This window comes from Psychrobacter proteolyticus, from assembly GCF_039762275.1.
Taxonomy (GTDB): Bacteria; Pseudomonadota; Gammaproteobacteria; order Pseudomonadales; family Moraxellaceae; genus Psychrobacter; species Psychrobacter proteolyticus_C.
Genome location: NZ_JBDLOB010000010.1, coordinates 1 through 57671, shown reverse-complemented (window position 1 = coordinate 57671; position 57671 = coordinate 1). Strand labels below are relative to the sequence as shown.

General features: G+C 43.4%; 51 protein-coding genes and 1 rRNA gene (1 of these 52 running past the window's edge). 19 read left to right on the top strand and 33 right to left on the bottom strand.

Annotated elements, in window-relative coordinates; all coding sequences use genetic code 11:
- The 3 genes from phoR to dtd form a co-directional block, all read right to left on the bottom strand.
- Positions 1-864, bottom strand: partial view of a phosphate regulon sensor histidine kinase PhoR gene (phoR, locus tag ABFV72_RS12845; RefSeq protein WP_201549547.1) — the 5' portion only. It extends 228 nt beyond the left edge of the window; the window shows 864 of its 1092 coding nt (coding positions 1-864); it begins with the start codon at positions 862-864; its stop codon lies beyond the left edge, outside the window.
- Between the two features lie 58 nt (positions 865-922).
- The gene (phoB, locus tag ABFV72_RS12840) at positions 923-1627 is read right to left on the bottom strand and encodes a phosphate regulon transcriptional regulator PhoB (protein WP_057761786.1); all 705 of its coding nucleotides are present in this window, start codon (positions 1625-1627) and stop codon (positions 923-925) included.
- Positions 1628-1739: 112 nt separating this feature from the next.
- Positions 1740-2192, bottom strand: coding sequence for a D-aminoacyl-tRNA deacylase (dtd, locus tag ABFV72_RS12835; protein WP_347164061.1), 453 nt, complete (start codon positions 2190-2192; stop codon positions 1740-1742).
- A gap of 274 nt (positions 2193-2466) precedes the next feature.
- Here dtd and asd point away from each other — a divergent pair, with 274 nt between their 5' ends.
- Positions 2467-3303, top strand: coding sequence for an archaetidylserine decarboxylase (gene asd / locus ABFV72_RS12830; RefSeq protein WP_347164059.1), 837 nt, complete (start codon positions 2467-2469; stop codon positions 3301-3303).
- Between the two features lie 94 nt (positions 3304-3397).
- Here the strand turns inward: asd and ABFV72_RS12825 are convergent, their stop codons facing one another.
- The 4 genes from ABFV72_RS12825 to fadB form a co-directional block, all read right to left on the bottom strand.
- Positions 3398-4027, bottom strand: a complete 630-nt coding sequence (locus tag ABFV72_RS12825; RefSeq protein WP_347164057.1) for an HD domain-containing protein — start codon at positions 4025-4027, stop codon at positions 3398-3400.
- A gap of 239 nt (positions 4028-4266) precedes the next feature.
- On the bottom strand, positions 4267-4842 hold the full coding sequence (locus tag ABFV72_RS12820) for an isochorismatase family protein (RefSeq protein ID WP_101205330.1): 576 nt from the start codon (positions 4840-4842) through the stop codon (positions 4267-4269).
- Between the two features lie 284 nt (positions 4843-5126).
- The gene (fadA, locus tag ABFV72_RS12815; RefSeq protein ID WP_347164055.1) at positions 5127-6299 is read right to left on the bottom strand and encodes an acetyl-CoA C-acyltransferase FadA; all 1173 of its coding nucleotides are present in this window, start codon (positions 6297-6299) and stop codon (positions 5127-5129) included.
- 230 nt (positions 6300-6529) lie between these two features.
- A complete protein-coding gene (fadB, locus tag ABFV72_RS12810; RefSeq protein ID WP_101205329.1) occupies positions 6530-8689 on the bottom strand; it encodes a fatty acid oxidation complex subunit alpha FadB in 2160 nt (719 codons plus the stop codon).
- Positions 8690-9556: 867 nt separating this feature from the next.
- Between fadB and ABFV72_RS12805 the strand changes: the two genes are divergently transcribed.
- The 4 genes from ABFV72_RS12805 (at position 9557) to ABFV72_RS12790 (ending at position 13343) form a co-directional block, all read left to right on the top strand.
- Entirely contained in the window at positions 9557-10633 is a 1077-nt protein-coding gene (locus tag ABFV72_RS12805; protein ID WP_347164054.1) for a polyprenyl synthetase family protein, read from the top strand.
- A 71-nt stretch (positions 10634-10704) separates the two neighbouring features.
- Complete coding sequence (locus ABFV72_RS12800) at positions 10705-11523, top strand: DUF72 domain-containing protein (protein ID WP_347164053.1); 819 nt, start codon at positions 10705-10707, stop codon at positions 11521-11523.
- A gap of 60 nt (positions 11524-11583) precedes the next feature.
- A complete protein-coding gene (locus ABFV72_RS12795) occupies positions 11584-12324 on the top strand; it encodes a DUF4145 domain-containing protein (RefSeq protein WP_201569556.1) in 741 nt (246 codons plus the stop codon).
- A gap of 278 nt (positions 12325-12602) precedes the next feature.
- Positions 12603-13343 (top strand): SDR family oxidoreductase, encoded by a 741-nt coding sequence (locus ABFV72_RS12790; protein ID WP_347164051.1) that lies wholly within the window; start codon positions 12603-12605, stop codon positions 13341-13343.
- 136 nt (positions 13344-13479) lie between these two features.
- Here the strand turns inward: ABFV72_RS12790 and ABFV72_RS12785 are convergent, their stop codons facing one another.
- On the bottom strand, positions 13480-14109 hold the full coding sequence (locus ABFV72_RS12785) for a superoxide dismutase (protein WP_238039025.1): 630 nt from the start codon (positions 14107-14109) through the stop codon (positions 13480-13482).
- Between the two features lie 552 nt (positions 14110-14661).
- Here ABFV72_RS12785 and rdgB point away from each other — a divergent pair.
- Both rdgB and tig read left to right on the top strand, forming a co-directional pair.
- Positions 14662-15315, top strand: a complete 654-nt coding sequence (gene rdgB / locus ABFV72_RS12780; protein ID WP_347164050.1) for an RdgB/HAM1 family non-canonical purine NTP pyrophosphatase — start codon at positions 14662-14664, stop codon at positions 15313-15315.
- Positions 15316-15849: 534 nt separating this feature from the next.
- Entirely contained in the window at positions 15850-17193 is a 1344-nt protein-coding gene (gene tig / locus ABFV72_RS12775; RefSeq protein WP_201549268.1) for a trigger factor, read from the top strand.
- Between the two features lie 183 nt (positions 17194-17376).
- Here tig and ABFV72_RS12770 read toward each other — a convergent pair whose 3' ends face one another.
- From ABFV72_RS12770 to ABFV72_RS12740, 7 genes are all read right to left on the bottom strand, one after another.
- Positions 17377-18129: a HupE/UreJ family protein gene (locus ABFV72_RS12770; protein WP_347164048.1), complete on the bottom strand. Its 753-nt coding sequence runs from the start codon at positions 18127-18129 to the stop codon at positions 17377-17379.
- A gap of 50 nt (positions 18130-18179) precedes the next feature.
- Entirely contained in the window at positions 18180-18869 is a 690-nt protein-coding gene (ureG, locus tag ABFV72_RS12765) for an urease accessory protein UreG (protein WP_347164046.1), read from the bottom strand.
- 57 nt (positions 18870-18926) lie between these two features.
- Positions 18927-19721 (bottom strand): urease accessory protein UreF, encoded by a 795-nt coding sequence (locus tag ABFV72_RS12760; RefSeq protein ID WP_347164045.1) that lies wholly within the window; start codon positions 19719-19721, stop codon positions 18927-18929.
- Positions 19711-20349, bottom strand: coding sequence for an urease accessory protein UreE (gene ureE / locus ABFV72_RS12755; RefSeq protein ID WP_347164044.1), 639 nt, complete (start codon positions 20347-20349; stop codon positions 19711-19713). Before ureE ends, ABFV72_RS12760 begins: the two co-directional genes overlap by 11 nt.
- Before the next feature lie 162 nt (positions 20350-20511).
- A complete protein-coding gene (ureC, locus tag ABFV72_RS12750; RefSeq protein ID WP_347164042.1) occupies positions 20512-22701 on the bottom strand; it encodes an urease subunit alpha in 2190 nt (729 codons plus the stop codon).
- 56 nt (positions 22702-22757) lie between these two features.
- Positions 22758-23060 carry an urease subunit gamma gene (ureA, locus tag ABFV72_RS12745; protein WP_057761815.1) on the bottom strand — a complete coding sequence of 101 codons (303 nt, stop codon included), beginning with the start codon at positions 23058-23060 and terminating at the stop codon, positions 22758-22760.
- 118 nt (positions 23061-23178) lie between these two features.
- A complete protein-coding gene (locus tag ABFV72_RS12740) occupies positions 23179-24207 on the bottom strand; it encodes an urease accessory protein UreD (RefSeq protein ID WP_347164040.1) in 1029 nt (342 codons plus the stop codon).
- A gap of 922 nt (positions 24208-25129) precedes the next feature.
- Here ABFV72_RS12740 and clpP point away from each other — a divergent pair.
- From clpP to ABFV72_RS12725, 3 genes are all read left to right on the top strand, one after another.
- On the top strand, positions 25130-25756 hold the full coding sequence (gene clpP, locus ABFV72_RS12735) for an ATP-dependent Clp endopeptidase proteolytic subunit ClpP (RefSeq protein ID WP_197411852.1): 627 nt from the start codon (positions 25130-25132) through the stop codon (positions 25754-25756).
- A gap of 187 nt (positions 25757-25943) precedes the next feature.
- Positions 25944-27218: an ATP-dependent protease ATP-binding subunit ClpX gene (gene clpX / locus ABFV72_RS12730; protein ID WP_057761822.1), complete on the top strand. Its 1275-nt coding sequence runs from the start codon at positions 25944-25946 to the stop codon at positions 27216-27218.
- Between the two features lie 328 nt (positions 27219-27546).
- Positions 27547-28533 (top strand): SDR family NAD(P)-dependent oxidoreductase, encoded by a 987-nt coding sequence (locus tag ABFV72_RS12725; RefSeq protein ID WP_347164039.1) that lies wholly within the window; start codon positions 27547-27549, stop codon positions 28531-28533.
- Between the two features lie 160 nt (positions 28534-28693).
- Here ABFV72_RS12725 and ABFV72_RS12720 read toward each other — a convergent pair whose 3' ends face one another.
- The 3 genes from ABFV72_RS12720 to argS form a co-directional block, all read right to left on the bottom strand.
- Positions 28694-29788 carry a PTS transporter subunit IIC gene (locus ABFV72_RS12720; protein WP_347164038.1) on the bottom strand — a complete coding sequence of 365 codons (1095 nt, stop codon included), beginning with the start codon at positions 29786-29788 and terminating at the stop codon, positions 28694-28696.
- Between the two features lie 125 nt (positions 29789-29913).
- Positions 29914-30717 carry an SPOR domain-containing protein gene (locus tag ABFV72_RS12715; protein WP_347164037.1) on the bottom strand — a complete coding sequence of 268 codons (804 nt, stop codon included), beginning with the start codon at positions 30715-30717 and terminating at the stop codon, positions 29914-29916.
- 87 nt (positions 30718-30804) lie between these two features.
- On the bottom strand, positions 30805-32634 hold the full coding sequence (gene argS, locus ABFV72_RS12710; RefSeq protein WP_347164036.1) for an arginine--tRNA ligase: 1830 nt from the start codon (positions 32632-32634) through the stop codon (positions 30805-30807).
- A gap of 378 nt (positions 32635-33012) precedes the next feature.
- Between argS and ABFV72_RS12705 the strand changes: the two genes are divergently transcribed.
- Complete coding sequence (locus ABFV72_RS12705; RefSeq protein ID WP_057761830.1) at positions 33013-33231, top strand: DUF2788 domain-containing protein; 219 nt, start codon at positions 33013-33015, stop codon at positions 33229-33231.
- Between the two features lie 166 nt (positions 33232-33397).
- On the opposite strand, the gene ABFV72_RS12700 is transcribed toward ABFV72_RS12705, so the two are convergent.
- Genes ABFV72_RS12700 through cmoA form a run of 3 tightly spaced genes read right to left on the bottom strand, consistent with a single transcriptional unit; the run spans position 33398 to position 36454 of the window.
- The gene (locus ABFV72_RS12700) at positions 33398-34525 is read right to left on the bottom strand and encodes a DUF1176 domain-containing protein (protein ID WP_347164034.1); all 1128 of its coding nucleotides are present in this window, start codon (positions 34523-34525) and stop codon (positions 33398-33400) included.
- A gap of 34 nt (positions 34526-34559) precedes the next feature.
- The gene (cmoB, locus tag ABFV72_RS12695; RefSeq protein ID WP_347164032.1) at positions 34560-35606 is read right to left on the bottom strand and encodes a tRNA 5-methoxyuridine(34)/uridine 5-oxyacetic acid(34) synthase CmoB; all 1047 of its coding nucleotides are present in this window, start codon (positions 35604-35606) and stop codon (positions 34560-34562) included.
- Positions 35607-35656: 50 nt separating this feature from the next.
- On the bottom strand, positions 35657-36454 hold the full coding sequence (gene cmoA / locus ABFV72_RS12690) for a carboxy-S-adenosyl-L-methionine synthase CmoA (RefSeq protein ID WP_347164031.1): 798 nt from the start codon (positions 36452-36454) through the stop codon (positions 35657-35659).
- A gap of 245 nt (positions 36455-36699) precedes the next feature.
- Between cmoA and msrA the strand changes: the two genes are divergently transcribed.
- From msrA to ABFV72_RS12670, 4 genes are all read left to right on the top strand, one after another.
- Positions 36700-37221 (top strand): peptide-methionine (S)-S-oxide reductase MsrA, encoded by a 522-nt coding sequence (gene msrA, locus ABFV72_RS12685; protein WP_347164030.1) that lies wholly within the window; start codon positions 36700-36702, stop codon positions 37219-37221.
- Between the two features lie 168 nt (positions 37222-37389).
- The gene (gene tmpT / locus ABFV72_RS12680) at positions 37390-38082 is read left to right on the top strand and encodes a thiopurine S-methyltransferase (protein ID WP_347164028.1); all 693 of its coding nucleotides are present in this window, start codon (positions 37390-37392) and stop codon (positions 38080-38082) included.
- Positions 38083-38131: 49 nt separating this feature from the next.
- Positions 38132-38845, top strand: coding sequence for a DUF1499 domain-containing protein (locus ABFV72_RS12675; protein ID WP_347164027.1), 714 nt, complete (start codon positions 38132-38134; stop codon positions 38843-38845).
- 225 nt (positions 38846-39070) lie between these two features.
- A complete protein-coding gene (locus tag ABFV72_RS12670; protein ID WP_347164025.1) occupies positions 39071-40531 on the top strand; it encodes a lytic murein transglycosylase in 1461 nt (486 codons plus the stop codon).
- A gap of 117 nt (positions 40532-40648) precedes the next feature.
- Here the strand turns inward: ABFV72_RS12670 and ABFV72_RS12665 are convergent, their stop codons facing one another.
- The 4 genes from ABFV72_RS12665 to ABFV72_RS12650 form a co-directional block, all read right to left on the bottom strand.
- A complete protein-coding gene (locus ABFV72_RS12665; protein WP_201569597.1) occupies positions 40649-40948 on the bottom strand; it encodes a hypothetical protein in 300 nt (99 codons plus the stop codon).
- 204 nt (positions 40949-41152) lie between these two features.
- Entirely contained in the window at positions 41153-42160 is a 1008-nt protein-coding gene (locus ABFV72_RS12660) for a DUF4062 domain-containing protein (protein WP_347164023.1), read from the bottom strand.
- Positions 42161-42331: 171 nt separating this feature from the next.
- Positions 42332-43321 carry a glutamate racemase gene (gene murI, locus ABFV72_RS12655; RefSeq protein ID WP_347164022.1) on the bottom strand — a complete coding sequence of 330 codons (990 nt, stop codon included), beginning with the start codon at positions 43319-43321 and terminating at the stop codon, positions 42332-42334.
- 207 nt (positions 43322-43528) lie between these two features.
- Positions 43529-44296, bottom strand: coding sequence for a DUF1285 domain-containing protein (locus tag ABFV72_RS12650; protein ID WP_347164020.1), 768 nt, complete (start codon positions 44294-44296; stop codon positions 43529-43531).
- 551 nt (positions 44297-44847) lie between these two features.
- Between ABFV72_RS12650 and ABFV72_RS12645 the strand changes: the two genes are divergently transcribed.
- A complete protein-coding gene (locus tag ABFV72_RS12645) occupies positions 44848-46485 on the top strand; it encodes an electron transfer flavoprotein-ubiquinone oxidoreductase (protein WP_201549271.1) in 1638 nt (545 codons plus the stop codon).
- A gap of 136 nt (positions 46486-46621) precedes the next feature.
- On the opposite strand, the gene ABFV72_RS12640 is transcribed toward ABFV72_RS12645, so the two are convergent.
- On the bottom strand, positions 46622-48118 hold the full coding sequence (locus ABFV72_RS12640; protein WP_347164019.1) for an alanine/glycine:cation symporter family protein: 1497 nt from the start codon (positions 48116-48118) through the stop codon (positions 46622-46624).
- 782 nt (positions 48119-48900) lie between these two features.
- Here ABFV72_RS12640 and ABFV72_RS12635 point away from each other — a divergent pair.
- From ABFV72_RS12635 to ABFV72_RS12625, 3 genes are all read left to right on the top strand, one after another.
- On the top strand, positions 48901-49161 hold the full coding sequence (locus tag ABFV72_RS12635; RefSeq protein ID WP_057761855.1) for a DUF4212 domain-containing protein: 261 nt from the start codon (positions 48901-48903) through the stop codon (positions 49159-49161).
- 3 nt (positions 49162-49164) lie between these two features.
- Positions 49165-51033 (top strand): sodium:solute symporter family protein, encoded by a 1869-nt coding sequence (locus ABFV72_RS12630; protein WP_057761858.1) that lies wholly within the window; start codon positions 49165-49167, stop codon positions 51031-51033.
- A gap of 169 nt (positions 51034-51202) precedes the next feature.
- Positions 51203-51751, top strand: a complete 549-nt coding sequence (locus ABFV72_RS12625; RefSeq protein ID WP_347164018.1) for a hypothetical protein — start codon at positions 51203-51205, stop codon at positions 51749-51751.
- Positions 51752-51808: 57 nt separating this feature from the next.
- Here the strand turns inward: ABFV72_RS12625 and ABFV72_RS12620 are convergent, their stop codons facing one another.
- The 7 genes from ABFV72_RS12620 to rrf form a co-directional block, all read right to left on the bottom strand.
- A complete protein-coding gene (locus tag ABFV72_RS12620; protein ID WP_114701886.1) occupies positions 51809-52414 on the bottom strand; it encodes a rhomboid family intramembrane serine protease in 606 nt (201 codons plus the stop codon).
- Between the two features lie 40 nt (positions 52415-52454).
- Positions 52455-53507: a 5'-nucleotidase gene (locus ABFV72_RS12615; protein WP_347164016.1), complete on the bottom strand. Its 1053-nt coding sequence runs from the start codon at positions 53505-53507 to the stop codon at positions 52455-52457.
- A gap of 233 nt (positions 53508-53740) precedes the next feature.
- Entirely contained in the window at positions 53741-55030 is a 1290-nt protein-coding gene (locus ABFV72_RS12610) for a TRAP transporter large permease (protein WP_347164014.1), read from the bottom strand.
- On the bottom strand, positions 55027-55554 hold the full coding sequence (locus ABFV72_RS12605; RefSeq protein WP_102093491.1) for a TRAP transporter small permease: 528 nt from the start codon (positions 55552-55554) through the stop codon (positions 55027-55029). The genes ABFV72_RS12610 and ABFV72_RS12605 overlap by 4 nt, the downstream gene beginning before the upstream one ends.
- Positions 55555-55572: 18 nt before the next feature.
- Entirely contained in the window at positions 55573-56631 is a 1059-nt protein-coding gene (locus ABFV72_RS12600; protein ID WP_298811632.1) for a TRAP transporter substrate-binding protein, read from the bottom strand.
- 380 nt (positions 56632-57011) lie between these two features.
- A complete protein-coding gene (locus ABFV72_RS12595) occupies positions 57012-57359 on the bottom strand; it encodes a hypothetical protein (RefSeq protein WP_347164012.1) in 348 nt (115 codons plus the stop codon).
- Between the two features lie 209 nt (positions 57360-57568).
- Positions 57569-57671, bottom strand: a 5S ribosomal RNA gene (gene rrf / locus ABFV72_RS12590); the annotation flags it as partial.

Sequence of the window (57671 nt, the reverse complement as noted above, 5' to 3'; positions counted from 1 at the left end):
ATCATCTTCGACCGCGAAACGGCAGCCATCAGACGTCCTTGTCCAGCTTATAGTGATATTGCCACCTTTTGGTGTATATTTGATGGCATTGATTACTAGATTGGATAGCGCACTATTTAAGTACATCTCTGACCCGTAGAGCCCATCATACGTATCTATATGCAAATGAATGATGTGTTTGTACGCTTGGTTGTACGCTTGGGCATCGTCGTAGATATTGGTTAGTAGCTTAGTCATATCTATGTAATGCAGCTCGTGTGACTCTTCGATTTCAATCTTAGACAATAGCAGCAAGTCGTTCACGATTCTGTTCATACGGGCAGTTTGCTGCGTCATAAGCTCAAAACCGCGACGCCATTGCGGCGGCATATCTGGCTGATCGGAGAAATTTTCTAGGTAGCCCATCATCACAGTCAATGGTGTTCTAAGCTCATGCGAGACATTCGCCACAAAATCCTGACGCATTTGCTCTAAGTGCCGCAGGCGGGTCACGTCATATACAAACAGCAGTTTTTCATCACCGAAAGGCGTCAGTTCGCACTTTAAGTAGCGACTAGGATCTCGCCATGATTCTATATGGACGCCATCGTTAGGTATCGTTGTACCTTCATAATACTGGCGGAACTCAGGTACAGTAATAAAGTCAAAAATGTTCTGACCTTTATCCTCTGGCTGTAGCAGCAATAAATCTTGTGCCGCCTGATTCCACCATTCTAGGCCGTCATTATTGTTGAGCAAAATCACTGCATCGCGCAAGGCTCGTAGTGCACTGCCGATTTTTTTGAGTTGCTCTGCTGTACTTTGAGTAGAGATTTGCTCTAATAGAGCTGATTGCTCACTTTGTACTGACGCTATCTTGTCCATTTCTTATCCTTACCACTATCCGCGGCCTTTATATTGCTGCGGCATTATTTGTACAAGATTAACTTGGCTCAATCAGGCTAGAAAATCGGTAGCCTGTTCCACGTACCGTCTGTATCAATGTATCACAGTCATAAGGTCGCAGTAATTTACGTAGACGTTTGATATGCACATCGATGGTTCGGTCTTCGATATATACATTGCCGCCCCATACCTGATCGAGCAGCTGCGTGCGTGTATAGGCGCGCTCAGGGTGACTCATAAAAAATGCCAATAGACGATACTCTGTGGGCCCAACATCAACGATTTTACCGGCAGCTGTCACGCGCTGACTCTTGGTATCTAGACTTAACTGCCCAATTTCGATAGGTTTGTCGCTACTCATCGCGCTACTACGACGTAGTACGGCTTTGATTCTAGAAATCAGTTCACGAGTCGAAAAAGGCTTGGTCATATAATCATCTGCGCCTGCATCTAGACCATGCACCTTACTGTCTTCTTCACTTTTTGCCGTTAGCATAATGACTGGTATTTCAGAGAGTAGCTCGTCGTTTTTGAGCATACGACAAAAATCCACACCGCTCTTGTCACCCGGTAACATCCAGTCTAATAGTATCAGTGATGGTCTATGATCGACCACCTGCTGATGCGCCTCTGACACATCTGCCGCTTGCAAACTATCAAACCCAGCCATCTCTAGCGTCATGACAACCATTTCACGAATCGCAGGCTCATCTTCAACAATCAAAATTTGCTCATTATACATAGGACATTCTCAGTGTTAGAGGACAAAATCTAGCATGTAAAAAGGCGATATATACTCACCAGTCTCTACCTATTAAACGGATTAATTATGACAGCTTGATGACACTCTAAAATCAGATTTCTAGTAAAAAATTAAGCGGTCCATCATTGACGCTCGACACTTGCATATCCGCACCAAACTGACCAGTTGCCACATTCGGGTGCTTAGTTTTGGCATAGTCGACCAGTTGTTCAAATAATACTTGCGCCGCAGCAGGTGCCATCGCACCACCAAAGTCTGGTCGGCGACCTTTGTCTGTTTTTGCCATCAAGGTGAATTGTGAGACTAATAATAGCCCACCAACAACCTGCTGAACGTTTTTATCCAGTTTACCAAATTTGGCAGGATCATCGTCATTTTCAAAAATGCGATAGGTCAGTATTTTGTCGATCATACGCTGGGCAGCGGCAAAATCGTCTTCGTGTCCTAAGCCAATATATGATAATACCCCATGCCCAATCTCGCCAATACACTGCTGATCGACGACCACACTAGCCTGCTTCACCCGTTGTATGAGTGCTTTCATTTACTAATTCCTTAACAGATTATGGCCATACAATAATATGCTGTCCATGATAAAATACCGTCATTAACTTAACTATTATTAGGGCGTGTTTGATATTCACAAATAGGTACTGCGGATCGCTAAAATTGTTCCAGACAAGGCGTAAAACGACAATAATGCTCATGCCTTATCTAGATTTACAACGTAGTATGGCGCAATTTTAGCCACTGTCAGTACCATGGTCGAATTTCCAACACGCCCCTATTACATTACACCTTATTTTGGTAGCCTTATTATGAATGTATTTACCACCTTACAACAGCTTGTGCCGCAGCAAAAGCTCAGTAAAGTCGCTGGGCGTTTGGCCGCCAGTCGCCATCCTTATGTCAAACGCACCTTTATCCGTAGCTTTGCCAAAGCTTATAATATCAGCTTAGATGAGTACGAACGCCAAAGCCTTAACGCTTATGAAAGTTTTAATGACTTTTTTACCCGTGAGTTAAAAGAAGACGCTCGTACCATCGACGCCACTGTAAACGGTATCGTGAGTCCTGCGGACGGTATTATCTCTCAGCTAGGACAAATCGAAGACCATAAACTACTACAGGCAAAAGGTCGTCACTATGATGTTGGCCAACTGCTTGCTGACAGTGAAGACGGCAGTTATTTCGCTGATGGTAGTTTTGCAACTATCTACTTAGCACCTAGTAATTATCACCGTGTGCATATGCCGTTTACTGGCACATTGACTAAGACTCGCTATGTACCTGGTACACTGTTTTCGGTCAACAATACTACGGCGGCTAACGTGCCAGATTTGTTTGCGCGTAATGAGCGTCTGGTCTGTATGTTTGATACCAAGTATGGCAAAGCAGCTGTCGTAATGGTTGGCGCTATGATTGTCGCTGGTATTGAAACCGTCGCCACTGGTAAGATTGCTCGTACTGACGACATATTCGAGTCCGATCATGACATGCAGTTTGCAGCAGGCGAAGAGCTTGGACGCTTCTATCTAGGCTCAACGGCTATCGTGGTATTACCAAAAGCAGCAAAGGCTGACTGGCTAGATAGTATGCAAGCCAACAGTGTCGTGCAAATGGGTCAATTGCTAGGAATGGCAAACGCTCAATAACACGCCTATATAAAAATACTGAAAATATCAGCCCAGTTAAGCGTAAATCATCATGCTTAATTGGGCTTTTTTTATGTCTGGTACTTATGCAGATTTACGTATCAATCAGCCAACCTTGCTGAGTTGCGTATGCAATATTATGTGAGAGCCAATCATGGATAGGAGGGAAGCTGTCTTTGATAAATGCATGCGCACCCGCTACCTGCGAGCGCGTAACGCCAAGCTCAATCCACGTTTTACCGTTAGTATTCAGATTGAGTAGAAACGGCAATAAACGATCAACGACTTTGAGTAACTGACTCTCTTTGCTGCTTCCTGTTTCTTGCGCTTCCCAAACCTCGCTTAAATCACTAATGCCATTGCCTCGCTCACGTTGCAATCTGGCAATACCTGCACGCTCTTCGACGTGTGCATCAGTACGCGTATCGGCATACAAGAAAGTATCGCCCGCATCAATCTCACCTAAATCATGAACCAACGCCATCTTTAGCAACTTTTCATGATTGACGTCGAGCGCAAATAATTCAGCAATCGACCAACAGGCCATCGCTAGATGCCAAGAGTGTTCGGCGGAGTTTTCTTTGCGAGTGGTCTGTGTCACATAGCTGCGGCGATTCACGCGCTTGAGCGCATCTAACTCCAATAAGAAATGAGTGACATCGTCAATGTCGATATGTGAAGTAGATTCGGAATGAGTGAGTGATATAGAGCTGGCTTGCGACATTATTTTTTCTCTGATTCTCTCTAATTATTGGTTTTAACGGTTATAAGTTCTAGCGATTTTAAGTTTCATTGCTAAAAGTATGATAATTGGTTTGATATCTAGTAATGGTTAAAAGGCTATTACCGTTATCGAAAAAATAGCGCTTATTTTACCAAGCGCTATCTATTATAAATCAGAAGATAAATGGTTAAACTGAATCCCTATTTATTCAAGTCTTTGAGCAACTAAGGCTCAACCACCTACTTAATCAAATTGATAATCGTTTTAAATGCAGGGTCTTCGCTGCTACGGCACAGTTCAAATAAGATTGATTCGACAGTGCTAATTACACCGCCCGCACGGCGAATACGACGAATTGCTTGCTTCTTATCATAAGGAAAACGAGATCCCACCGCATCCCCAATAATGACAGGCTGCATACCATTGTCCAATAAATCTAGTGCCGTCTGCATAATACAGACATGAGCCTCAGCACCAAAAAGCAGAACAGTACTACGGTTCTGCTGCGCCAAATGGTGCCATGAATCATTGTTGTCGCAGGCACTAAAGGTAACCTTTTCAAAGCTCTTGGCATTGTCTCCTTCGAGTACGTCGCGCAGCTCTGGTAAGGTATCACCCAAGCCTTTTTTATATTGTTCATTGAGCATGATTGGAATATTGAGCGCTTGCAGCCCTTTAATCAAGGTAACGGTTTTTTTGACGATATTTTCGTGGTCATAGATATGCGGCGTTAAGCGCTCTTGCACATCGACAATCATTGCTTGGGTATTCTCACGAGCGATTCGATAGGTGCGATCATTAATCATAGTAGACATAGTACACTCCTTGTACGGCTGACAGTTGCAACTAAAAACTATTTTAGAATTATCATAAACAGTGCCATGGTTCATCTTTCTCTTATTTAGTCATAGTTTCATGAATGCGTCAATGGAGATAATTTTTAATCACCGTGATACTCTATTTTTCGACTCCGCGATTTATTAGCTTACCAAACATTAAGTTGATCCATAAAAAAACTCTAGCCGTTATGACTAGAGGTTTTTCGTTAGCGAGTAGCTACTTATTAAGTGTTCAAATAATCTTGTTTATATAAATAAGATTAAACACGCTCAATAATAGTAGCGATACCTTGGCCAAGACCAATACACATTGTCGCTAGACCGATTTCAGTATCTGACTGCTCCATTGCGTTTAGCAATGTCACTGTGATACGAGCGCCTGAACATCCTAGTGGATGACCTAGAGCAATGGCACCACCGTTGATGTTAACGATGTCTTGCTTGTCAGATAGGTTTAGACCTTTTAATACTGATAGACCTTGAGCAGCAAATGCTTCGTTTAGCTCGATGGTTTGCATGTCACCGATACTCATGCCAGCACGCTTCAATGCTTTTTGGGTAGCAGGTACAGGACCATAACCCATGATAGCAGCATCACAACCAGCAACAGCCATACTACGGATACGGGCACGTGGCTTTAGACCTAGATCTTTGGCTTTTTGTGCGCTCATTACTAGCATTGCTGACGCACCGTCAGATAATGCAGATGACGTTGCCGCTGTTACTGTACCGCCTTTTGGATCAAACGCTGGACGTAGCTTTTGCATTTGCTCCATCGTTGCATCTGGACGAATCACTTCATCAACCGTACATAGTTGCAGACGACCAGCAGCATCATGACCTTCGATACCGATGATTTCATTGTCAAAACGACCTTCAGTAGTTGCAGCCCATGCACGGCGATGTGACTCAAGACCAAACGCGTCTTGCTCTTCGCGCGTGATGTTGTTCATACGACCTAGCATTTCAGCAGTCAAGCCCATCATGTTTGACGCTTTTGCATAGTGCTTAGAAGCAGCAGGGTTCAAATCAACACCGTGCATCATGCCGACGTGACCCATGTGCTCAACACCGCCGATGATGAATACATCACCTTGGTTGGTCATGATTTGTGCAGCGGCAGTATGTAGCGCCTGCATAGAAGAACCACATAGACGGTTAACCGTTTGGCCACCAGCAGTCTTTGGGATACCAGCTAGCAAACCGATGTTACGACCGATGTTCAAGCCTTGCTCTAGCGTCTGGTTGACACAACCCCAGATAATGTCTTCGATATCATTGGTATCAAAGTCATTACGTTTTACTAGCGCACGTACTAGTTCCGCTGACATGCTGTCAGCACGTACATGACGGAACATACCGTTTTTGGTTTTGCCCATTGCCGAGCGTACGCCATCTACGATGACCACATCTTTTGGACTTAAAGTTGTCATACCATATTCCTTTTCAATTTTTATTGTCAGTGTAGTCAGTCCAATTTGCGACTATTACCTTGTTAATCTCGCTCAAAGTACAATAGGTACATTTGCGCTTGATTTACTCGTACTAGCATTAAACTAAACCAACTATAATCGTACGTTCGCTATTGGAGACTATTCATGTCTCAATTGCTTTCATGCAAAATAGCAAACGTACTGCACTTCATCCTAGTAATGACTGACTATTACGCTGTTGCGTAAAAAGTCTCGCCTGCGGCTGCCATGTCGCGAATCTTTTGTGGCGCTTCATAAGCTTTGCCAAGATGTGCGTATTTTTCACATAGTGCCAAGTAGTTATCTAGACCCATTTGGTCGACATAACGGCAAGGACCACCACGGAATGGAGGGAAACCTACGCCCATGATCATCGCCATGTCGGCCTCGCTTGGGGTGCTTACGATGTTATCTTCTAGGCAGCGAACGGTTTCGTTGCAGAAGGCAATCATAGTGCGATCAATGATTGCTTGATCATCAAACGTTTGCTTTTCGCTGTCAGTCGTGGCTTTTAGCAACTCATAAGTGGCTTCGTCAGCAACTTTCTTTGGCTTGCCGCGCTTATCCATTTCGTACTTATAGAAACCGATACCGTTTTTCTGACCCAGACGCTCATTGTCATATAGATGCTGGATAGCACCTTTATAGTCAGGCTTCATGCGGTCAGGGAAACCATCAGCCATCACTGCTGCGCCATGTACACCTGTATCTAGACCGACCACGTCGATTAGGTATGCAGGGCCCATTGGCCAGCCGAATTTTTCCATCACTTTATCGACATGAGCAAAGTCAGCACCTTGCTTCAGTAACAAGTCAAACGCGCCAAAGTATGGGAACAATACACGATTTACCAAGAAACCTGGGCAGTCGTTAACCACTACTGGCACTTTACCCATTTTAGAAGCAAGTGCAACAGTAGTCGCAATGGCTTCTTCAGATGATTTCTCACCACGGATAACTTCGACCAATGGCATACGATGTACTGGATTGAAGAAATGCATACCAACGAAGTTTTCTGGACGCTCAAGCGCTTCTGCTAGGAACGTAATAGAGATAGTCGAGGTGTTTGATGCTAGGATACAATCGTCTTTTACCAAGCCTTCTACTTCTTTTAGTACCGCACGCTTCACGTTTGGATTTTCTACAACGGCTTCGATAACAATATCAGTCTCAGCAAAGTCACCATAGTTCAAAGTAGGACGAATACGGCTTAAGGTTTCACCCATTTTTGCTGGGGTCATCTTGCCGCGTTCTACCATTTTGCCAAGCAGTTTGCTCGCTTCGCCCATACCAAGGTCTAATTGCTCAGACTTGATATCCTTCATGATGATTGGCAAGCCTTTGCTGGCTGCTTGATAAGCAATACCGCCACCCATGATACCAGCGCCTAGTACAGCGGCTTCACTGATGTCGTGTGCTTGCTTGCTGTGTTTTTTGGCCAGTTTTTTGACTAGCTGATCATTTAAGAATAGACCAACCAAGCTTTCTGCTTGTGGCGTCTTGGCGGCTTTAGCAAAACCAGCAGCTTCTACTTCGATCGCTTTGTCACGTGATAAATTAACGTGCTTTTCGATCGTTTCGATAGCGATTGCTGGTGCTGGGTATTGCTTAGGATTGGCTTTAGCGAAAATAGCACCTTTGGCACTGTTGAAGGCCATCGCTTGCTCAAGTTGGTTTAGCTTAACTGGAGCCAGTTTTTCTTCACGTTTTGCTTTCCAATCAAGCTCACCTGAGATACATTTTTTGACTAGATCAATTGCGGCATCTTGTAAGTCGTCAGCAGGTACAGTCGCATCAACCAAGCCTAGCTTCAATGCTGCCAATGCTTTCTTTGGGCTACCAGTCGCGATCAGCTCAAGTGCGTTATCGATACCGATGATACGCGTACTACGAACTGTACCGCCGAAACCTGGGAAGATACCTAGCTGAGTTTCTGGCAAACCGATGATGGCTTTGTCACTCATGACACGGTATTCACAAACCAAAGTCATTTCACAACCGCCGCCCATTGCCGCGCCATTGATAGCCGCAACTTTCGGGAATGGCAAATCCTCAAAACGATTGAAAGCGTCATTAACATGCACGACCCAATCTTTGATCTCGCTTTCTGATTTTTTGAAAGAACCGACGAATTCTGTGATATCAGCACCAGCGATAAACACGCCTTTGGCTGAAGTAACGATAAGACCTTTTACGTTGTCGGCTTTTTCTAACGCACTAACTGCTTCACCAAACTGTTTGTTGGTTTCGGCATCAAATTTGTTCACGCTCTCATTTTCGGCGTTGTACTGCATGTTGGCGATGCCATCCTCTAGCATTGTCACCGTGATGCGATTTCCTTGGTATACCATTTGAAACTCCTTTCTATATAACGAAAGCTACGTTTTGAATTAAAATAAATAGCCAGTTACTGTTAGTAAAATGGGTAATAGCACTGTGCGCTTGTCATGTTATAAAGACAAACATATAACCAGCTCACAAGTGAAGATGTCTTTATTATCCAGCGCTCATCATGATGCACGTATTTTGCGTCTCTTGCATGACATCATATGACGCTTCATTTATATACTGCTGTTGCAGGTACTGATGTTCAAAATATTGACTGAGACTTGGTCTAACACTCGGTATCGACGATTGAACATCCTGAGAAAAAACCCAGTAGGGTCACCATCAGACCATTTTCACGTCAATTAGTGTAGGGGATTATGCCCCTAACTGTCACAAGCTAATACCATACTCGCAAGTCACTCTTAAATCACTTGCAGGCATTTACCTTACGCTAAAAGTGTTTTAGTGAATAAATGTATACTGAATTGTTAATTTAGATTTATTTTGTGTTGTCGACTTCATGCATGCCGTCTTTGGAACGACAGTCCGTTAGCGCTACTGAATAAATGCCAATTGATCCATGCTACTTGGTCAGTGCTAGCTATTCAGTACCACTTTTCTACGGTAATAAAATTAACGTGCCAGCCTAGCTTGCTCTTTTATCAGAACATATTCAACCAGAGAGTGACATCATCCATCGGTAACGAAATCTTGTCGTTATATTGCAGCTAAGATTGCTTTACTTTCGAATAGACTTTGGTAGAAAAATGCAAAAAACAATCAATTGATACCGTGTGTCACATAAGCGATATGACCTATCATGCTACACTAATAGCGTTTTTACCTTATCCCTAATAAGTTTTACTGTATTCCTGATAAATGGTTGGATTATGACTGTTTCCCTTACTTCTAGCACTACCTCTACTGGCTTCATCCCTTCTAACTTTGTCTCTTTTCAAAGCACTGAGCAGTTTCATGGTGCTGTACGCGAGCAATTGGCGCAAGATATCGAGGTATTGTTTGATTATGCCAAACTCCCTAGCCCGCTGGTAGATGCTTGCCGCTATGTCATGACGGGTCAAGGCAAACTGGTACGTCCACTGATGGTTGCCAGCGCTTTTGCCAGTATTAATAGCAGTAATAATGAACGTACAGACGAGCATAATGATGATATCGATACGCTCGATACTGATCTGGACACGCTACTAGAAAACGACTCAGACTACGATATGTCGCGCCGTGCTGCATTGGCGGTGGAACTGCTACATACCTACTCACTGGTACATGATGATTTGCCATGTATGGACGATGATGAGCTGCGCCGTGGTCAGCCGACTGCTCATATCGCCTTTGATGAAGCGACGGCACTACTGGCAGGAGATGTATTGCAGACACTAGCCTTTGAAGTATTGACCGCGGAGATGCCAACTTTTGCGCCATTTGATGCAAATATCGCCAGTCAGCTCATGGCAATATTTGCGCCGCGCGCCAGACGCATGGTATCGGGTCAAATGTTAGACCTCAATGCCGAAGCCAGTACCAATATCGCGCAGGATGATTTAGAAGCCATTCACCGTGATAAGACAGGGGCGTTGATTGAAGCGGCGATGCTCATGGGCGGCGTCTGTGCTGGTGCAACGGCTCCACAACGCATGGCACTACAAGAGTGCGCGCAATACATTGGTCTTGCCTTTCAAGTCCAAGACGATGTGCTAGACGTCACGATGACGACTGATACGCTTGGTAAGCCTGCGGGTAGCGATGAAAAACTAGACAAATCTACCTACGTAAAATTCATGGGCGTGGATAAGGCGACTGACTATGCGCAGTCGCTGTTTAATGACGGACGCGCTGCTATTATGCGCGAAATGAGTAATGGTGATTTGAACAGTAGCACCGACAAAATTGGCACAGATAATGATGCGCTACTGGCACTGATTGAATGGCTCTGGTCGCGTAAAAATTAGCTTGTCGAATAGCAGCCGAAAGCAGATATCGTAGTAAATTTTATTACTCAAAACGGCAGTGAGTGGTCAACATGGATAGTTCCTCTACCCCGCGAATTTATCTTGGCACTGGCGGCTATAGCGATACCGACTTGCTCGGTACGCTGTATCCCACTGGCACCAAAAAAACCGACTTCTTACGTGAATATGCCAAGCAATATGGCGCAGTCGAAATCAATAGTACATTTTATGCGCCCATCGGACAGAAAGCGTTTGCTGGGATGGTTGATAAAGCTTATGTACAAGCGGACAGTCAGTTGAAGTTCGCTGTCAAACTGCATCAAGACTTTACTCATGCACGCAAAGGCACTGCCGAACACGCACAAGCATTTCTAAACGCCTTATCTCCGCTTATCGAAGCAAATGCTTTAGCGCCTTTACTATTACAGTTTCCGCATGGTTTTGATCGTACCCGCGCACATCGACTCTATCTGGCCAATCTTGTCAGTTGGTTTCAAGACTATCCACTCGCTATTGAGTTTCGTCATAATGGCTGGCACACACCGCAAGTGGTTGATAGCTTTCGGCAGCAAGGTCTCATTTGGTGTAGCGTCGATTATCCCAAGGTTAGCGGACTGCCGCCATCACGATTGATATTCACTGAGCGCACTGGCTATCTACGTATGCACGGCAATAATACGGGCTGGTGGGATGCGATGAGCGCAGCTGATCGCCATGATTATCGCTATAGCGAAGCTGAGATGCAAGACTGGGCGCAAGCGATTGCCAATCAGCGTCAGCACTTTGATACGCTATATATCTTCTTTCAAAACACTGTAAATGCACACGCTTACTATAATATTGCGATGCTGCGAGAAGCGTTGAGTAAGTTTGGGTTTGAGGTTTTGTGATCAAGTTATGATTTTCTCTCAGAGTATGATTTCCTATATAAATAACACAAGGAATAACCAATGTTACCTAGGTATGAAAGTATTAAGTTTCAGTGCCCACACTGTAATACTGTTGCTACTCAAAAATGGTTTGACGCGCATAAAGCAGGTAGCACAGCTAACGGAATTATCAATAATCTCTATCTAGATTATAGAAATCAAGTACGCGATTATACTCAAGAAGCAATTTTAGTTTTTCTAAGAGGTATTAAAAATCCTTTGCAATCCAGTCTTTATAAGTTCGTACCTAGAGGCTTCTCAATTGCAACTTGCGCATCATGTAATAATTTTACATTGTGGGTGAACGAGGAAATTGTTTATCCGAAGAAAACCACAGTTCCACCTCCTAACGAAGACTTAGATGAAGATATTAAGAATCTATACCTTGAAGCTTCTAATATTTTGATTGATTCACCGAAAGGAGCAACTGCCCTTTTGCGTTTAGCTCTACAAATGCTGTTAAAGCAAATAGGGAAAGATGGAAAGAAAATCAACGACGATATAAAAGAACTGGTATCAGAAGGCTTAAGTCCTACAATACAGCAAGCTTTAGATTTGTTAAGAGTCATAGGGAATAACGCTGTTCATCCTGGTCAAATAAATTTAGATGATAATGCTGAAATTGCTCAGAAGTTGTTCAGTATTTTAAATTTTATTGCTGATGAGCTGATAACTAAACCAAAAGAACTAGAAAAACTATATGCAGACTTAATTCCTTTAGAGACGCAAGAGCATATTAAACAAAGAGATAAGCAGAAATGAATTGTTTTAAATACTAACCAAAAAAGGACACCTCACCGTGTCCTTTTCTTATCCAAACCCCCAATAGCTAAAAACTCCCTTTCAACGCTAACCTCTTTACCTCTATGCTTTACATCCGTACAGACACAATTAATAAACTTACCTTAAATTTAGAATACAGAATCGCTCTACTTATTCGTTTTGCACACTGTTAACTTATATCCTACTAATCAAGAGACATCAGTCAAAACGCCATATGCGCGTGCTGATATTCACTTATACTATTGGAGAAAGTATCGATGACAACACTAAAAAATAAAGTCGCGATTGTAACCGGTTCATCAAAAGGTATCGGCGCACAGATAGCCTTATCACTTGCAGAATCAGGGGCTAAAACCGTCATTAATTATGCAAATGATGATTCAGCAGCGAATGATATCGTAAGCCAGATTAAATCAGCAGGCGGTGAAGCCATTGCCGTTCAAGCTGATGTTAGCAATACCAAACAAGTCGAAGCAATGTTTGATGCCACTATCAGCGCGTTTGGTAAGCCAGATATTTTGGTCAATAGCGCAGGTATAATGATTAATAAACCCATTGCCGAGACCACCGACGAAGACTTTGATCGTATATTTGCTATTAATGTAAAAGGCACGTTCAACACATTGCGTGAAGCCGCGACTAAACTCAATGACGGTGGCCGTGTTGTAAACCTCTCAAGTACGACCACTCGCATGCTGCTACCAAGTTACGGCACTTACTGTGCGACCAAAGGCGCGGTCGATCAGCTAACCCGTATATTTGCTAAAGAAGTTGGCGCGCGCAACATCACGGTCAATGCAGTATCTCCCGGCCCTACTGACACTGAACTATTTCATCAAGGTAAATCGGATGACATGGTAGAGAGACTTGCTAGCATGTCACCGTTTAACCGTATCGGTGAACCAGTTGATATCGCTCGTGTGGTAGCATTTTTGGTCAGTGAAGAAGCCGCTTGGGTTACTGGACAAAATATCGGCGCAAACGGCGGTATCGCCTAATAACATAATGGCACTACTCTATCAAAAATATGTTTTGATCAGATATCAAAATAGAGAGCTATATAGAAAGCTAACACATAAAAAAAAGGACACCTCGCGGTGTCCTTTTTTCAATCAAATACTTAGCTGTTAAAAATTACTCTTCAACGCCAGCGTCTTGACCTTTATATTTTGCGTTTGCGTAGTCCCAGTTCACTAGCTTGTCTAGGAACGTGTCAACATAGTCAGGACGACGGTTGCGGTAATCTACATAGTACGCGTGTTCCCATACATCACAAGTCAATACAGCTACTTGGTCATGTGCAAGTGGAGTATCAGCGTTAGCAGTTTTGGCGATTGACAATTTGCCACCGACTTTATCAGCAACTAGCCATGCCCAACCTGAACCAAACTGAGTCAATGCTGCGTTTTTGAACTCTTCACGGAATTTGTCATAGCTACCGAAATCTTCTTCGATTTTTGCTTTTAGATCGCCAGTAGGTTCGCCGCCGCCGTTTGTTGGCGTCATGCAGTTCCAGTAGAACGTGTGGTTCCATACTTGAGCTGCTTGGTTGAACAAGTTTTGAGTACTTTCACTTTCAGACGCTGCCTTAATGATTTCAGGCAATGTTTTATCTTCTAGACCAGAACCTGGTAGCAATTCTTTCAACTTATTTACATAAGCAGCATGATGCTTGTCATGATGATACTCTAGCGTTTCGGCACTGATATGTGGCTCTAGTGCGTCTTTTGCATATGGTAGGTCTGGTAAAGTAATGTTTGACATAATTATTTTATCCTTGCTGTTTAGCCGTTAGTTTATAAAAACTTGCTTATAGAAACTGAATTTTACGCTATTTTTACACCGCAAAAAACACTATAAAATAGCGGACTAAATTGGCTGAGTTTATTGTTTGAAATGAACTTTATCGCTTGATACACGGTACTGCTCAATACAATATCACGTATCATTATGAATCCAAAATTAACCTAGCGGTTACTTATTGCTATTATTCTTCGCCAAAAAGCCAAGTCTCTGACTTTATAGACTTTTATTAACTTAATATTCACAAGCTATAAGATATAATTCATTGTAGCTTGGTATCTATTATAGCAATAGTGACCAATAATATCAGTTACCAAATGTTATAGCCCGTACAATCTGTATAGCGATTGGTTATTTATTACGCGGTAACTGCATTCACTCTAAACTCATGCGTTATCATTGTTAGTATAACTGCTTCAATCGACAAATAATTTACCGATTAACGCTACAGAAGGTAAATAAAACCTACTCGAACAACAGCTTTTCATCATCTTTATATTACGGAATAACTCTATGAGCACCACTGATACCTCGTTAACTGCTACCCATCCGACAACAGCTAACCAATGGGTACTGGCTAGCAACAATAAAGGCAAATTGGCTGAGTTTAAACGGCTATTTGCCGAAGCGAATTTGGACGTGATGATTGTCCCGCAAGGTCAGCTCGATATCGACGATGCGATAGAAGATGGGTTGAGCTTTGTCGAAAATGCCATTATCAAAGCGCGCCATGCCAGCCGTATCAGCGGACTGCCTGCTATTGCTGATGACTCAGGACTCTGTGTACCTATATTAGGTAACGCACCCGGCATCTACTCGGCGCGCTATGCTGGCGAGCACGGTAACGATAGTAAAAACAACGCCAAGCTCATCGCTGACTTGCAGCCTATTCGCGCAGCAGAGCCGGATACTCCTATTAAAGGGTTGTTCGTTTGCGTACTGGCAATGGTACGTCATGCCGATGACCCGCTACCGATTATCGCTCAAGGATTATGGCATGGTGAAATTTTGGATACGCTGCATGGTGACGGCGGTTTTGGCTATGATCCATTGTTTTGGTTACCTGAGTTGCAAGCTAGCGCGGCCAGTCTGAGCGCTGCGGATAAAAACAGCATCAGTCATCGTGGTCAGGCGATTCAGCAGTTATTGGCACAGCTGGCTTTATAAGTACCTTATAGCTGTTCTATTTATAACTATCTACAAGTGCACTTGATACTCATAATACGTTTACAACCTTATCGCTGTTTTTTATCCGTTATCTTATTTATTGATTATGAACATGGTCAAATCTTTATATAAAATTAAGCCATACAAGAGCAAGCAACATAAGGAAACATGCCATCAAAGAGATAATTTTTACTTTAATAAACAGATAGATTATACTGTTCTACTTTTAAAATTTTGTTGAAATCCGTTATTTGGCTGTATAATTCACCAAAAAGCGTTATTATGCGGTGCATTAACGGTTTATTATCGATATTTGATAGCATGGACAACCTCAGAAGGTTCACCTTTTAGTATCAGCGGCGATTGCTACTGGCACTGAATTTGACGTTGTGCGCTATCACTATCCCCTATTTATTTCAACGACAGCCCGTCGTACATGCCCGTAATTTGAGGCGCGGTCTGTCTATTACAATTTAACCCTAAGTACTATTTCATTAATCAAACGTACTACTTAATCCTAAAGGTGTAATTAACATGGCTACAGATTTACAAGTCACAACCAACAAGCTATCTAATAAAGAAACCCAGCTAACGGTTAAAGTGCCCGTTGAAAAAATTCAAAACAAAGTTGAAGGCCGTATTCGCCAAGTTGCGAAAACTGCCAAGATTGACGGTTTCCGTAAAGGTAACGTCCCTATGTCACACATCCGCTCTCAGTACGGTGCTGGCATTCAACAAGAAGTTATCAACGATGTCATCCGTGATACTGTATTTGAAGCGATCAAATCTGAAGACATCCGCGCTGTTGGCATGCCTAACATCGACGACGTAAAACTTGAAGACGATTTCTTGGTATATCAAGCCACTGTTGAAATCTTCCCAGAAGTTGACGTACAAGGTATTGATGAGATCGAAGTTGAGCGTCACACTGCACAAGTCAGTGAAGAAGACGTTGACACCATGATCGAAAACCTACAAAAGCAACGTGAAGAATTCGTTGAGAAAAAGGGCATGGCTGCGAAAGACAACCAAGTGACTTTTGACTTTGAAGGCTCTATCGACGGCGAAAAATTCGAAGGCGGCTCTGCTGAAGACTTTAAACTAGTTATCGGTAGCAACCAAATGATTCCAGGTTTTGAAGCTGGTATCAAAGGCATGAAAGCTGGCGAAGAAAAAGTAATTGACGTAACTTTCCCAGAAGATTACCAAGCTGAGAACCTAGCTGGTAAAGAAGCTCAGTTCAAAATCAACGTAAAATTGGTTGAAAAGTCTAAGCTACCTGAAATTGATGATGCGTTCCTAGAGCTATTCGGCGTGAAAGAAGGCGGCGTTGAGAAGTTGAAAGAAGACGTACGCAAAAACATGGAACGCGAAATCAAAAACGCTGCGCGTAGCCAAGTTAAGCAAGCGACTTTTGACGCATTGCTAGAAAAGAACGAGTTTGACGTACCAAACGCGATGCTAGAGCAAGAAATCGAGCGTCAACGCAACATGATGATGCAACGTTTCTCTCAGCAGTTCGGTGCCAATGCTGATAGCTTCGATAAAGACATGCTGCCAAATGAGCTATTTGAAGAGCAAGCGCTACGTGCTGCCCGTCTTGGCATCATCGTTGCCCGTGTTATCGATACTAAAGGCTTAGAAGTAGATCAAGAGCGTGTTGAAACCTTCATCAAAGAAGCCGCTGAAAACTACGAAGATCCAGCAGAAGTTATCGAGTACTACACCAATGACAAGCAGCAGCGCGCTAACATTGAGTCTGTTGTACTAGAAGACCAAGTAGTAGATTACTTGATCGCTCAAGGTAAAGTAACTGACAAAGAAGTTAGCTACCAAGACTTGCTAGCGGCTCAGCAACAACAGCAGCAAGCAATGTAATTGATACGACAAGCTGTCTTTTTAGATATGCTGTAGTCAGTTATCAAAACTAAAATGCGCCCCCGACCTTTTGATCGGGGGCGCATTTTTTATGGCGTTCGTTAACTAGATAAAATCAGTCACAACTATCAACTTTACAAACATCGAATCTATAAACATCGTACTCGTACTATAAAGCGCGCCTTACACCAAAACAGGCGCAAATACGGCGCTCAATCCTAGCAACACTAGCCCGCGCTGTAACCATAAGCTATCACTAAAGCGTTGCTGCAACTGCTGACTAACCAGCGTACCAACTGCATATAGTGCTAGCATCGTGACCATCATCCCTGCATAAAATCCCAGCTGACCACTCACGCCAGCATTTGCTGGTACTTCCAGCGCATGTGCCATGCCATGAAAGACAGCCAAACCACCAAAACCAAACAATGACACCTGCTGAATGCTTGGCGTGCGTGCTGTATGAGTCTGCGCAGAGAATGCTTCTTGTCTGCTTTTCTGGCTCATCAAGACCATAGCCAATACAACCACCGACAGTGATATCGCCACTTCAATCAGCCCAGATGATGCAGCAAATGCGATACCGCCAATCAGCACGCCAGCCGTGCCCAATATCGCACCTAATGACAACCCTGCCGTCAATGACATCATGCCTAAGCGCTGCTTTTGTAGACCATAAAACAACATGCCCATGCCTACTGCCAAAAACAGATGATCAAGGCCAGTGACTGGATGCATCAGTCCTGCTTGCAACGTACCTAAAAACGACGGTGCTTGCGTGGTAGTGGAGTGAATATGACCTGAATGCGCCTGCGCCAATGACGGCAGCATTAGCGATGTCATCATCACAGCCGAACCAGACACGATATGACGAGCTGAGAGCACTTGTGAGAAGCGAGAGTTTTCGATATGAAGACCTTTTGTATACTGTGTCATGCGGGTTTTCCTTATTCTTTATATTTTAATGGTAAAAGCTCATCTGCTCTTTAGGCAAGCATGCCATGTTCTTTAATAAAGGCGATAATCTCATTTAACCCATCGCCTGTTTTCATATTGCTAAATACAAAAGGTTTGTCGCCACGCATTTTTTTGGCATCGCGTTCCATCACTTCCAGCGAAGCACCAACCATTGGTGCAAGGTCGGTCTTATTGATAATCAACAAATCAGACTTGGTGATGCCAGGGCCACCTTTACGAGGTATCTTATCGCCTGCAGAGACATCGATGACGTACAAGGTCAAATCAGACAACTCTGGGCTAAATGTCGCGGCTAGATTGTCGCCACCTGACTCAATAATAATCAACTCCAAACCTTCAAAAGTCGCTTGTAGTTCAGCAATCGCAGTCAGATTAATAGAAGCATCTTCGCGGATAGCTGTATGCGGACAGCCGCCCGTCTCTACACCGCGGATACGCTCAGCAGGCATGGCATCATTGCGGGTTAAAAACTCTGAATCTTCTTTGGTATAGATGTCATTGGTCACCACTGCCATATTGACCGTATCACGCAGGTTTTGGCATAGTCTTAATGTCAAAGCAGTTTTACCACTACCAACTGGCCCGCCAATTCCAAGGCGTAAACACGATAAGGCAGAAGATGGTTTCTGGCTGTCGCTATCAGTCTGCACGTCTGATGCAGCGTGAGAGTTTTTTGATTTGAGCGGAGTTAGAGACATATTAATTTCCTAAAACAGTTTATATATTAATAAGTATAAATAGAAATAAAGGTATAGTTATGAGCGGAACAACCGACTGTATTGCTCCTCGTGCATACTTGAGAGGATAGCCAAATTGGGCAAGTTATTAGAGATATTAAGCGATTCATAGAGGTCTTGGCATAGCTGCTGACAGTACGACTCTTCACTATTATCTAAAGTATTGGACGTATTTATCGATGTAATTAAAGCATCAAAGGCATGCTGCACATCGTCACTTAGAGCATCAACCTGAGCACCCAGATCGCTTTGCAATTGCCACAGGATACGCTGACCTGCCATTTGTCCTAGCGGTACTGTCTTCACAGCGGCGAGCACCATGTTCTCTAATTGCGCAAATCCATAGGTAGTCATTGACTGCGCTAATGGCAGCTGCCAATGCTGAGCAATATGAGCAAATAGCGGCAAAAAGCCATCTTCAGGTATCTCAGAAGGTATGCCAAGACTCAGCACTTCGTTGAGCCAAGACACCATTGCCTGTGCCAGCTGTTGCGACTCCAGTACAAACTCCTTACTCTCGAGACCAGCGTGATAATCGTGTGCTAGATTTGCCGCTAGCGCTTCATGACCTTGGCTGAGCGCGCACATTATTAGCCCTAATACGGGCAGCTCGTAGCCAATAACTGCAAGCGCTAGATAGTCCTGCATAAATGTAAGCGTACTGGCTTCATCAGATACAACTCCTGACTCAATCGCTGACTCCACACCTTGCGAATAGGTATAGCTACCAATCGGCAAATTGCTCGATGCCAGCATCAGTAGCTGTCCAAGTTGGGCAGATTGAGCAGGCTGAGCACTGGTATCAACCATCATTCGAACGACCTACAAGCGCATCATGATGACTATGGCTATGTCCGTGGCTGTGGCTTTCATCATGGCTATGGTCATGGCTTTCCTTATGACTATGAGAGTCACTATGCGAATGTGCATGGGAGTGAGAGTGGCCATGCGCATGCCCTTGGCCCGTTTGATAAGCACCGGTTTCAGGCTCAAATGGCACTGACGTAGACTCGATATGCAGACCAAGATTTTCTAACATTTGTGCCAGCACATGATCGTTTTCAAAATATAGCGCATAGCCTCCATCACCCTGATCAAAACTGTGGTCAAACATCAATGGCACATGACGATTGCCCAAATGATAAGCGCCTTTCATTAGTAGAAAGTCATTGTCAGCAGTCACCTTAGTCACGGCTTGCGGCTTGGCGATAACTTGCATCAACTCCCCTGATTCATTGATAAGGACATCATCGCCTTTCAATACGCCTGTACGAGGCAGGTCAACACCAACTGCCTCACCTGAGACAGTAATGGCTCTAAAGCGGGAATGCTGACGAGTATCAAAATCCAATAGCAGGTAATCGTCGGCTTTATACTGTTCTGCCAATTGTGTTTTTTGGACATCGCTAGGCGTACTTAGACGGGTATTAAATATTTTCATTATTATTCTCTGGCTGTTGTTGCTCAAACTATTGGTCAATAGTATTGATGGTAAAAATGTTGGGAATAAAGATACGATCTCACTCAAGAAACCAACTGTTCATTGGCATACAGGGTTTATGGCTCACTGTCCTAGAGACCCTATAAACGTGCATCATAAGCTCTAAAATAAAAAGTAACGCTGTGCCATGGGTAATACATCAGCTGGCTCACAGGTGAGTGTCTTACCATCAGCGCGTACTTCATAAGTCTCAGGGTTGATGTCCATATCTGGGCAGTAGCTGTTAAAGCGCATATCGCTTTTACGAATTTTACGGATGCCATGTACTGGCTGAATGACTTTGGTCAACCCGAGCTGTTTATCCACCTGTTTGTCGATCGCCGCTTGCGACATAAAGGTAATGCTGGTTTGGGCAACCGATTTTGGATATGTCGCAAACATAGGACGATAATGCACAGGCTGAGGAGTAGGAATAGAGGCATTAATATCGCCCATCGGTACCGCAGCAATGAGTCCACCTTTGATGATGCACTCAGGTTTTACCCCAAAAAACTTGGGCGACCATAGCACCATATCTGCCCATTTACCCACTTCGATTGAGCCGACCATATCGCTAATACCGTGAGTAATCGCAGGGTTTATTGTATATTTTGCGATATAGCGCTTGATACGGAAGTTGTCGTTGTCCGCGCTTTGGTCATAGTCTGTCAAAGTGATGTACTGTTGCTCATCTTCAATGTTCGCCGTTGCATCTGGCGCTAGATGGCCACGTTGAACTTTCATTTTGTGCGCGGTTTGCCAAGTACGAATTACTACTTCACCCACTCGCCCCATGGCTTGTGAGTCACTACTCATCATCGAGATAGCACCCAAATCATGCAAGATATCTTCTGCGGCGATGGTTTCCTGACGAATACGGCTTTCAGCAAAAGCCACATCTTCAGCAATAGCAGGACTCAGGTGATGACAAACCATTAGCATATCGAGATGCTCATCAATGGTATTGACGGTATAAGGGCGAGTTGGGTTGGTTGAGGATGGCAGCACATGCGATTCGCCAATAGCCTTTAGAATATCGGGCGCATGTCCACCACCTGCCCCTTCAGTATGAAAAGTATGGATACAGCGGTCTTTAAAAGCAGAGAGCGTACTTTCAAGATAGCCACTTTCATTTAAAGTATCGGTATGAATGGCCACTTGCACATCATAGTCGTCAGCGACACTCAAACAGTTATCAATAGCTTGCGGCGTTGTACCCCAATCTTCATGTAGCTTTAGCCCCACGGCACCTGCTTCGATTTGTTCAGCAATAGGTTCTGGTACACTCACATTACCTTTACCCAATAGCCCAATATTCATAGGAATACTATCGGTAGACTTTAGCATCGAGGCAATGTGATACGCCCCCGGTGTACAAGTAGTAGCGAGCGTTCCTTGAGCAGGCCCCGTGCCGCCGCCTAGCATCGTCGTAACCCCTGACATAAGCGCCGTCTCGCATTGCTGGGGCGCGATAAAGTGGATATGACTATCGACGCCACCTGCTGTCAGAATTTTGCCTTCACCAGAGATTATCTCGGTAGCTCCGCCAATAGGAATATCAATGGCAGGCTGGATATCAGGATTGCCCGCTTTGCCAATGGCACTGATACGACCATCTTTGATACCGATATCCGCTTTATAGATGCCTGTATAGTCAACGACTAATGCATTAGTAATAACTGTATCGGCAACTTCCGCGCCTAGTAGCTGCCCTTGGCCCATGCCATCACGGATGACTTTACCACCGCCAAATTTAACTTCTTCACCTTTGATTTCAATTGGCTTGCTACTGCTTTCACCACTTTGTGACGTACTCGCTTGATCAACAGCAGTATCTTTATGACTGGTTAAGTCTGCTTCAACCTGTAGCCAAAGCTCGGTATCGGCAAGACGGACTTTATCACCTGTTGTAGGGCCAAAATGCTCAGCATAAATACGACGACTGATTCGCTTCTGCGAAGTAGTAGCTGCCTTTTTATCAGTAGTGCTCTCTGATGCTTCGTCTGGATGAGCTGCGCCCATGACGCGCCCAGCAAAACCATATACATCTTGCTTGCCAGCGTATGCTACCAATTCGACTTCCCGCGATTGCCCAGGTTCAAAACGTACGGCAGTCCCAGAGATAATATTGAGACGAAAACCTCGAGTCTGCTCTCTGTCAAAACTCAAGGCATCATTGACTTCATAAAAGTGATAATGCGAGCCGATTTGGATAGGTCTATCGCCAGTATTGCTGACACTGATGGTCTGTACCTGTCGCCCTTGGTTTAAGATAACATCGCCATCTTGGATATGGTATTCACCTGCTTGCATGGTAGCCGCCTTATTTTATAGTGTGCATTTTAGTGCTATAACAATGGTATACAGCGTTACACGATGGGATTATGTACCGTGACCAGTTTGGTGCCATCAGGAAAAGTCGCCTCGATTTGCACTTCATCTACCATCTCTGCGACACCTTCCATGACATCATCAGCAGACAAATACGTAGCACCCTCACTCATCAGCTCGGCGACTCTTTTGCCATCTCGTGCGCCTTCCATCAGCAGCATACTGATATAAGCGATGGCTTCGGGATAGTTAAGCTTAACACCGCGATTTTTGCGACGCTCTGCTACCATACCAGCGGTAAATAGCATGAGTTTGTCTTTTTCTGTTGGGGTCAGGTGCATGATGATTCCTTGTTGTACTTATCATTATATTTATAGCAGATTAGAGGTTTTCAAAGCATTAAATATTGATTAAAAACAGTCGCAATATATCTTAATTTCATTATTCAAAGTGGCCGTATTAGGTGTCCCAAATACGTGGACGACAAGGCTCAAGTTGCCACCATTGATCTCGTAAGACTTCTCTCAGCTGATAAAACGCTTCAAAACAACCACGTACATCTGAGCCAATATAGCGGATATTGATCGCTTGGCAATTATGAGTGCAGTAGACAGGCAGGTGTGCTTGAGCAATTACTTGTCGTAATGCTGCTACGGTATTGTCTAGATAGCGAGTTAATGATTGCTTGATAGTTGCTTGGGCCGTTTCGGTCGATTGCGTAGTCTGTGACGCGGAGAGTGCAAGATTGTCATGGACATCACTTAAGCTTGGTACTGCCCAAAACGATCCATAAATATGCTGGTTCGCTAATCCTAAATTTGAGGTAAACCAGCGATTTTGCGCTGCCTGTGCCACTCGCTCAGCAACGATAACCTTACCTTCTCGATAAATATTCAATCCAGTATGATAACGCCCTTGCAAAAACTGCTCGTCGTAAGCTTGCCGCCCAAATACGCTAATCTCCCATGTCAGTAAGCTAGATGAATCCTTCAAATCGAAGCGGCTCACTGCATGCATATTGGCTTCGTTATAAATGATACTCTCTTGCGGTAGCCATTCTAAACGGGTATGTGCTGCGAGTTTGGCCTGTACGTGTTGGCTTGCATAGGCAGCTATTTCATTTTGACCCATACTTTGGTGAGTATCGTTGTCGCCCAACGGAGCTTTATGTTTTTGGCTGACACTATCTTTGCCGTACCACTTACCTGCCCCTGGTGTGGTGATAACAGAGTGGCTACCACTATCCAAACTTAGGTCTATGGACAGCGTATCGCCGCCTGCGATACCAGCTGGCGGGTACAACATCAGTATGTGACAAATACCCTGCTGTACGCTTGGCTCAGGATACAGAGCACGCTGTACCATCAAGGCACCTGTATGCCTACGATGATAAAGCCGCGTTTTTGAGTTATCAGCCGTACCCTCTTTGGCCGTACTTGTACTGCTAACAGTGTCAAAGCTTAATGCTAAAGAAGAGGCCCAGCTCATTTTATATACTCATTTACCAATTAAATATGTTTCAGTATTTTATGTGACAACTATCATTTGCTATCCGTTAAGACTGTATTACCAATCGTTAACTACAGTTCACTAGCGACAGCAATATCAGAATAATAACGGAGGGATATAGCCTACACTATTTATCGTGCCTAGCGCACCATGATAAATCAAAGCGTCAATGTTTTTATTGATACAAGCATTGTGCCAACCCTTGATAGCAGATAACCAAATAAGAAACCTTACCGACTCAAAACTTTGATTTGTCTGCGCTTTTTTTATTTAACTTACATGATAAAAATAACCGTATATTTCCAGCTATTTTCTAAACGTTTTTTAAGCTTCAGGCATTTATAAAATTAGCAGATATTTGCACCAAAACAGTACATTTTGTCCATAACAGTGCATTTTTTAGCGTTATTCTTAACGCAATATCCTCTGAGGACAGTAGATAAGCAAAAATACTAAACGCATAACTATTTGCAGGCTTAGTCAGTAAGATAGGTGGATTATAGGGCTATTAATCAGGTATTCTATGTTAAAAAGTCAGGTTAGACGTGATTTACGCTGTTTGTATCGATACAGACGCTGTCGATACAGATACTATCAATATCTGTACGACTTGATAATAGATAAGATAGTATTTATCTATTTCTAGACGTATTTTTAGTATAAGTTTCAATATAAGCAATGAGTCCTAGCAATATCGGAGAGTCACTTTTTCACCTATTTTATGCACAAACCCGTTTTATAGGCTTGAATAGTGAGCGCAGCCCCCTTATAAACAACCCATTAGTCAAAAACTACTAGACAATAAAACATTCAATCCATTTTTATTTTATACATTTATCGATAGGACTTTTCTATGACAGATTATGATCGCATCACTGCCAACCCGCATTTTGATATGCTAATGAGTGCACACAAAGAAGTACAGACCACACAAGCGGCTTTAGTACCTATGGTGGTTGAACAGTCCTCACGCGGTGAACGCTCGTTTGATATTTTTTCACGCCTATTACGTGAGCGCGTTATCTTTTTGACCGGTCAGGTCGAAGACAACATGGCTAACCTTATCGTCGCCCAGTTGCTATTCTTAGAAGCTGAAAACCCTGACAAAGATATCCATTTATATATCAATTCACCAGGTGGTTCAGTAAGCGCTGGCTTGGCTATTTTTGATACCATGAACTTCATCAAACCTGAAGTATCTACTATCTGTATGGGCGGTGCTTATAGCATGGGTTCATTCCTATTGGCTGCTGGTCAAAAAGGCAAGCGCTACTCACTTGCTAATGCTCGTGTCATGATTCATCAGCCTTCAGGCGGCGCGCAGGGTCAAGCAACCGATATCGAAATTAATGCTCGTGAAATCCTTAAAACTCGTGCACGTCTAAATAGTATCTTAGCTGAGCGTACTGGTCAGCCAGTAGAGAAAATTGAAAAAGACGTTGAGCGTGATTATTGGTTAGATGCACAAGAAGCCAAAGAGTATGGTTTGGTTGACGAAGTATTAGAGCGTCGCCCTGAGTCTTTGTAATCTAAGCATTAACGTGATGCCTCTTCATTGAGAGTGCAGTCATAAGACCTTTTATAGTTTATTTGCCGTACAGTAAACCGTTATCAATGTCATACCTGACCTATTGAAAGGTATGACCATTGAATGAATACGATAATCGACATACTACAAATAAACTAACCAGTTTTAAATTTTAGGAGCGCCTTTTATGGCAGAAGATAATACCCCGCAGTGTTCGTTTTGCGGTAAAGCCAAAAGCGATGTACAGCAACTGATTGCTGCTGACGATGCCAATATCTGTAATGAATGTATCGAGCTATGTACTGACTTAATCGCAGACAGCGCAGAGCACGGTGATGACGATAGCGAAGTAGACACTTCTTGGGTCAATAAAAAACTACCAACGCCAAAAGAGCTGCGCGCTAAGCTTGATGAATACGTCATCGGTCAGGACGCCGCCAAAAAAGCATTGGCTGTTGCCGTCTATAACCATTATAAACGCCTAAAAGTTAGCCAAACGCTAGCCAACGACAGCAAGAAAGCCAAGATCGGCGCTGACGATGCAATGGTAGAATTGGCTAAGAGTAATATCTTGCTAATCGGTCCAACTGGTTCTGGTAAGACGCTACTTGCGCAAACCTTGGCTCGTCTACTAGATGTACCTTTTGCGATGGCTGATGCCACAACCTTAACTGAAGCTGGTTATGTTGGTGAAGACGTTGAAAACATCGTACAAAAGCTCCTTCAAGCTTCTGACTATGATGTAGCCAAAGCTGAGCAAGGTATCATCTATATTGATGAAATCGATAAAATCAGTAAAAAAGGCGACAACCCATCTATCACCCGTGATGTATCAGGTGAAGGCGTACAGCAAGCGTTGCTAAAGCTAATCGAAGGTACGGTTGCTGCTATCCCGCCGCACGGTGGTCGCAAGCACCCGCAGCAAGAGCTGATCCAAGTTGATACTAGCAACATTCTAATTATCGTTGGTGGTGCATTTGCTGGACTTGATAAAGTCATTCAGCAACGTACTGAAAAAGGTGGTATCGGCTTTAACGCTGATGTCAGTTCAAAAGACGACAGCCGTCGCAGCTCAGACTTGCTACAAGAAGTCGAGCCAGAAGATTTGATCAAGTTTGGTCTGATTCCCGAGCTAATCGGTCGTCTGCCAGTACTTGCGGCACTGCAAGAGCTAGATGAAGCAGCCTTGGTACAAATCCTGACCGAACCTAAGAACGCACTGGTAAAACAGTACAAGTACTTGTTCGATATGGAAGGTGCTGAGATTAGCTTTACCCAAGAAGCCCTAGATGCCATCGCCAAAAAAGCAATGGAACGTAAGACAGGTGCTCGTGGTTTACGTTCTATCGTAGAGAACGCTCTGCTTGAGACCATGTATGAGCTACCTTCTATGGAAAATGCTAAAACTGTAATGGTTGATGCGGACGTTATCAATGAAGGTAAAGTGCCTAAAATTGCTTAATTTATAATTAATATAAATAGTCCGTTATCATTAACGGACTACTAAAGAGCGTCTGGCTAAATTAGCTCAGGCGCTTTTTTTATGCCTATTATTTAACCAATTTGTTTGTTAGATAGCTTGCCTATTAGATAACCTGCCTGTTGAAAATTGGCGACATTCATTATGTCTACCCCGAAATGACAGCAGCGTTTATCAATCGCTAGCAGACATCAGTATAAACCATGCTAATGTAGATAGACTGTTTTGACCTTTATACTTTATTTCTATATACCACTATATATAGCCCGTACGAATTCCATATGATTAATAAGACAAAGGATTGTTTATTATGCTCAACCATGTGACCGCTATGGCGACTTCATTGCGCCAACATCTACCGTTTTCTTCTAACCGTACCTCGTCAAATGACTCAGACGTTGCATCCTACTATCGCAACCATGTCGCTGCTATCACAGGCGCAGGTTCGGGTATGGGCCGTGAGCTGGCCATTCATTTAGCAAAAATGGGCTGTCATATTGCACTCTCAGATATCAATCCTGAACAGCTGGCAGCGACCAAACAGTTACTTGCCAATTATGATGTCAACGTCACTATGACCGTACTCGATGTATCAGACAATACAGCTGTGGAAGCATGGGCTGATAACGTAATGGCAGAGCATGGCAAAGTAAATTTCATCTTTAACAATGCAGGTGTTGCGCTCTACTCTACCGTCGAAGGCAGTAATATTAGTGAGCTTGAATGGGTAATGAATATTAATTTTTGGGGCGTGGTTTACGGCACTAAGGCGTTTTTGCCGTTAATCAAAAACAGCGTTAAACAAAGCCAGTTTGGCGAGCATGGTCATATCATCAATATCTCAAGTCTCTTTGGTCTGACTGCTCAGGCGTCGCAGTCTGCCTACAACTCTAGCAAATTTGCCGTACGTGGATTCACAGAGAGCTTACGCCAAGAGCTAAATATCCAGAACTGCGGGGTATCAGCGACTTGTATCCATCCGGGCGGTATCAAAACCAATATTGCCAACAGCGCGCGCGGTAATGAGAGCATCCATGATATTGGCATGAGTACCGGGCCCAAAGCCATCAGAAGTTTTAATAAGTTTTTAAAGTTCGATGCCAATGAAGCGGCTTGGATTATCCTACAGGCAGCAGCGACCAACCAACAGCGCTGCCTGATTGGTAACGATGCCAAGATGATTGATGCCATCCAACGTGTATTTCCCTCACATTATAGCCAAGTGCTGAACGACTTCCATCAACTGTCCCGCAAACTAAAACCACGTCGTCATAAGAAGCTAAAGACAGTTGAATAATATTTTCTAAGCATATTTTGCATCATGAGAAATTGATTCATTTATATATAAAAAGCCTAGCTTTAATCGTAGCTAGGCTTTTTGATAGTTGCCGTTATTGATTAAGGATAAGACTGAATTTTGAGATTGTTGATGATATTTCAGTTCAATACTTCAAAGATTAAGGCAATTTCATATCACCATCGACCAGCCAGCCCGTGCGGCGCATAATATAAGCAACTAACCCTGCAATCACCGCAGGCAATACAAACATCAATAGAATAATCGCTGTCCATAATTGTCCAGTGCTCATAATCTCTTGTGACGCCTCAATCACTCCAAACACACCGACCAGACCAGCGGTACCCATACCCGCACCTGTCGCCGTACAAGCTAATCCAAAACCAACAGTAGCGATAGGCCCAACGATAGCGCTAGCAATGACAGCAGGTAGCAGAACGATAGGCTTTTTGAGCACATTAGGGATTTGCAGCATACTGGTGCCCAAGCCTTGAGAGATGACGCCACTAACGCCATTGTCTTTAAAGCTTGCGACAGCAAAACCAACCATATGCGCGGCACAGCCTACCACTGCTGCCCCGCCCGCCAATCCACCAAGTCCAATGGCAATACAAATGGCTGCACTCGACGTTGGAAGAGTCAATAAAATACCAACCACTACAGCGATGACGATACCCATTAGCAGTGGCTGTAATTCAGTAGCGGCATGAATACCCTGGCCGATAGCTGCGACCCCTGCTACGATAGGCGGATTGAGCAGTGCGCAAACTAAGAGAGCAATACCGCATACAATTAAGGGCACCAATAAAATATCAAGCTTCGTCTTACCTGCGATCCAAGTACCAGAACGGTAAGCAAATACAGAAGTCAGATACGCACCGATTGGATTGCCCGGCAGTGCTACAAAAGTTGCGGGCCCACCCACTTGCGGCGTAAAGAGCGTACCTGCCATTAGTGCTTCAGAATGGGCACCAAGCATACCTGCCACAAGGCAGCTGAGCATCACTAGCGTTGGCGCTTTGAGATAGTAAGCGATACCTACCCCGATACCAGCACCCATCAATATCGAGGCAAGCTTTCCGACCGCGACCAATGCCGGCAAATCTAACCAGCCACCGATTTGCGAGATAATCAGACCTGCGATCAACGTGACAAATAGCCCTAAAGCCATACCAGTAAAAGCATCGATAAAGTATTTTTGAAAGAACGCTTTAATAATGCCTGCTTGCGGTGTTACTGAGTTAGATACGGTCATAACCATACTCTTAATGGACGTTTAATAGGGTAAAACAGCTAGAAAGCTTTTGATAAAATAAAGAGATAAAAAAAGCGTCATTACGACGCTCTTTTAATAAATACAATAACTGTAAACGACTGAATCTAGCGACGCTGCTCAACGATAATAGAGTCTATACCATTGTTCTGTAGGCGCTGCTGTGCCGTCGTTACTGCTTGACGGTTATTCAAAGGACGCGAGATGACTTGATAAATTGGCAAGCCATTACCCGTCGTGTTTTTGACCACGCGAGCATCGACACCCGCCATCAGTACTTGCGCACGGCGACGATCCGCTTCATCTGCATCACTAAAGCTATTGATCTGCAAGATGTAGGTCGCCGCAGGTTTGGCAGCTTGGATGCTCGCCGTCCCTGCTGCTGCATTATTATTGCGGGTTGTAGCGTTACTAGTAGCAGGCGGCGTACCATCATAGGTTGCATCTTCTTCAACGACAACGATATCCTCACTCGACCCAACATTATTAGCACCAGCAGGTTCGACAGTCACATTTTCCGAACCACCGAAACTGCCCGTTTCTATACTGCCTGCATCGCTATCTGGTTGAGTCACAACGACGTCTGGTTCAAACGCACCGATATCACCTATTTGATCATTATCAATGTCAGCGATATCTTCATCAGGGATAGTTGCCATCTCTTGATTAGGCAAGATATCATAGAACTCATAATCGCCATTGTCGGTATCAGTATCCACGCGTGGCTGTACTTGGCGATCAGGGTCGTTCTCAGCACTACCATCAGCGGGGCTGAAATTGAATAATGGTGAAAGGTAGATAAATACCCCGATCATAAGGGTCAATACGGCCCCAACAAACATCCACAATAAGCCTGATACGCTACTTGATTTGCGCTTTTCTGTCGCGCCTTTAGGTTTTTTGGCTAGCATGGATCTCGTTCTCCCTACTGGATTTAACTATCATCATCGAATTAATGCTATCAGCTGTCTATACTTACTTCACATATTAGAAAAGTACTACATGCTAGACGGTGCAGACAAGCCTAGCAGACTAAGCCCATTTGCCAATACCTGTCTAACGGCTTTTGACAAACGCAAACGTGCTTGCATTAAGTCTAACTCATCCTGACTTGGCGTTTCACCTGAAGTCAAGCTCATAGGCAAGATACGATTAGTGTCATACCAACCATGGAACAATGCCGCTAGCTCTTTTAGGTAGTTGGTCAAGACGTGCGGCTCGTAACCAGTCGCTGCACGAAGTAACGTCGCTGGATAGCCTGCTAACAGTTTAATCAGCTCATCTTCATTGGGCGCACTTAGCAAGTCCTGATGTGCCAAACCAATCGCATCATCTACGGTCAAATCGTAAGTTGCCAGTTTTTCTAACACGCGGCAAACGCGCGCATGAGCATACTGGATATAATACACTTGATTGTCTTTGCTTTGTGATTTAGCAAGTTTTAAATCAAAATCAACATGCACTTCAGGCTTACGCGCTACATAGTAGAATCGTGCAGCATCGTTACCGACTTCTGCACGTAGCTCACGCAAGGTCACAAACTGACCAGAACGCGAAGACATTTGTACTTTTTCACTACCGCGCCATAACGCGACAAACTGTACAAGCACTACATCTAGACGTTCTGCATCTATACCAAGAGCTAGTAGAGCGGCTTTTACGCGTGGGACATAACCATGGTGGTCTGCGCCCCAAACGTTAATGACTTTATCAAAACCGCGATCAAACTTGTTTTTATGATAAGCGATGTCAGAAGCAAAATACGTCGACTGACCATTGGCACGGCGTACCACACGGTCTTTTTCATCGCCAAAATCAGTCGATTTAAACCAGATGTTGCCGTCTTTTTCGTATAGATAGCCTTTGTCATCTAGTATCTGTAGGACAGGCTCAATCTCGCTATCGATAGATCTTTCGCTAAACCAGCATTCGTAGCTCACACCAAAGTCGTTTAAGTCGTCTTTGATATCCGCCAAAATACTGCTCAATGCTGCGTTTAAAAATAGCGCATAGCTGTCACCTAGCAAAGACTTACTATTGGCAATCAAGCCATCAATGTGCGCTTCTTTATCACCTGAGATGACGGTTTTTTCGCCATCAGCATTAATCTCAAACTTAGCATCTTCTGGCACATCCTTGGCAACGTCTGCAAAGCTATGTACGTAGCTATCGCCATGCTGTGTTTTTAGTGTTTGGGCGATATCACTGACATAATCACCTTGATAGGCGTTGACTGGGAAAGTTATCTCTTCACCATTTAGCTGTAGATAGCGCAAATATGTACTGGTGGCTAAGATGTCCATTTGGCGACCAGCGTCATTGACATAGTATTCACGCGTGACGTCGTAGCCGATGGCTTCTAGTAAGTTAGCGACACTCATGCCAAATGCAGCACCGCGACCGTGACCGACGTGCAGACTTGACGTTGGGTTAGCAGAAACGAATTCGACTTGGACTTTTTGACCGTCAAACTGATTACTCAAGCCAAAGCGATCTTGCAATGTGAAGATATCGTCCAATACAGAAAATTTAGCTTCCGAGTTTAAGAATACATTGATAAACCCTGGACCTGCGATTTCTACTTGGCGAATATCTTGATTGTCAGGCAGTGCGCTGACGATTTTTTCAGCAAGTTGACGCGGATTGGCTTTGGCTGCTTTCGCTGCCGTTAGTGCGATATTACTGGCAAAATCACCGTGACTTAAATCTTTAGTACGGGTAATTTGACTGTTGTTTTGCCAATCGCTTGGTAGCGTACCATCTGCTTGTAGGGTTTGAATTGCATCATTAAATAGCGATGCAAGCGTATCAATTTGGGCTTGTGACATAGGAATTTGAACTCAATTAAATAAACAACAAAAACGGTGCGAATGCGAGCAATCGATAACTGCTTATTATAATAGCGACCGACATTGTAGGGATAGAATAATGTAAAAAGATAAGTAACCTGTAAATATAACAATCTTTGCGCTTTATTGCACCATTTGCGCCAAAATTAGCACTAAAATCTTACCGTTATCGTGATTTGGGCTGACTAATATCAATGATGCAAAACTGATAAATAACTCATAACATGAATTGTAGCGTTACTGTTGCTCAATACTGGGCAGTCGTTTATACCTGACTGCTTCCACGTTATAATAATGGTTTGTACGGCTCTTCTAAAATATAGAAGACGCGTTACTACTCTATTATAGGATTACGCCATGTTTGCTATTGCCGCCAGTACTGTCACCAGTTGGGGACTGTACGTCTTGTTGCCGATATTCATCGCTTTCTTGTTTTTTATTATGTGGGATATCTCTAAAAAGTCTGATGCTGGGCGCGCTGGTACTTTTTGGATATTCTTAGCCTTAGGCGCAGGTTCTGTTGGTTTTATTCTTAAGATAGTCATGGAAGTTGCTTTCAAAAAATGGTTAATCTAATTGGCCATTTTCATCACTATCCTTTGATATCGCTTAGGATATGAGTAGCAAAACTAAAAATGTAATATATGGCTTATGACTGCTGCGCTTGATAAGGTGTCAGTCATTTAAATCAAGGCCTTTTAAATCAAGGCTTCTTAGATCAAAACCTTTTAAATAAAAGAAGCTACTGAGCCTTAGCATTATTCTCTATGACCTGACTCACATACGTTGGTAGGTCCCACGCTCCACCAGCAAAGCCTCGGCACATTCCCGTACTAGACTCTTCGCTTTTAGCAAACGTTTTACCATTCCATGTCCATGTAGTACGATTCCAGCAGTCACCAATGCCTCGATCTTTGTGAGTAGCGGAAATCTCACCATCAAAATAATCATTCCCTGCTGTCGTGATAAGCGTAGGCTTGCTAGGCTTTGCATTATCAATGAGCCAATAGCCATTACTAAAATTGTAAGCGCCTAGCCAGCAAGTATGCGTGGCTAACATATAACTATCATCAACCGGTATAAAGTCCCAACCAAGCAGCGTAGAGCCATACTCTGACATTCGCTGATATGTCTCAGTCTTTGGGTTAATCAGCTCACAATCGCCCATCACGTCCTTGGATCCTATAAGCTGCTCGGCATTAATATCGACCCAGTTATCAATATTTTTCTGAAAATACGCCAGCTTTGATGGAGCAAGTGTTTTGTTGTCTTTTGCTGAATACGCAAATGCTTTTTGAATAGTTGGTTTTGGCAAGGCTGCTTTAGGACGTTGACGATTTGGATTATTCTTACTGACCAATGCTATCGGCATCCCTACCCGACCTTGCACATCGTCTAGTTTAAGCAATACTGCTGACATGCCTTTATCGCTAATCTGCCAGTAGTTGTCGCCTGCTCTAATTTCTATCTTAGTCGCTATACGAGCATGATCAAGCAGTGCTTGGGTCTGCTTGGCTGACAAGTCGTATAGTAGACTGTCTTCTTTATTAGGTTGCAGCAGTCCGTATTTTTTGTTGTTCAGCCAAAGCTCAGCAGGCTTAAGCTCATCTAGCGGCACTTCTGATATAAACTGAATTTGCGCTTTTGGTAGAGCTACTTTTGGCAATGCTGTGAGCAATATTGAGGCAGGCTCATCTATTAGTGCTTCACTGGCGTAACCAGCCGCTCGACAAGTCCGCGTATTATCACAAACCACTTGCCAGTCGTCTTGTACAAAGCCCCAGCCTTCCGATACAGTTCCATAACCTGCTATAGCAGGTAGCGATAGCAAGCTGATGGTAGCTACAATAAAAGTCTTCAATATCTTCATAATGCTTTCCTTATGTTAGCTACCACCATCAATGCTATTTTTTGGCAATCAAAGTCGCACGCATGGGAGCAGGATATCCTTCGACGGTCTTAGTCGAATCATTAGGATCTAAGAAATCTGCTAACGAATGATAGGTCATCCATTCGGTTTGTCGTTGTTCCTCAGTCGAGGTAACTGCTACATCGACGCAGCGTACATCTGAAAATCCTGCTTTCTCTAACCAGCCAATTAATGCCGCCACCGATGGTAAGAAATAGACGTTATTCATCTGCGCGTAGCGGTTGTGCGGCACCAGTACAGTATTGGCATCACCTTTAATCACCAACGTCTCAAGTACCAGCTCACCACCTTTGACCAACTGTCCTTTCAGCTGTTGTAAATGCTCAAACGGTGACTGGCGATGGTACAGCACACCCATGCTAAATACGGTATCAAACAGCTGACTGTGCTCAGGTAACGCTTCAAGCGGTACAGGAATATAATGCGTCCGATAGCTACCTGTATCACTAGCGTCTGCAGCACCAACAAAGTGACGAATCGCCATAAATTGATGATAAAACAAACATGACGGATCAATAATAATAACGGTATCCGCGCCAGCCCCTGCCATGCGCCAGCCGTGATAGCCAGAGCCACCGCCCACATCCAATACGCGGCGACCGTCCAATCTACTTAAATGCGGCGCAACGCGTTTCCATTTCCAATCACTATGCCACTCGGTATCAATCTTAATACCTGACTCATCATCGCCGATTTGACCGCCAATCTGAAATGGCCCTTTACGCCACGGCATTAACTGCTTTAATAGTGCCGTTGTTTGTTTGCGCTGAGACTCATTTAGATCTGCCTCAATCGTCAATGTATCGCTGTTTAGATCGACATGATTGACAGCTAAGTTTGGCAAACGAGCGACTGACGCTTGGTAGGCAGGCGCATGCGCATAGTTAGCTTTGTCTTTTATATCACCTAGCCACATTGGTAATTGCTTAAGCCATTCATAAGCGCTCGGCTGCTGCTGTGCCAGCTCTAGTAGGGTTAGATATAATTCGCGTTCGGCGTTAATGATAGTGTCGTTGAGCATAAAAGCAGGTTACCGTATTGATTAAGAAATAACTGTGTTAAAGGTAAGGATTATTTAAACGCCACAATAGAGACAAAGTTCAAAAACTGAAACCACGTCAGATGACGTTTAAAGCCAACTTGATCAAGCCGCGCGTGATGCTCATCTAATGTGTCAGTAATTAGGACATTTTCCAATGCATTACGCTTGCCGCTAATCTCCATTTCGGTATAGCCATTCGCACGTTTAAAGTCATAATAACGCTCAACCAACCACGCATCATACTGCTCATCAAAGGCATGAGTTTTTTCAGTCAGTACCAATATGCCGCCTTCGCTCAATGCCGCATAAATCTTCTCTAATACTGCTACCCTATCTGCAGCTGGCAAAAACTGTAGCGTCAAGTTCAAGATCACCATGTCGCACGGCTCAAGCTCAATATCGCGGATATCTGCTGTGATCACTTCAATATCGTGCTCAGGATAATTCTCACTCAGTAGCGTGGTCGCCTCGGTCGTCATCGCTGGTGAGATATCAATTGCTTTAATCTGTAAGTCTTGCGGGTCGAATTCACCCGCTAGCGTCATACTGGCTGCGCCCAATGAACAGCCCAAGTCATAAACACGACTAACACGCTGACCACTATCGCTCTGCTGGCGATACTTGCAATGACGACGGGCAAATATGGGTAGCATAGCCAGTACCTGCCCATAACCAGGTACACTGCGACGAATCATATCAGGGAAACAAGCCACCACTTGCTCATCAAATGAAAAGCGTGCGGCCTTATCCAGTGGCGTGGTAAACGGTTTATCAAATAGGGTGTCATGTTTGATAGTAGGTTGGGATTGGCTCATGGGGCGACTCATTTTTTAGAATAGAACTGAAATTAAGAATTACTTAGTGGTTTTACTTGTCATTATCAGTTGATAAAGAAGTAAGATAGCAAAAGCCCATTATAACATTACTGTTTGTTACTTATCGCCTTTGGCTTGCCTGCTAAGCTGAATAAATAGTGCCAAGGGTAATGAGACGTTTTAAAGAAGCATTGAAAAATGAGAGCATCACTACCAAATATAGCGCTTAACCCATATTTATAATAATAGGAAAAATTATGCAAACGATCGTATTAGGTGGCGGCTGCTTCTGGTGCACCGAGTCTGTATTTTTATCGGTAAAAGGTGTGCAATCTGTCGTCTCAGGCTACATGGGCGGTGATGCTGTCTCTGCCAATTATGAAGATGTCTGTAGTGGTACGACTGGCCATGTCGAAGTCATCAAAGTAGAGTTTGACGAGTCTATCGTTCCGTTAGAGGTAATACTCGATGTCTTCTTTGCCACGCATGATCCCACCACGATGGATCGTCAAGGCAATGATGTTGGTAGTCAGTATCGTAGCGTGGTCTTTTATACCGAAGACAGTCAAAAACCGACTGTTGACCGCACTATTAACAAGTTACGTGATATGGGTGTCAATGTGGTGACGGAAGTACATCCTGCCGTTGAGTTCTATCAAGCAGAAGACTCACATCAAGATTTCTTCAACAGAAACCCAGGACAGGCTTATTGCAACTTTGCTATTCCACCAAAGCTTGCCAAACTGCGTAAAGAATTTAGCAAATATATGGTTAGTTAAATGATGGCTAGCTAAATTTATTCAAAAAATTTCTTAGCCTAATGTTAGATACCAGCCAAACACTTATACTATAGGTGTTTGGCTTTTTACTATTTATGCCTTTGACATGACCAATCAATATTACTAACACTAAATCCATATATAAACTTGCAAATAGAGGATCACAGCATGAACCCTGAGTTTTGGCAAAAACGTTGGCAAGAAGGTCGCATTGGATTCAATCAATCTATGGTCAATCCATTGTTGATTAAATATTTCAACCGCCTCAATCTAACTGCGGGTAGCCGCATTTTTGTGCCGCTTTGTGGCAAATCTATCGATATGGTTTGGCTAGCGACGCAAGGCTACGACGTGGTGGGCGTTGAGTTGGTCGAAACAGCCGTACAAGCATTTTTTACTGAGCAAAACATCGAACCTACGGTCCATCAACAGGCAGACAACCCAATGATGAAATACTATCAAGGCCAGTTGTCGGGACAAACCATCACTTTATGGGTCGCTGATATCTTTGCACTGACTTTTGAAGATATTGGTTCTATTGATGCAGTATATGATAAAGCGGCATTAATCGCCCTACCAGACGATATGCGTGTGAGATATAGTGAGCAAGTGCGGAAACTTAGTAGCGATACCAGTAAAGTTAATGGTGCTAACAATGAAATAACACCGCAGCTTTTACTCACGCTAAATTACGATCAGCGTAAAAAGAATGGACCACCCTTCTCTATTAATGGCGAACAATTAGAGCAGTATTATAGCGCTCACTACCAAATCAGTGAGCTAGCAAGCGTGCCTTCTTCTATAGGTTCTGCACCTGATATCACCGTCACAGAACAGGTTTGGCTATTGAGCAATAAATAAAAACTCATATAACCTTTAACAAGCTGCTAAATCGCAACGGAGAAAATGAATGAAAATGATAGTCGGTCTAATGAGTGTAATTGCTATTCTGCTAGTCGCTCTGGCAGGCCCATTGTATAAGTTTGGCGTTGTAGAATTGGGCACTGCGTTTGCAGGGTTTAAATTTGGGTTATTTGCTGGTATCGCAGCATTGGTATTGTTAGCTATTCAGTTATTGTTTAAACGTAATACAGCCAGTATTGGGAGCGCACTAGCCTCAGCCGTACTTGCTGCTACTGCAATCGCTGTCCCGCTCGGCATGATGAATACGGCCAAAAATGTACCGCCTATTCACGATATTTCTACCGATCTGGTGAATCCGCCTGAGTTTGTCGCGATTGCGCCACTACGTGCAGATGCACCGAATCCATTAGCGTATGCAGGTGCAGAAGTAGCTGAACAACAACGTACCGCCTATCCTGATTTGCAGACATTGACCTATGCTCAATCAAAGTCTGAACTGATCAAAGCAGCCCAACAAGCCATGGAAAATTTAGGGTGGGAGCTTGTAAATACTGATGTCGACGAGGGTATCGTTGAAGCAACAGAGACGACTGCTTGGTTTGGCTTTAAAGATGATGTGATCATTCGTGTGACTGACAACGATAGCGAGCGCTTAGTTGATGTTCGTAGTAAGTCACGAATTGGACAGAGTGATTTGGGCAAAAATGCGGCGCGTATTCATACATTGGTTGATGAGTTGGATAACGTATTGAACAAATAGGTAAGTTATCAATTACGGCACAAAATACTTTCTCAAAATGATACTGGCATTTCTGCTTAGTAGACTAATGAAATCCTCTTCTAATCTCACGGCAGCGTCAATTTATCGTAACCATTTATAACCTTGGTACTTCGACAGCTTTTCTTTACTGTTTAGATTGGTTACTCTACGTTAATATCACTTTTTGCCTTTCGATAACTATTTTAACGTTTATAGGATATTTTCATGCGTTTGACTCCTTTTTCTACTTTGTCGCTGCTTAGTGTTGCTGTCGGCATCAGCCTTGCTACCACTGCTCAAGCCGCGCAGCCGCCAGCACCTGATTTATCCAATAGCGAGTTTCAGCAGTGTTTGGACAATCTAAAAAACTCTAGCAAGTTTAGCGGTGTTGATGGTTATACTTTTAATAACTATCGTCCAAGCCAGCCTGATCCTAGTGTCATTCAGTCACTCAACTACCAGCCAGAGTTTCAAAAAGACGTCTGGGACTATTTATCAGCATTGGTAGACAAAGAGCGTGTCGAGGACGGTATCCGAGCTAAACGTCAATGGGGATCGACGCTACGTCAAATCGAATCGCGTTATGGCGTAAAAGCTGAGCACGTGCTCGGTGTCTGGGGCGTAGAATCTAACTTTGGTCAAACGCTAGGTAAAAAACCATTATTTGAGTCTTTAGCGACATTGTCTTGTTTTGATCGTCGTCAAAGCTACTTCCAAGGTGAGTACGCCAATGCGCTAAAAATCGTGCAAAACGGTGACATTGCACCAAACGATATGACAGGCTCATGGGCAGGTGCCTTTGGACAGACGCAGTTTATGCCAAGCACCTTTTTAGAATTGGCAGTAGATTTCGATGGTGACGGTCGCCGTGATTTGGTCAATAGCGTACCTGATGCACTCGCTTCTACGGCAAACTTCTTAGATAATCGCGGCTATCGTACTGGTGAGCCTTGGGGCTATGAAGTCAAACTACCTGATGGATTTTGGGCCGCATCTAATCGTAAAGACAAAAGATCGATAAGCCACTGGCGCGACCAAGGTCTAACGTTGGCTAATGGCAGTCCGCTACCGTATGACTTGAGTAGTGCAGGCTTATTATTACCCGCTGGTATGGAAGGCCCTGCTTTCTTGGTCGGTAAAAACTTCGACACTTTCTACTCTTATAACGCATCAGAAAACTACGCGCTGGCTATCGCACACTTATCAGATCTAATCACTCGCGAAGACAGCAGCAAAACAGACTTTATCACTGCGTGGCCGACAGATGATCCTGGTATCAGCCGCCAGCAGGCTAAAGACATTCAGCAAGCGTTGTTAAACGCAGGTTATGATATCGGCGGTGTAGATGGCATCATCGGAGACAATACTCGTACCGCTATCCAGCAATACCAGACTAGTCGCGGTATTTTCCCAGCTGACGGACGCGCAGGCCAAAAGTTCTATCGCGCCATCGTTGGCAATGCAGCGCCGAGTCAAACTCAATACGGCCAGCCTGCAAACAGTAAACCTCTGAACCCTGCACCTGCCGATCGCATGGGGCAATTGATTCAACAGCAAACGACTGCTCCTAGTAGCTACTCATCTCAACCATCAGTGAGCTCATCAACTTCTGGCAATACACGTTATCGCCGCGTTACTGACGCCGATGGCACCATCAAACTTGTTCGTATAGACCAAGGTTCGTAGTAGCAAGATAAGTGATACTATTTAAATGCATCAAAAAAGCCACGCTAATAGTAGCGTGGCTTTTTTATTTATAGATAGTTATTAGTAGAACTTATCTGATTGACTCAAAATACGTATCTAGACAATAGGTGGTGGCTTAGGCTGACCATTATCACCATTCCAGTTTTCACGAGCTTTGTCGTCTAAATCGGCTGCCGTTTTTGGCTCCCACTTACCATTTTCTTTCCAAGTCGCATCGCCCCAATCTTCATCTTCTGCTTTACTGTCTAAATCTTTGTAGGCCTTGCTAGGATCTATACCGCGACGTTTCATATCTGCTACTTGCTCTTCTAACGTATGAAACTGATCAGCATCATGCATAGACTTTTCTAGACCATCAATCTCTTTTTTTAGTTCGTCATTTTTAGCATTGCTCATCGTACGCTCTCCCTAATTATTAATATTATAGTTGTCATTCTAAAACAGTTAACGTTGTTAATACTGCTAACTAACTGACTTTATTATTACGGGTCTGAGGAAGATTCACAAGCATTGCACGTATGCTTTGTATTACAAAACGTAGTCGTGATACCAGAGTGGACGTTTTAGATGGCTATTATTGAGTACGCTAGCGAATAATTACTAGTCTTGTTTATTCGTATTTGAGGTATGATTTCGCAGTAGGTTTTTTGCGTAGAAGGTAAGTTTCCAAAGCTCTTGTGATACTCGCGTACCATAAGTCATTAGTTGTATCCAATTTGCACTGACTAGCTTACGTTGCAAATTATTGATATCAGCTTGAGAGATTTGGCAGCGTGAGACAGCATGAACGTTTGGCATCTCTTTTTTGATATCTACTTCCGCTTTAGCGGTAATCAAACGATTAATGGCATTTTGCAAGCCATAGCTTGAAAAAGTAGACGGTATTCTCATGAGTGTCATGAGTATCTCGTGCCACGAGAGTGTTAGCGATCTGGTTACGTCCGTTAGATTGCCACCCTCATAAGCTTGGGCACTATATTGAATCTCAAAAAACTCTGTTAACTCAATTGGCTCACTAACCTTATCCGCTATAAAGTCTTCTTCATCAGCACTGTTTTTCTCTACCTCGGTAGTACTAGGTAATATATCGACTGGCTTCTCATAAACGACCTTTTTACTAGTCGTATTCTCTTCGTCATTCGCTCTGACCCAGCCACCTATCATTTTATTATTGGCGACGGCATTATAATGAGCCTGTACTAGCAATGGCTCAATATCTTCTTCCGTATCATAGTAATGTAGTTGATTATCTTGCTTGGTGACTAACTTAATAAACTCTTGAAGTTGTCGGCTGATGACGGCATCTGAAGAGTGGTTTTTAACCAGAACAATTAGCGGCTTAAGCTTCGCTTTGGCATTTAGATAACTCAAATGCATCTGGCTGACACCGTTTTTTTGCACAGTTCCGTAGCTGTCGCCTACGATCATGACTGCGTAATCACAAGAGTCAATACACTGGCGCCCATAAAAAGAGGCTTTAGATAATTTACTAGAAACATCATAGGTCAGAAATGCGCGTGCCTGAAAAAATATCGCTAAGCTGTCTAGAACCAACAACTGGTCGTTGTCAGCGCATATAATATGAATATGATAGCGACGATTCGGCACAATTACCTCTAAGCGTAGGTCGTGACATAAAAAGGATAGGGTGTAAGATACAACACAAAAATCTTGTCTTACTCAGCCTAGCATACTCTTAGCTTGAAAAGATGCACTCAATTTATTTTAACTGAGTCAGCGTTGCATACAGCGTATTGATATCACTAGCTTTGATAATAACTAGTGAGAGTAGTATTGCAATGCCATTTCTGTACCGAGTAAGCGCTCAACTAAAGCGCATAGTCTATCACTATATTTAGTGGCGTGAAAAGTTAATGGCGGTCTAGTAATGGTATTTTTATTACTGGTTTTTTGTGACAGATTTTCTCGTTTTTCGCTCATGGATGATGCAGACAAGTTGTTTGCAATCAATAGCTGTCTAACCCGTTCAGCAATCGCTTGACCAGAATCAATGACTTGTATTGATAGCTGCTGCTGTGCAATCTCATCTAACAAAAATGTCTTAAAAAATGGATAATGTGTACATCCCAACACCAACTGATCGACACCTTCATTAGCAAATATTCGTACCTGTTGAAGTAATCTTTCAGCTATTTCGTCTTGTTCTGACATACCTGCTTCTACCCAAGGTACCAGTTGCGGATCAAAATACTTAGTGACTACTGTGTTATTAGGTTTAGCAAAATTGATAATAACATCGTTTAGCAAAGTGCCATTCAAAGTTGCTTTGGTTGCTAGCACCGCTACATGACCACTCTTACTGGCCAATACCGCAGGCTTTAGTGCAGGGACAAGACCCACAATAGGTATATGTGGATAGCAGCGTCGGGCGGTATCTAGCGCATATGCTGAAGCACTGTTGCAAGCAATAACTATTAGCTTACAGCCTTGCTGATGTAACCACTCTACGGCTTTTAGCGTTAGTGTTTCAATATCTTCGCTGTCACGATTGCCATAAGGCACATTTAGCGTATCGGCGTAATATACGTAACGCTCAGTAGGCAGCTGCTGTGCTAAATGCAAATAAACAGACAAACCGCCAACACCAGAATCAAACACGCCAATGGGCGCGCTACGGTTTTTATCGCTTACAACTGTGTTACCAGCATGTTTATTGACATCTACTAGATCAATATCTTTGAGACTCTGGTCAACAGATATATCGACACACGGTCTGAGTTTTTCGACTGTCTGGTTTTTGATATCCATCTTTATGCTAATGCCATTATCATATTATTCATCAATCTCATTACCCCATTAAATGCGCTATATATGTTGCATGTATGACGTTACTCTACGTCGGATCTCTATCGATTCCCTTTATGCGATAGGAGTTCTTTAAAACAATAGAATCAGGCGCCATTATAAAATTATAGCACTCATCGGCATACAGCAATTAAGAGATAAACATAATACCTAATCAGTAGGCATCGATAATGAATAAGACTTGCCACCACTCTGTAGCTTTAATATCGTCTTGCCATTTTCTTCTGATAACGCTCCAATTTCAGTCAGGTGATAAAAAGTATTGCGGCCGATAAGCGCAGTCAATCCATTTCTAACCATCATGTAAGGGCGTACCTGATCTGTAGACGCTAATTCCTGAGAATCTGTAACATCGTCAGCTGTACTCAATTGATTCATTTGATCGCTTTCACTAAAGTCGCTGTCATTAGAATCGCTCTTATTAGAATTATACGCCTTTAATACAATCGAATGCTCATCGTCTAAGCGAACCACATCTCCTGTCGTCGTTGTAAACTCCAACCAACTCATATCATCCTCATGGACAATACCAATATCATTGATAAGAAGTGGTGCATCTTCAACTTGGATACGGATTTTCTGTACAGGGGTCTTCAGAAAGTACTCAGTAGTGCCATTATTCTCTTCTTTCCATAATATTGTAGCAAACAAGCTGACCAGTGACTCACGGGTCATTTGCCCGCCTTCATGCCACCACTCTCCGTTTGCCTTGATAGTCAAATCCATATCAGCAATATCTTCAGGATGCCATTTTTCAAGCGGTGGTATCGCACGCCCTTCGCGAGTCCCTTTCGTAGACTTAATATACTGGCTTAGTGCATCCAAATTATCTAAGCTACCTAGGCTAGAAGGCTTACTAGTTGCGGCTTGCGCTATTTTCTCATGGCTGTCTTCAGTGCTGTTATTATCGTTATTCATTATTAATCCCTTTATTTAGTATTCAAAGTTTGGCTTATCTATTATTACTATAAATTTTTGTTTCAGGTATGATGAAACTTTATCGTTATAACAACCTCATTTTCTTAACATTACCTTAGCATCGATACTCATAAATGCGTATCGTGTTTGTAGGACTTTTCTTTTATAATGAGTAACGATTTTTTATTGAAATGGTCAAGTGGGTGTTGTATTGATGACACATCTTACGTTCTGCGTTGATATCCTTAGATAAATCGGTATTAACCATGACGGGTCAATTGATGCCGCAAAGACAGTTTTATCGGGCAGCCATATGTCTGAGTGACGTTAGCGCCGCAAGTCTATTATTCAGTTGTTAAGCTAATGATGCCCTGAGATAAGCCACTAAAAGTTTAGGAGTAGGTATGCAAGAGCAAGACAATCAAACGCCAGTTATCGATGGTAATACTGTGAATGCTGACGCACCAGTAGCGACAGAGACCGCAACGCTAGATAAAGCAGAACCAGTCGTAGCGCCAGTTGCCGCGGAACCTGAAGTCGAACGCGAATCAATGGAGTTCGATGTCATCATCGTTGGTGGTGGACCTGCAGGTCTGTCTGCTGCCATACGTTTGCGCCAGCTCGCTATTGAAGCTGGTAATGATGAGTTTATGGTTTGTGTGGTCGAAAAAGGTTCTGAGTTTGGTGCCCATACGTTGTCTGGTGCAGTCATCGAGCCACGCGCTCTAAATGAGCTAATCCCTGACTGGAAAGAAAAAGGCGCACCGCTTAACGTGCCAGCGACAGAAGATCGTTTCTATTATTTAAACTCTGCCACACGCTCAACTAAAGTGCCTGACTCTTTGATTCCAGGTCCGATGCACAACGATGGCAACTATATTGTTTCGCTAGGTAACGTTGTTCGTTGGTTGGCCGTACAGGCAGAAGAGCTTGAAGTTATGATGTTCCCAGGCTTCCCTGCCGATGACATCTTATACAACGACGACGGTTCGGTCAGAGGTGTATTAACTGGTGATATGGGTGTGGCCGCCAATGGTGAAGCCAAGCCAAGTTTTGAGCCTGGTTATGAGCTCCTTGCCAAATACACTATTTTTGCTGAAGGTAGCCGTGGGCATTTAGGCAAACGCTTAATCAGCCGTTTTGATCTAGATAAAGATTCTGATCCTCAGCATTATGGTATCGGTCTAAAAGAGCTATGGGAAGTTGAGCCTGAAAAGCATGAGCAAGGCGTTGTCATGCATGGTCTTGGCTGGCCATTGACTGAAACTGGCTCTACTGGCGGCTGGTGGTTGTACTTTGATGAAAACAACCAAGTAAGCTTTGGTCTTGTGGCAGATTTGTCTTACCACAACCCTTACGTGTCTCCATTTGATGAAATGCAGCGCTTAAAAACGCACCCTGTTATCAAAAACGTTTTAGAAGGCGGTAAGCGCATCTCTTACGGCGCACGTGCGTTGACCAAAGGTGGTCTAAACTCACTACCGAAGTTCACCTTCCCAGGTGGCGTTTTGGTAGGTGATGATGCTGGTTTCTTAAACCCAGCAAAAATCAAAGGCACACATACCTCGATGAAGTCAGGCATGCTCGCAGCCGAAGCTATTTTTGAGGCGTTGCAAGCTGACCGTCAGCATGATGAAGTGGTTGCTTATAGCACAATGTATAAAGAGTCATGGTTGTATCAAGATAACTATGAGTCGCGCAACTTTTCACCTGCTATTCACCGTATGGGTCTATTCATGGGCGGCGCTTTCACCTTTATCGAGCACAACTTGCTAAAAGGTAAAATGCCATTTACTTTGCATGACAATATTCCAGATTACGATCAGTTGGAGCGTGCTAATCATGCTTATCAACCAACCTATCTTAAGCCTGATGGTAAGCTAGTATTTGATAAATTGTCGTCAGTATTTATCTCTAATACTAACCATGCAGAAGATCAGCCAACGCATCTAAAACTTACTGATCCAACGGTACCTATTTCAATCAACTTACCGTTGTATGCTGAGCCTGCACGTTTATACTGCCCAGCGGGTGTGTATGAAGTGGTCAAAGACGCTGAAGGCGCTAAGTTTGTCATCAATGCGCAGAACTGTGTGCATTGTAAGACCTGTGATATCAAAGACCCTTCACAGAACATCACCTGGGTAACGCCAGAAGGTGGCGGTGGTCCTAACTATCCAAACATGTAAATCAGGATAATTTTGATTTGAGCTGCTACAGTTAATATCATTAAAACTGCGCTCCAATAAAAACCGCCCTTCTCTTCATAAGAGTCGGGCGGTTTTTTAATGCTTAGAACAAGCTATTTTTACCAATCCATGCTGCTTAGTCCGTCCAAGCATCACGATTGGCTTCATCTCTGAGTTTCACAAAGTTATCAGGATCAAATTTAATCTGATCGCCTGTTTTACCCTCTTTTACCTGACGCTCATAGTCACGTAGTATTCTTAGCGCTACAGGAGACAAGAGCAAGATTGCCACTAAGTTGACCAAGGCCATCAGACCCATAGATAAATCAGCGAAGTTCCATATGGCAGGTAGGCTAGCAACCGAGCCGATAAATACCATACCTAATACCAGAAAGCGGAAAACCATGATCATCATTTTGGCATTTTTGGCACCAGAGATAAACTCAAGATTTGACTCACCGTAGCTGTAGTTGGCGATGATAGACGTAAATGAGAAGAAGAAAATCGCAATCGCCACAAACACAACACCTAGGTCACCAACATACTGTGATAAGGCTAGCTGAGTTAACTGAATACCTTCTTGCTCGACATTAGGATCAACCACGCCAGACAAGATGATAATCGACGCCGTCGCGGTACAAATGATAAGGGTATCCATAAATACACCTAGCATCTGCATGAAACCTTGCACTGCTGGATGATCAGGATGACTCTTTGCCGTTGCTGCAGCATTCGGCGCTGAACCCATACCTGCTTCGTTAGAGAACAAACCACGTTTGATACCATTAATCATCGCCTGCGCAATACCATAACCGATGACACCGCCTGCCGCCTGCTCAAAACCAAATGCTGATTTTACAATCAATGCGATCGCCGCTGGGAACTGGCTAAAATTAGTCACGATAATGAATAGCGCTAGCAAGATGTACAAGATGGCCATCACTGGTACGATTTTACCCGCGATACGAGCTACTGAGCGCAAACCACCGAATACCACTGGCGCTACCAGTACTACCAGTACCAAACCTGTCATCCACGTTGGCACACCAAAGGCTTCATTTGTTGCTTGAGCGATGGTGTTGGATTGTACGCCATTGAATGCCAAACCAAAGGCCACTAACAAACATAATGAGAAAAACACGGCAAGCCAGCGTTTGCCTAGGCCTTTTTCAATATAATAAGCAGGGCCACCGCGGTACACATTATCGTTGTGCGGTACTTTGTAGGCCTGTGCTAAGGTTGACTCGATAAAGCTGGTCGACATACCGACCAGTGCCGTCATCCACATCCAGAATACAGCACCTGGGCCACCCAAATAGATCGCGATTGCCACACCTGCCAAGTTACCAGTACCAACACGGGCTGCCAGTGATGTCATCAATGCTTCAAATGAGCTGATACCACCATCTTTGCGTCCTTGGTTGGACACGCGTAGCAACTTCCACATATGACCAAAATGACGAAACTGAATAAAACGTGTCACGACGGTGAAGTAAAGACCCGCACCAATTAGTAAGAACATCAGTAATCCATACCAAGGGTTACTAGCAATCAGCCAATCATTGTTACCCCAGATAATACCGACACCATAATTTACGATGTTATTAAACCAACTTACTATCCCTTCGTTCATATGGGCTCCTTATTCATTCTTTATACGCGTTACTTAAATTTCATATCGATATCATATTTTGATTGCCATGGACTATAAAAGCCTCTGCACAAAATACCTGATACCAAAAAGACCCGTGCATGATATAGATATTGAGCGACATATGACCATCACGTTTGCTTATCGAATTCATATAACTATTTTCAAAATAAATAATGCTTATGTTTCATCTTATATAGAATAGATTAAGTGATAATTTAATCGCACAAACTACACGGTTGCCGTACCATTTCCGTAACGTCGGGTTTTTCAATGAAGGCTAAGCAAACTAATTTTTAGTAATTTACTTATTATTTATGCGCAGTAGTTTGCAATTATCTTTATTAAACCGTGCTAATATGAATTCTATATCCGTTTAGACTGTTTTATAGTTATCGAAGCTATCAAGCAGTACGAGAAGCTACTAAGCAGCACAATAGGTTAGCGTGTTAAAAAAATTAAAACTCTTGTCAGGAAGACGAGATTGTTAAAAAGACACTGGATAGTCCACCCTTCTGTCTTCCTCAAGAAACGTTATTTTGCCATTCGATGGTTTAGGTCAATGCGATGCTTAAATAGTTAACTACTTTTATTTGAACTAGAGAACTACCGAGCATTAAACGTACTATCACTACTATCACGCATCATCGTTTTCACTATATAAAGCAGTACCTGACTATTTTTTATCCTTTTTATGGTAAGAAACAATCGCAGTTCTTTTTATATTGTTGGTATTTTTTAGGGAAGACAAAAGGAGTTGTCCTATGAAAGATCATAACGATCCATCCGGTTATTGGCGTGCCAATGTCCGTCTCATCTTAGGTAGCCTAGTAGTTTGGGCACTATGTTCTTATGGTTTTGCTATTTTATTGCGTCCTCTTTTAGCCGGCATCAAAGTCGGCGGCACTGACTTGGGCTTTTGGTTCGCTCAGCAAGGCTCCATCGGGGTGTTTATCATTTTAATTTTCTTCTACGCATGGCGTATGAATAAGTTAGATAAACAATATGGCGTAGATGAGGAATAGACCATGAGTCAGTATTTAGTTAATATTATTTTCGTAGGGCTATCTTTCGCTCTGTATTTTGGTATTGCGATTTGGGCTCGGGCTGGGACAACCAGTGAATTCTATGTGGCGGGCGGCGGTGTACATCCAGTAGTTAACGGTATGGCGACAGCTGCTGACTGGATGAGTGCGGCATCTTTTATTTCTATGGCAGGTTTGCTTGCTGCTGGCGGTTATGGCGCATCAACCTATTTGATGGGCTGGACAGGCGGTTATGTACTACTAGCCATGCTACTGGCGCCTTACTTACGTAAATTTGGCAAGTTCACGGTTCCTGATTTTATTGGAGATCGCTTTTACTCAAAAACAGCTGCAATGATTGCCGTGGTTTGTTTGATTATTGCTTCTACCACATACGTTATCGGTCAGATGACAGGTGCTGGTGTCGCATTTTCACGCTTCTTAGAGGTTGATAACAACACAGGTCTTATTATTGCTGCAGTTGTTGTATTCTTTTACGCAGTTCTTGGCGGTATGAAAGGGATTACCTATACGCAGGTTGCGCAGTATGTGGTTCTGATGATTGCTTATACCATTCCTGCTGTCTTTATCTCACTTGAATTAACCGGCAATCCAATTCCAGGTTTGGGCTTATTTTCAAACCATATCGAATCTGGTGTGCCTATCCTAACCAAGCTTGATCAAGTCGTGACCGATTTGGGATTCACAGCATATACAGCTGACGTACCTAACAAGCTAAATATGGTGCTGTTCACCTTATCACTAATGATTGGTACCGCTGGTCTACCTCACGTTATTATTCGCTTTTTCACGGTTCCTAAGGTTGCCGATGCACGTTGGACCGCTGGTTGGACATTAGTATTTATCTCGTTATTGTACTTCACAGCGCCTGCTGTTGGCGCAATGGCACGTTTAAACCTTATCGACACTATCTATCCACAAGGTGTTGCAGAGCCTGCTATCGACTATGATCAACGTCCAGACTGGATGAGAACTTGGGAAGATACTGGCCTGATTAAATATACTGACCTTAACAATGATGGTCGTATTCAGATGTATAACGATAGTGGACTGGGCGCTGCAGAAGTTGCACTGACCAACGCACAGACTGAAGGTGGTGACGTAGGCGCTGCGACGACTGCGGTTGAAACAGCACGTGCTGCACATGACCTAGAACTTGATGGCCGCTTTGCAGATGCAGGTTGGGCTGGTAACGAGCTCGACGTCAATGCTGATATCTTGGTATTGGCTAACCCAGAGATTGCACAACTGCCATCTTGGGTAATTGGTTTGATCGCCGCAGGTGGTCTCGCTGCTGCACTATCAACTGCTGCTGGCCTATTGCTTGCTATCTCGTCAGCGATTAGTCATGATTTAATCAAACGAAACCTCAATCCAAACATCACTGACAAAGGAGAGCTCAAGGTCGCACGTATCACGATGGGTATTGCGATTGTGGTTGCTACTTATTTAGGTATGAATCCACCAGGGTTTGCGGCACAGGTAGTTGCATTGGCATTTGGTATCGCTGGTGCGTCCCTCTTCCCTGCACTAATGATGGGGATCTTCTCAAAACGTATCAACAACCTTGGCGCTATCGCCGGTATGTTGACAGGTTTGATCAGTATCTTGGTTTACATCTTCGTCTTCAAAGGTTGGTTCTTCATCAGCGGTACTGCCAACTTCCCTGATACAGCGGAGTACTGGCTATTTGGTATCTCACCACTATCATTCGGTGTGATTGGTGCCCTGCTTAACTTTATCGTTGCATTCATTGTTTCTTATGCAACCAAAGCGCCACCGCTACACATTCAAGAGTTGGTTGAAAGCGTTCGCTCACCACGCGGTGCAGGCGGTGCGGTCGACCATTAATCTGACGAATGATGATATGTCTTCTGTTACTATACATCACTCACTGGCAGCCACTGCTGGTGAGTGATTTTTTATCTAATACTTATTAAAATAATAGTTAGATGATGGTTTTGCTTTGTCCAATTGAACATACCTGACTAAAAGTGCCTAGCGCATTAAGGAATATTTTATGCTTTTTGAGTTTATCGCTACCATAGCTGCCGCGTTTGGCATGGCTGGATTGGCACTGATCATAACTCACCTTTGTAAACTGTCAGGTAAACGCGCGCCAAAGTGGCTGATTCCCTTATTTGCTGCGATTGGTATTTTTGGGTTTCAGGTACATCAAGAATATAACTGGTACGGTCAGCAAGTCCGTCAGCTGCCGGATGGTGTCGAGGTCGTAAAAACTGCCGAAAGTACAGAATGGTTTCGCCCGTGGTCTTATGTTAAACCGCAAGTCTTGCGCTTTATTGCGGCAGATACAGGCAATGCTAGCATGCATGCTGATGATCCAGACATGCACTTGGTTAATTTGTATTTGTTTGAAAGACGCAGAAGCGTGCAGAAGATTTTACAGGTAATAGACTGTACTACACCTGCACGAGCGGACTATGTGATGCCAGAAAAAGGTAGCACGCTCACGGTGGATGAACATGTTAAACAGACTACTGCATGGCGAGAGCTGACTACAGATGATCCTTTATTTATCAAAATCTGTACTGATACAAGCGTCTAATACAGTAACACTTGGTATGATAATGTTGGTTGATTAAATACTGATATCCAGTTGCGTTTAATAGCGTTGAGAAGCTGCTGAATAAGTATGCTTTGAATTGGCTCCCAGCAATAGCCCCGCACACAAGCCACCAAAATGTGCCGCAAACGAGATACCTTGTTGCGGCATCAATCCTTGCTTAATGGTCAGCCAATAACCAGTTCCCATGACGATACAAGCAATCAGATAACCCCAGCGTCGCGCAAATATAGCCCCGCCTATCATATAACCTAACATTGCAAAGCAAAGCCCTGATGCGCCAATATGGATAGAAGACGGCGACCCGATAACCCAAGTGACCAGTCCTGAGGCAACCACCAGTTTAATCACTGTGCGATAAGCATTTTTCTCAAACAGTCCAAATAAAAAAAGAATTTGTAATAGCGTCACCGTATTGCCAGTCAAATGTGACAAATTGCCATGCATGGTCCATGAAGCAAATACCCCTATCATACTACCTACATCTAAAGCACGCGGCACGATACCAAAGATGTTCCACATACCAAATAAGGCCACTTCATTTAGAAAAAACATACCCCACATCGGTATAAGCACAAAAGCATACAGTCCAATGACCTGCTTTATTCGTACGACAATCAAGTTGAGCAACTGCTGCCAATTCATATACCATCCTATTCTTATTACCTAGATTTTTTATACCTACTTAATGGTTTACAGCAAATAGTGGGTGCACAGCAGGTTTGAATGATAACAAAGATGCATCTTCATCAGCCGTGAGATAGTTGTCACCATGCAATAATGACGTCGAATGATACGGAACCAAGGCCGTAGGAATAAAGCGACGTGCTGCATCAATGTGCTTGATTGAATCATCAAAGAAGATATGCGGCGCAAATGTTCTGAGTACTGCTGTTTTCTCTAGTCCTCCCAAAAAAAACGCCATATCAACATTCACGCCCCACTCTCGTAGTGTCTTGATAGCACGCAAGTCAGCTGGTGCATTACGCGCGGTCACCAGCGCAATTTTTACTGGTGAGTATTTAAGACCAGCAGGGAGGCGCTCTTGCAGGTTTGATAATTTAATCAACAATTCAGCATAAGGGCCTTTTTCAATCGGCAAATCACGCATTTGTACTTCACGATCATGAAAGGCTCGTAGCCCTTTTTGTTTGTATAGCAGTTCACCTGAATCATCAAAAAGCACTGCGTCCCCGTCAAAGGCAATGCGCAGCTGCTCAGTATCCAGCTCATAAGTATTCACAGGTGTGGCGTCTAGTATGGCACAGGCACAGATATTGGCATCCGCAACTTGTTGAGCATCGTCGCGATTGGTGGTCAAGAATAGGTCAACGTTAAAGTCTTTGATATAAGGCGCTACTGGGCTACCTGAAACAAAAGCAGAACGGGAGATATTGATACCATGTTCTAGAATTGCATTAAGCACCTGAATACCAGTGTCTGGACTACTTTTTGACACGATAACGACTTCGACCAATGGTGTTTCAATATCTGAATCTTGTCCGTCACTATTATCAGAATACTTATTTAGGTTTAGTAATGCTTTAATCAGTGGATAACCTGCTCCAATATTCAAAGGATCATTTTCACGCTCGGTCATGTACTCCCTAAATTCTTTTATAGCACTTGCAGGTCGTTGCTCTAGCAACTCTAGCAAATAGTTTTCTGACTCCGTCAAATCAAAAAGTGCCGTCGCAGAAATTGCGACGATGAGCGTATTACTAAAATCGACAGCCATGACTATCTCTACTTATAAAGTTATATAGGAAAATGAATAAAAACCAGTTTACTACATTCACAAGCCTTTATAGCACTAAGAAAAGTTATCATCATGCAGCGTCATAGATTGTAAGTTTCTAAAATATCCTTCTCTTAATTCTTAGTCAAAATATCAGACACTAAAAAAGCCACACTGCTTTATTAGCAATATGGCTTCATACAATAACTTATAAGCTATGGTTTAGATTTAATCTACCCCAGCAGCACAAGCGAGATGGCAGGGAACATCACCAAGATAACCAAACGAATCACATCAGAGACAATGAATGGTGCCACCCCACGGAACATATCACTCAGCTTAATGTGCGGTGCCATCGCCTTAATCACGAAGATATTCATCCCCATTGGCGGCGTAATCAACCCAAGCTCCACCGTCAATACCGCAATGATGCCAAACCAGACTGGATCAAACCCTAACGCTAGAATGATGGGATATACCACAGGTATTGTGATTACCAGCATTGCTAAGGCATCCATGAACAGTCCTAATAGGAAGTACATGATCAAAATACAGATTAGAACAATCATTGGACTGACCGCTAGCCCACCGATCCAAGATGCCAAGGTATAAGACAGGCGTGAGACTGAGATAAAATATCCCAATGCCTCTGCACCCAGTAGCATAAAGAACACCACTGCAGAGAGTGCTAGCGTCTCGATCAGTGACTGCTTGAGTCCATCTAGACGCATGCCTTTAGCAAAGGCATAAGCCCAAGAGACAAATGCTCCTACTGCGGCGCCTTCTGTTGGGGTAAATAACCCAAAGAAGATACCGGCAATAATCACGATAAAGATAAAGCTAAATGGTATCAGACCAGTCAGCGACAGTAGCTTGGCTTTCCACGTGGTTTTCTCACCACGTTTTGCTAAGTGTGGTTTCCAGCGTACCATTACCATAACGGTAAGTGAGTACATCACCATACCGAGCATACCGGGTAAGAAACCAGCGATGAACATGTCACCTACTGACTGCTGGGTTAAGATGGCATAGACCAGTAAGGCAATACTGGGCGGAATCATAATACCAAGTGTACCACCAGCGGCTAAGATACCGCAGGCAAAGCCTGGCTGATAACCGTACTTCTCCATTTGCGGTAACGCCACTTTGGTCATGGTAGAAGCAGTAGCAAGCGATGAGCCTGAGATAGAGGCAAAGATACCGGATGAACCAATACCAGCAATACCAAGACTTCCCCTTACCCCACCAAATATGGTTCGGGTGGCTTCAAAGAGTTTACCTGCCATGCCGGAGTGAGTGGCAAACACGCCCATTAGGATAAATAAGGGAATGGCACTAAAGTCATACTTTGCTAAGACATCGACTGGGATGTCTTTTAGCATTTGCAGAGCACCACTGGGGGCTGTGACCGCACCAAAACCGACTAAGCCTACCCCTAACATGGCAAGGGCGACGGGTACTCGTAAGACGACAAGCAGGATCATGACGACTAGGCCAATTGCACCGATAATTTCTGGACTCATGCGCCTGTCTCCTCGGCGTCAAAGAATTCGCCTGTCTTAAAGATGTTGATGGATTCGATCAATGAGCGAATGGCCAGTAGGATGCTTAAGAATGCACTAACCATATAGATAGGCATCATAGATATTCGAAGATCTTGGGTGACTTTGCCATACTCTAAGGCGTCAATGGCGCTCTCGTAGAGTCCCCATGAGAAGACGATGCCGATGATAAAGAAGCCCATCATAAAGATACCCATAAGGTAGCCTTTGATAGACTGTGGCATTTTCTGGGTGAAGACGTCGACGATGATTTGTGAGCGTTCGACAAACGCGGCAAAGGCAGCTAGTAATGCAAATAGCATAAAGTAGGAGACGATCTCTACACTGCCTTTGACGGTAAAGCCAAACTCACCGCCAGTGAGTTTGAATATGTAGCGTGCAACGACGTCGAGCATGGTGGTTAGGACGATGATGATGAGACTGACCCCACCGATAAACTGGCATAATCTAGAGATTAAGACGCTGAGCTTGACTAAAAATGCCATGTGACACCTCCAATTAGGTTAGACCTTACAGGCAGCACTGGCAGCTTTTGCTTTTTCATAGACGCCATCAGCATCTAAACCCAAAGCATTAACATCACTTAGATATTTTTGGGTTCCTCTTTCAAGTGGCCCTTTCCAATCTGGATCATTTAATGGATCAGGAATTTCGACAATTTCATCACCCTTATCTTTAGCAGCTTGGATTGCCATCTGGTCATGCTTATCAAATACTTCACCAACTTTACTGGCCAACGCCATTCCTGAGTTTTTATCCAAAACTTGTTTTAGATCATCAGGTAAATTGTCGTATTTGTCCTTGTTCATCGTGACCATAAGCGCTGAACTATAGAAAGGAATATTGGTATGATATTTGGTAATCTCATCAATTTTAAATGCTGTTACCGCCTCCCAAGGGAAACTCAAACCGTCAACGACACCGCGTTGTAAAGAGGTATACATATCGTTTGCAGGTAGACCTACTGGTGAAGCGCCCGCACTTTCGATGATATCACCTGCCACAGCTGAAGGACGGCGAATACGCATACCTTTCATATCTGCAGGCGTACGAATTAACTTATCCGTTGTATGAAGTGCACCAGGACCCCCACCATACATAAATAGTAAATGAGTATCTTCATACTCACTCGCCAAAGTACCGTCATCATATAAGGTCTGTAGCATACAGCCCATTTGAGTTGCTGAATTTGATAAACCTGGAAGCTCAGTAATCTGAGTCAAAGGAAAGCGACCGTTGGTATAACCATGCGCTTGTGAACCGATATCGATCGTACCTTTGGCAGCAGATTCGTAAGTAACGTCTGCTTTGGCAAGGCCTGCTGATGGATAAAGCTCAACTTTTAGACGGCCGTCAGAATCTGTTTCTATCTGTTTTGCCCAAGGCTCAAAGACTTCTTTACTGATAGATGAGGTTGCTGGCCAAAAATGCGAAAACCGTAGCACGGTAGTTTCTTGAGAAGTGGCTGATGAGCCATCAGTCGTATCAGCAGATTGGTTAGAACAGCCAAGAAGACTAATAGCGGCTAAAGCACCAATTGAAAAAAGAGGAGCTAACTTCATTATCAATTCCTTTTGATAATTATGAGAATAGGAGTAAGGTATTACGAGCAGACAATCCGATTCATCCTAGATTAAATTGGCTACAAGGTTTAGAGATATTTTTTACATACCTGTAATAAAAGTACTGTTTAAAATTAGCAGCTATAATGATAGAAGTCAAATCATTTTGAGCAGATTATGAAGGATATATTCATATTATAGATATATTTCTGATACTTGAATTGTCTATATAGATAGTAGTAAAAGTAAGTAGACTAAAATAATTTCTCATAAAAAAGCTCTCAGCCTGTTATCCAGTTGAGAGCTTTTTTGTGTAAATAACATATGAACATATAGAAACTGATACAGGCATTTATATAAATCATAATAGTGATAAAGCACTACTTTTCCATCTGCCATTTATCATCTATCCATACAACGTCGTTATCATCTAGATGTACATGCCATTCTGCATCAGTTACCGCAAGGCGAATCTGGGTCAAACACAGTAGCCAATGCTCTAGGGTATACATAAGATCTTCTACATCCATACTAGCAGGTAACTTTGTAGCTCCTGCTAATATGACCTCTGACTCACTATCATTATATGCATAAAGGTCAAAAGTCTCCGCATCATCTGCATGCTCGAAATTTTCATTATATTCATCGACTATTGATGCAACCTTTTCTTGCTCCTGCTGAGTTAAGAAAGTAGAACGTTCAGCAGTATAGTAGAGTGAAACGCCCATAATGTGCTCCAAAATAAATGAAAAATAAATGAAAAATAGTAGATTCTAGAAGTGAATAAATAGTATCACATCAAACTAGTTTGTAGGAAAGTTTGAATTCTTGACCAAAGTATCTAGCGCTAAACTTTCTATTACCTAGCACTGTCACTAAACCGCACGCAAAGAAAAACCCCCGACAAGCTAATGTCGGGGGATATTTCAGAATAGAGAGCTGACGATGACCTACTCTCACATGGGCGAACCACACTACCATTGGCGCTACGATGTTTCACTTCTGAGTTCGGGAAGGGATCAGGTGGGGCCATCGCGCTA

Bases quoted from the DNA above. Each gene is read 5' to 3' on its own strand.
- phoB (WP_057761786.1), bottom strand. From the start codon at position 1,627: ATGTATAATGAGCAAATTTTGATTGTTGAAGATGAGCCTGCGATTCGT.
- dtd (WP_347164061.1), bottom strand. From the start codon at position 2,192: ATGAAAGCACTCATACAACGGGTGAAGCAGGCTAGTGTGGTCGTCGAT.
- asd (WP_347164059.1), top strand. From the start codon at position 2,467: ATGAATGTATTTACCACCTTACAACAGCTTGTGCCGCAGCAAAAGCTC.
- ABFV72_RS12825 (WP_347164057.1), bottom strand. From the start codon at position 4,027: ATGTCGCAAGCCAGCTCTATATCACTCACTCATTCCGAATCTACTTCA.
- ABFV72_RS12820 (WP_101205330.1), bottom strand. From the start codon at position 4,842: ATGTCTACTATGATTAATGATCGCACCTATCGAATCGCTCGTGAGAAT.
- fadA (WP_347164055.1), bottom strand. From the start codon at position 6,299: ATGACAACTTTAAGTCCAAAAGATGTGGTCATCGTAGATGGCGTACGC.
- fadB (WP_101205329.1), bottom strand. From the start codon at position 8,689: ATGGTATACCAAGGAAATCGCATCACGGTGACAATGCTAGAGGATGGC.
- ABFV72_RS12805 (WP_347164054.1), top strand. From the start codon at position 9,557: ATGACTGTTTCCCTTACTTCTAGCACTACCTCTACTGGCTTCATCCCT.
- ABFV72_RS12800 (WP_347164053.1), top strand. From the start codon at position 10,705: ATGGATAGTTCCTCTACCCCGCGAATTTATCTTGGCACTGGCGGCTAT.
- ABFV72_RS12795 (WP_201569556.1), top strand. From the start codon at position 11,584: ATGTTACCTAGGTATGAAAGTATTAAGTTTCAGTGCCCACACTGTAAT.
- ABFV72_RS12790 (WP_347164051.1), top strand. From the start codon at position 12,603: ATGACAACACTAAAAAATAAAGTCGCGATTGTAACCGGTTCATCAAAA.
- ABFV72_RS12785 (WP_238039025.1), bottom strand. From the start codon at position 14,109: ATGTCAAACATTACTTTACCAGACCTACCATATGCAAAAGACGCACTA.
- rdgB (WP_347164050.1), top strand. From the start codon at position 14,662: ATGAGCACCACTGATACCTCGTTAACTGCTACCCATCCGACAACAGCT.
- tig (WP_201549268.1), top strand. From the start codon at position 15,850: ATGGCTACAGATTTACAAGTCACAACCAACAAGCTATCTAATAAAGAA.
- ABFV72_RS12770 (WP_347164048.1), bottom strand. From the start codon at position 18,129: ATGACACAGTATACAAAAGGTCTTCATATCGAAAACTCTCGCTTCTCA.
- ureG (WP_347164046.1), bottom strand. From the start codon at position 18,869: ATGTCTCTAACTCCGCTCAAATCAAAAAACTCTCACGCTGCATCAGAC.
- ABFV72_RS12760 (WP_347164045.1), bottom strand. From the start codon at position 19,721: ATGATGGTTGATACCAGTGCTCAGCCTGCTCAATCTGCCCAACTTGGA.
- ureE (WP_347164044.1), bottom strand. From the start codon at position 20,349: ATGAAAATATTTAATACCCGTCTAAGTACGCCTAGCGATGTCCAAAAA.
- ureC (WP_347164042.1), bottom strand. From the start codon at position 22,701: ATGCAAGCAGGTGAATACCATATCCAAGATGGCGATGTTATCTTAAAC.
- ureA (WP_057761815.1), bottom strand. From the start codon at position 23,060: ATGCACCTGACCCCAACAGAAAAAGACAAACTCATGCTATTTACCGCT.
- ABFV72_RS12740 (WP_347164040.1), bottom strand. From the start codon at position 24,207: ATGAGCTGGGCCTCTTCTTTAGCATTAAGCTTTGACACTGTTAGCAGT.
- clpP (WP_197411852.1), top strand. From the start codon at position 25,130: ATGAGTGCACACAAAGAAGTACAGACCACACAAGCGGCTTTAGTACCT.
- clpX (WP_057761822.1), top strand. From the start codon at position 25,944: ATGGCAGAAGATAATACCCCGCAGTGTTCGTTTTGCGGTAAAGCCAAA.
- ABFV72_RS12725 (WP_347164039.1), top strand. From the start codon at position 27,547: ATGCTCAACCATGTGACCGCTATGGCGACTTCATTGCGCCAACATCTA.
- ABFV72_RS12720 (WP_347164038.1), bottom strand. From the start codon at position 29,788: ATGACCGTATCTAACTCAGTAACACCGCAAGCAGGCATTATTAAAGCG.
- ABFV72_RS12715 (WP_347164037.1), bottom strand. From the start codon at position 30,717: ATGCTAGCCAAAAAACCTAAAGGCGCGACAGAAAAGCGCAAATCAAGT.
- argS (WP_347164036.1), bottom strand. From the start codon at position 32,634: ATGTCACAAGCCCAAATTGATACGCTTGCATCGCTATTTAATGATGCA.
- ABFV72_RS12705 (WP_057761830.1), top strand. From the start codon at position 33,013: ATGTTTGCTATTGCCGCCAGTACTGTCACCAGTTGGGGACTGTACGTC.
- ABFV72_RS12700 (WP_347164034.1), bottom strand. From the start codon at position 34,525: ATGAAGATATTGAAGACTTTTATTGTAGCTACCATCAGCTTGCTATCG.
- cmoB (WP_347164032.1), bottom strand. From the start codon at position 35,606: ATGCTCAACGACACTATCATTAACGCCGAACGCGAATTATATCTAACC.
- cmoA (WP_347164031.1), bottom strand. From the start codon at position 36,454: ATGAGTCGCCCCATGAGCCAATCCCAACCTACTATCAAACATGACACC.
- msrA (WP_347164030.1), top strand. From the start codon at position 36,700: ATGCAAACGATCGTATTAGGTGGCGGCTGCTTCTGGTGCACCGAGTCT.
- tmpT (WP_347164028.1), top strand. From the start codon at position 37,390: ATGAACCCTGAGTTTTGGCAAAAACGTTGGCAAGAAGGTCGCATTGGA.
- ABFV72_RS12675 (WP_347164027.1), top strand. From the start codon at position 38,132: ATGAAAATGATAGTCGGTCTAATGAGTGTAATTGCTATTCTGCTAGTC.
- ABFV72_RS12670 (WP_347164025.1), top strand. From the start codon at position 39,071: ATGCGTTTGACTCCTTTTTCTACTTTGTCGCTGCTTAGTGTTGCTGTC.
- ABFV72_RS12665 (WP_201569597.1), bottom strand. From the start codon at position 40,948: ATGAGCAATGCTAAAAATGACGAACTAAAAAAAGAGATTGATGGTCTA.
- murI (WP_347164022.1), bottom strand. From the start codon at position 43,321: ATGGATATCAAAAACCAGACAGTCGAAAAACTCAGACCGTGTGTCGAT.
- ABFV72_RS12650 (WP_347164020.1), bottom strand. From the start codon at position 44,296: ATGAATAACGATAATAACAGCACTGAAGACAGCCATGAGAAAATAGCG.
- ABFV72_RS12645 (WP_201549271.1), top strand. From the start codon at position 44,848: ATGGAGTTCGATGTCATCATCGTTGGTGGTGGACCTGCAGGTCTGTCT.
- ABFV72_RS12640 (WP_347164019.1), bottom strand. From the start codon at position 48,118: ATGAACGAAGGGATAGTAAGTTGGTTTAATAACATCGTAAATTATGGT.
- ABFV72_RS12635 (WP_057761855.1), top strand. From the start codon at position 48,901: ATGAAAGATCATAACGATCCATCCGGTTATTGGCGTGCCAATGTCCGT.
- ABFV72_RS12630 (WP_057761858.1), top strand. From the start codon at position 49,165: ATGAGTCAGTATTTAGTTAATATTATTTTCGTAGGGCTATCTTTCGCT.
- ABFV72_RS12625 (WP_347164018.1), top strand. From the start codon at position 51,203: ATGCTTTTTGAGTTTATCGCTACCATAGCTGCCGCGTTTGGCATGGCT.
- ABFV72_RS12620 (WP_114701886.1), bottom strand. From the start codon at position 52,414: ATGAATTGGCAGCAGTTGCTCAACTTGATTGTCGTACGAATAAAGCAG.
- ABFV72_RS12615 (WP_347164016.1), bottom strand. From the start codon at position 53,507: ATGGCTGTCGATTTTAGTAATACGCTCATCGTCGCAATTTCTGCGACG.
- ABFV72_RS12610 (WP_347164014.1), bottom strand. From the start codon at position 55,030: ATGAGTCCAGAAATTATCGGTGCAATTGGCCTAGTCGTCATGATCCTG.
- ABFV72_RS12605 (WP_102093491.1), bottom strand. From the start codon at position 55,554: ATGGCATTTTTAGTCAAGCTCAGCGTCTTAATCTCTAGATTATGCCAG.
- ABFV72_RS12600 (WP_298811632.1), bottom strand. From the start codon at position 56,631: ATGAAGTTAGCTCCTCTTTTTTCAATTGGTGCTTTAGCCGCTATTAGT.
- ABFV72_RS12595 (WP_347164012.1), bottom strand. From the start codon at position 57,359: ATGGGCGTTTCACTCTACTATACTGCTGAACGTTCTACTTTCTTAACT.